The organism is Enterococcus sp. LJL90 (assembly GCF_056924355.1).
This window is the reverse complement of sequence record NZ_JBXPBQ010000010.1, coordinates 1-56,497: the sequence shown is the minus strand read 5'-3', so window position 1 is coordinate 56,497 and position 56,497 is coordinate 1. Positions and strand designations below refer to the sequence as shown.

The window sequence follows — 56,497 nt, the reverse complement described above, 5'->3', positions numbered from 1 at the left end:
CAGCGTGTTACTTTTTATTTTGAATGACCTATGGCCTAGTTTTATCTTATAAGCAGGTGAAATATGAAAAAATTTTTTATTGCAGACACCCATTTTTTCCACGAGCGTTTACTTGGCAGTAGCGACTTTGCCCCGCGGCCTTACGAATCAATCGAAGAGATGCATCAAGTGATGATTACCAGCTGGAATGCTGTCGTGACTGAAAAAGACACCGTTTATCATCTTGGAGATGTGGCGATGCATCCCAATTATGATAAGGGGAGTCCGGCGATTTTAGAAATTTTAAGGCAATTACAGGGGAAAATAGTGTTTATCAAAGGCAATCATGATAGCCGTAATTTTTTTACTTTTTTAGAAACCCATGATCCGAAACTAGCTAACGGTGAAGCAAAATTTGCTTTTGAAGATGTGGGGGCCATCGTGAAGTTTAATCATCATCAATACTATTTGACCCATTATCCAATGCTGCTGGGACAAACTGTTAATATTCGCAATCTTCACGGACATATTCACCATTACAGTGTCCCGATTGCTGAGGATATAAATGTTGGTGTCGATGCTCCAGAACGGGATTTTCTTAGCCAATCGGTTCCTTTTGGTACACCGTTGACAGAAAATCAAATAGATGAAATCGCAGAGAAAAAAGCTCAGGAATTAGCAAAAATTCGAGACGCCGGCGTATAAAGCTAGCCTGTTGATAAAAAGACTTGTCAGCGGCAGCAATCATCGCTATAATTTTTTGATAACGAGAGGGTGGTTAGATGGAATTTACAATTAGAATTGCAACACCAGCTGATGCTGAAAAAATCGTAGCTATTTATGAATATTATGTAAAAGAAACACCAATCACCTTTGAATACGAGGTGCCCAGTGTGGCTGAGTTCCACCAAAGAATCGCTTCAACTTTAGAACGCTATCCTTATTTGGTAGCAGAAATTGATGGAGAAATTATCGGCTATGCTTATGCCGGAGTCTACAAAGGCAGAGTGGCTTATGATTGGACGGTGGAGGTCACCGTTTATGTCAGTCATAAAACCCACGCTAAAGGTGTAGGAACAGCGTTGTATGAAGGCTTAGAAACGTATCTACTGCAACAGCACATCGTAAATTTAACAGCCTGCATCACTGGAGGGAATCAACGGAGCGTCAGCTTTCATGAAAAATTTGGTTATCAGGAAGTCGCTAACTTCCGCCATGTTGGCTATAAATTTGATCAGTGGCATGATGTATTATGGATGCAAAAAGTTTTAACGGATGTGCCAACTGTTCCTGCGCCATTTGTCCCGTTTGCAGAAGTCGTCAAGAAATGAGGGAAGCTTTATGACAGTCGCCCAGCAGGATTTTGATTATTACCAGCGGACGATTCAGGAAATGTATCAAAATTATTATTGGAAACGGATTGCCATCACTTTAATAGCTTTTGTGCTGATTTTGCTGTATACGATTATTTTTCGGGAAAGTTTAATCCTCAATGCTGTGCTGTTAATCGGTCTGGCGGCAATCGCGGTTTATCTGTTTAATGCCAAACAAAAATTTGCTGAGGTTTTTGACAAATTTTTGGCGGAAAACACCCCAGATTTAAAAATTCAAACCATCCAAGAAGATGAATATGCCTATAATGTAATGGAAAATGGTGAGCAGATCATTCGTGTCAATAAAAATGGGGTAAGAAATCTACCCTCCAGCGAAAAGCAATACACGATGATGGTCGGCTTTGCGAAGGCTTTTTTTAGTCAAGAACCACTGCAGATTATTTACTACGACATGCTGGAAATTACTTATGAAGAAAAATTTCGCTTGAAGCGCAACGGTTACAATTCAATGCCCCGCTTTTTACGACGCTTTTCTTTTAGTAATCTGAAGGCCGGCGTGGGAAATATTTTCAGCTTTGTACTGGGAAATATTTTTGTTTTATTTATCGTTTTTCGTTTAGTTCGCTATATTATTGCGATGTTTCGCAATTTTTTATAATAAAGTTTAAGAAAACCTGAGGAATGCTGAGTAGATCAGACTTTCTCAGGTTTTTTTGAACTTCCCCCAAACCAATGACCAAAGTTCCCTCATTTTACTTGTCATTGGCGGTGTGATTTTATTGTTTGTCATAGTCGTTTTTGTTAAGAGAAGGGCTGCAAAAAAATAAAGAGTAATCAAAAAGGCTGGGGCGTTGGTAAAAATTGGTGATAAAAGCGGCAGCCAGGTAGCTGCTGAGAAAAACAAATGCCTCAGTCTTATTTTTGATAAAACCTTAATATACCGGTCTGTCAATCAGCTTTGACAGGCTTTTTTTGTTGCTTTTCCAGATTTTTTGAGCGGGGCTTGATACAATAAAGGTGGAGGTGAGGAACGTGGATTTTGGGACACGTTTAAAAAGTTTGCGACAAGAACAACAGTTAACACAAGAGGAGCTGGCGCAGCAATTATTTGTCAGTCGTCAATCCGTATCCAATTGGGAAAATAATAAAGGCCAACCGGATTTAGAAAACTTAATTTTGATTAGCGAATTGTTTGGTACTAATCTTAATGACCTGATTCAGCCCGGTAAGTCGAGTAATAATCCAGAGGTCAGTCATGGTCGACCAGTGGGACAGGTCTTTGCCATTATCCAGATAGTTTGGAGTTTGCTGATGATTGCAACGGAAATTATTTTTGTGGATTATAGCATTCGCCAGTTTATCTTTTTTTGCTACTGCATTGGTGGGGCTTTGATTCAAGGTATTTATCTCCGCAAAACTAAACGACTGCAAAATGTCGTTACCCAAGGAGAAGATGCCTTTGATATTGGTATTTTTGTCTTTGCCGGTTTTTGGGTAGGTTTGCTGCTGATATTTGGTCTTTTAGCAGTCAATAGTTAAGAAAAGAGGAAGTGTCATGAAGGGTTTAATTATTACTTTATCACGGCAAGCGAATAATAGCATCATGTGGACGATGCAGGATCAATTTGTCCTGCCACGGTTGAAAAATTATTTAGAGTTGGAATATCCCCAGTATGAGTGGGAGGAAAAACCGTTTTATGAGGTAGATGCTGACGTTTTAGCCGATTATCAAATTGCCGCCCTTTCCCGTTTAGCGGAACCAAAACGTGGGCAAGTAATGGCGATGAAGCCGGGTATGGAAATTGTTGAGATTCCTCCTGAAGAAGCAGTCTCGCAGATGGCTTTTCGTGGGGACGTGCTGTTTAAAACTTCTGGCTATTTGTTAGCTGAAGGGCCTAAGCTGAAACAAAAAGGCCAACCAACACAGACTGAGCATTTTCACTATCAAAATTTGCAGCAGCTGATGCGGGATTATCCTTATATTTATTGGGAAGTCTCAGATTTTGAAAGCATTAAAGAAATTTTGCGTATTAAACCAACCTTAACTGTCGGCTTGGCGCCAGCCGCCTACGCATATAACAAATATTTTTCAGTTGAATTTCCCGAAGCGAAAATCATTAAGATTGCACCGAAAGCCTTGAGCCGGCCGCCGAAAATCTATGACAAAATAATGGCGGTGACCTTAGTAGTAACCTTGCTTTTAATGGGTCTCTTAGTTCTTTTCACGTAAAATGCTGACGGACAGCCTTTAGTCATTCTTAATGAAAAATTCAACAAAACAGTGTATAATACGATTCACTGAAAAGTTGCGACCTTCAAATCGTAGAGCTTCAGAATCTAATTGAAATGATGGTGATCAAATGATGGACAACAGCAAAACGAAAGTTGTCGTCGGGATGAGCGGCGGTGTCGATTCATCCGTAACAGCACTTTTGCTGAAGGAACAAGGCTATGATGTTGTGGGTATTTTTATGAAGAACTGGGACGACACCGATGAAAATGGTGTCTGCACGGCGACGGAAGATTATAAAGACGTTGCGAAAGTTGCAGCGCAAATCGGTATTCCTTATTATTCAGTCAATTTTGAAAAGGAATACTGGGACCGAGTTTTTGAATATTTCTTAGCGGAATATCGGGCCGGCCGCACGCCGAATCCTGACGTGATGTGTAATAAAGAAATTAAATTCAAAGCCTTTTTAGATTATGCTTTAGAATTAGGGGCAGATTATGTGGCGACGGGCCACTATGCTCAAGTTACTCGTGATGCAGATGGCACAACTCATATGTTGAGGGGTGTTGATAACAATAAAGATCAAACTTATTTCTTAAGCCAACTCTCTCAAGAACAATTGGCGAAGACGATGTTTCCTTTAGGGGGCATGGAAAAGCCGCAAGTTAGAGAAATTGCGGAAAAAGCTGGCTTAGCAACTGCCAAGAAAAAAGATTCAACAGGAGTCTGTTTTATCGGCGAAAAGAATTTTAAAGAATTTTTAAGTAATTATCTGCCAGCAAAAAAAGGAAACATGGTCACTTTAGAAGGTGAAATCAAAGGACAACATGACGGTTTAATGTATTATACGATTGGCCAACGTCAAGGCTTGGGCATTGGCGGCGGTGGCGATTCGCAAGAGCCGTGGTTTGTGGTGGGTAAAGATTTAGCCACCAACACCTTATATGTTGGACAAGGCTTCCATCATCCAGCTTTATATGCAACCAGCTTGGATGCAAGTGAAATCCATTTTACTACAAATACTGACAGAGCAACGGAATTTAAATGCACGGCAAAATTCCGCTATCGCCAACAAGATGTTCCGGTAACGGTGCAATTATTAGAAAATAATCAAGCACGGGTCGTTTTTGACGAACCCGTGAGAGCGATCACACCAGGCCAAGCCGTCGTTTTTTACGACGGAATGGAATGTTTAGGCGGCGGCTTAATTGACCATGCCTATCAAGAAAGCAAAGTTTTACAATATATTTAAAAGGGGATCTGAGAGTTTGAAAGACTCTCGGATTTTTTTGCTTAATTTTACAAAAAAAGCTCGTTTTTTGAAACAACTGACGTTTTTTTACAAGCTTCTTTCCTTGCAAGTTTTCAGTAAAGTGAATAGAATAAAGGTATCAAGAAATGAAGGGAAGCGAACAACGTGTACCAAGTAGTAAAAATGTATGGGGACAATGAGCCTTGGTGGTTCTTTGAGGACTGGCAAGATTCCATCACCGATCAGTACATATTCTCATCCCTTGAAGAAGCCATTGACTGTTACCGCACACTTTGGTTACAATTAAGACCAGAGTTTAACTATATGAACGCCAAAAATAATTTTTTAGTAGCCTTTTGGAATGATGGAGACGAACGCTGGTGCGAAGAGTGTGATGACGACCTGCAGCAATATCAAGGGCTGGCTTTACTGAAGGATTATCAAGCGGTGACAGCAGAAAGTGGAGTCGAGTTATATGAAACAACTAATTCTAGCGGAAAAACCAAGTGTTGCAAAGGATTTAAGCAAGGTGCTTGGAGCTAACCAAAAACATAAAAATTATTACGAAGGACCCAAGGTAATTGTTACTTGGGCCCTTGGTCATTTATTGGGCCTAAAAATGCCTGAAGACATCAACAAAGAATGGCAGACATGGCAAATGGAAACTTTGCCGATGATTCCTAAAAATTTAGGGATTAAACCATTGCCGAAAACCGGCCATCAACTGCGGGCAATCAAAGAATTAGCCAATCGCAAAGATGTCAGTGAAGCCGTGATTGCGACAGATGCCGGACGAGAAGGCGAGTTAGTCGCCCGTTGGATTTTAGAATATGTTCGCTTTAATAAACCGGTTAAACGTTTATGGATTTCTTCTCAAACGGACAAAGCGATTAAAGAAGGCTTCCGTCAATTAAAACCAGCCAAGGCTTATGATAATTTATATGAGTCCGCTTTGGCGCGGGCTCAAGCAGACTGGTTAGTCGGCTTAAATGTGACCCGAGCTTTAACGGTTAAATACAATGATAGTTTGTCAGCCGGTCGGGTCCAAACACCGACCTTGGCTCTAGTGCGGGAACAGGAAAAGAAAATTGAAAAATTCCGTCCGCAAACTTATTTTTCGATTGATTTGCAAATCGGTGAGGAAAAAGGCCGACTGCAGCAAAAAAATCCGATGGCCTTGACTGAGCGCAGTGACGCCGAAAAATTAGTTGCTGAATTAAGCAAGAGCAAAGCTAAAGTAATTAAAATCAGCGATAAAACCAAATCAGAACCGGCGCCTTTACCCTATGATTTAACAGAGATGCAACGGGAGGCCAATCAACGCTTTGGCTATTCAGCGAAAAAGACTTTGTCATTAGTCCAAAGCTTATATGAATTTCATAAAATTGTGACTTATCCGAGAACCGATAGCAAATATTTAACTCAGGATATGAAAGCGACGATGAAGGAACGACTGCAGGGAATTAGCGGCGCATACCCTGAGGCCCGCAGCATTTTAAAAAATGGTGGAAAAGTGCTGCAAGTAAGAGTCTTTAATGATGCAAAAGTCAGTGATCACCACGCTCTTTTACCAACGGAGCAGGCTCCTCGTTTTGAAAAATTAAGTACCGACGAGCAAAGAATTTATCAGCTGATTGTGGAGCGTTTCTTAGGTCTCTTTGCTGAAAATCATATCACCAAGCAGCGGACAATTACGGTCAAACAAGGCGAGCAAGAATTTTTATTCCGCCAAAGTGTTGTCGAACAAGCCGGCTGGAAAACAGCAGAAGCGAAAGTTTCTGCTCAAGCGGTAAACTGGCAGGAAGGTGCTTCGCTGGTTGGCCAGCTGCTAATTAATAAAGAGCTGACTGCACCGCCTAAGCCATTGACAGAAGGTACCCTGCTTTCGGCGATGGAAAAATATAGCCTAGGAACTCCTGCCACCAGAGCTGAGATTATTGAAAAATTAATTAAATCTGAACTGATGGAGCGCAATGCAAATCAGTTACAGGTATCACCAAAAGGGAAACAATTGCTGACTTTAGTTAATCCTTCTTTAGTTACTCCGGATTTAACGGCGACGTGGGAACGGGAATTAGAAAAAATTGCCCATGGCCAAGCTTCAGAAAAGCAATTTATCGCCGAAATTCAAAAGGAAACGAAAAAATTAGTCTTTGAAATTAAAGACAGCCAAAATACCTACCAAGATTTTTCTGTCACCCAGAAGAAATGTCCTGATTGCGGTGAGCTTTTACGGGAGAAAAACACCCGTGATGGTAAAATTTATCTCTGCAATAATTGTGGCTACCGACGCCGCAAAGATCCGAAGATGTCCAATCATCGCTGCCCGCAATGTCATCGCAAGATGGAAATTATTGAAGGCAAAAATGGCGCCTTTTTCCGTTGTAAATATGACGGTACCACAGAAAAAATGTTGGATAAAAAAGAGCGCAACAAAAAAATGACCAAACACGAAGAGCGGCGTCTGGTGAAAAAATATGCCCAAGCCGAAGAACCGCAGGAAAGTCCTTTAGCAGCGGCTTTAAAAGCCGCGATGGAAAAGAACGACTAGGAGGGGTTTATGATGGAGGATTGTGAGCTTGTAAAAATTATTGGTCAAGAGATTATGATTGAAATTGACCGACCTTTAGGGAGTAAGCATCCCCGCTTCCCTGATCATCTTTATCCAATCAACTATGGCTTTGTCCCGGGAATTATCGGCGGTGACGGTGCTGAACAGGATGTCTATCTTTTAGGTGTCGCTGAGCCGGTTGAAAAGGCTCAAGGCAAAGTGATTGCCGTTATTCAAAGATTAGATGATGTAGAAACCAAGTGGGTGGCGGCACCCTCCGGACAAAATTTTACTAGAGAAGAAATTGCGGCCGCTGTTGACTTCCAAGAAAAATATTTTGATAGCCGAATTTTGCTGAAGGAAGATTAAATAGGTTTTGAACAAATTGAATTGATTAACATGAACTTACCGTTAGATTGCAAAGTAGCAGTCTAACGGTTTTTTTGTTTGAAAATGGAAAATGTTTTTTTAACTATTTTAAGTGAAGAAAATCACAAAAAGTCTTGTCAGATGTTTACGGCCTTGTTAAGATAGGTCTAGCTTGAAAAAGTAAAAATGTTTGAGGGTGAAGGAATGAAGAAAAAAGTTTTAGCAAGTGTGATGGGGTTACTATCTGTGATGTTATTTACAACAGGGTGTAATGCAGATCAGGATACAACAGGATACGGTCAAGAGACGGAGGCCAGTACAACGGCGGCGTCAACAACGGCATCATCAGCAGAGGCGACTTCTGGGGCATCGGAAAATGGCGATGAATATGCAGATTTGAGCGAATTAGCTGACAAGTATGATGTAATTATCGTGGGAGCTGGCGGCGCTGGGATGACAGCGGCGATTGAAGCTAAAGATGCTGGCATGAATCCAGTCATTTTTGAAAAATTACCAGTAGCTGGCGGCAATACTGTCAAAGCTTCTGCGGGAATGAACGCTTCGGAATCAAAATTTGAGGTAGAACAAGGCGTTGAAGATAGCAACGATTTATTTTTTGAAGAAACCTTAAAGGGTGGCGGCGGTACCAATGATCAAGAATTATTACGATATTTTGTCGATCATTCAGCAGACGCTATCGATTGGTTAGATCAAAACGGCATTGTGTTGGACAATTTAACTACGACAGGTGGCATGAGTGTTACTAGAACCCATCGGCCAAGCGACGGCTCTGCTGTTGGCGAATATTTAGTTGATGGCCTCTTAAGAAATATCGGCGAACGGGAAATTCCAATTTTTGTGAACGCCGATGTCACAGCTATCAGTCAAAGCGATGGAACAGTTGACGGAGTTACAGTGGTCTTTAATCAAGATGAAGAAAAAGAAATTGCTGCAGACGCTGTGATTGTGACAACCGGAGGCTTTGGTGCCAATCAAGAAATGATTCAAGAGTATCGTCCTGACTTAGAAGGGTATGTCTCCACCAATTCAGAAGGAAGCACAGGTGATGGCATCACCATGATTACTGAATTAGGCGGCGCAACTGTCGATTTGGATCAAATTCAAATTCATCCGACCGTTCAGCAAAAGGATGGCTACTTAATTACAGAAGCTGTGCGGGGCGAAGGCGCTATTTTAGTGAACCAAGCAGGGGACCGCTTCTTTAATGAATTGGAAACCCGTGATAAAGTGTCTCAAGCGATTATCGACTTACCCGAACAATCTGCTTATTTAATTTTTGATGATAGCTTGCGGGATCGCGTGAAGGCTATTGATTTTTATGATCAACAGGGCTTTGTCGAAACTGGCCAAACGATTGCAGAATTAGCTGAAAAAATTGATGTACCGGCAGATGAATTACAAAAGACGCTAGACACTTGGAATCAAAGTGTCGCTAGCCAAAGTGATCCTGAGTTCAACCGGACAACCGGGATGACGGAAGCTTTAGCTGCAGCACCTTATTATGCGATTAAAATTGCACCGGGCATTCACCATACAATGGGCGGTGTCAAAATTAATACTGAGACACAGGTCTTAAAAGAAGATGGCGCTGCAATTACCGGCTTGTATGCAGCCGGTGAAGTAACCGGCGGCTTGCATGGACAAAACCGAATCGGCGGTAATGCAGTTGCAGATATTGTCATCTTTGGTCGGCAAGCGGGCATTCAAAGTGCGGCTTACGTTGCCGGTTTAGAATAGAAGTTAAACTTATTTTTGAATAAAATTAAAGGGAACAAGCTGCAGCTGGCAACTTGTTCCCTCTTTTTTTGATTAGTTTGGGATTGTAAGTAGGATTTTTTTACAAATGAACTACTAAATCATGTGTCAGCTGTCTCGTCGTTTTGATGGATGCACGAGAGAAAAAAACTTCTGTGAAACTGAATCACACGGCTATCTTAATTGAATTTGTCCCTTTTGTTAAATTTTATCTCTGTAACAAGTTATGGCTCAGCCCTTTTTTATTTACTATAAAATAAAGGCCAAGGCAATATAAAAATAACTCCAACGAGCATCTTTTTTTGCGGCTAGATAAATCAAACCGGCAATCAGAGAAAAAGCCATTGTATAAAAGCCGTCGCTGATTCCTTGTAAAAAGAAATGAATGCTTCCCCAGGTTACAGCTAGAAAAACTCCGCCAATTGGTAGCCAAGTTGGCAAATGAAAGCGTCGGTCGAAAAATTCTTGAGCAAAGCTGATGGTGATAAGAATTAAAAGAGACTCAGCAAGGTAATAGACAATCCGAGAAAGATAGGGGCCAATTTGTCGATTGGCCTCACCAGTAAACTCCATCCATGGCTTGAAGCCGCCAAAGCCGATTGTCGTCAGTAAAATAATTCCGCAAACGCAGATAATTAAAAAGAGCTGGGTCTGATTGTTTAGCTTGGCTTTAATCTTAAAAATATCAAAGGCAAATTTTGTTTTTGCTAAGTAAATCAGAGCGGTAGCTGCAATCAACCATAGGAGAGCTGTCAGCAGGTTGCTCGCTCCTGTTGAAAGTTTGATCATTAGTCCTTGTAAAAGTTCTAAACTAAATGCAGCAAAACCATATAAGGCTAGCCATAAGAATTCAATTGCTGGGATTTGTCGTTTTTGATCCATAAGTGAATGTCCTTTTTTTCACTATTATAACAAAAAAAAGCTTATTTTGAATATTTATTTGCAAATTGATATTTTTTTATTTTTTGTGACTAAATCAGAAGGATAAAGCTGGAATGAATTTAAATTTCTTTTTATAATAAACTGGAGAGTATCATAGGAGGTGGTCTTATGTTTAAAATCGGTGAATTTTCAAAACTGACTCAAGTCTCAATTCGGATGTTGCGGTATTACGATGAAAATGAATTACTCGCACCAGCACGGATTGATCCTCAAACCAATTATCGACTATATAGCGCTCAGCAGATTCCCCGACTAAATAAAATTATTTTTCTCAAGGATTTAGGTTTTACGGTAGCTGAAATTAGCACCGCGTTAAAAAAATGGCAGGGAGAAGATATAATCAACCTCCTGCAGCAACGCCGAGAGCTGATTGAAAATCAAATTCTTTTAGAGCAGGCAAAATTGGCGAAGATTGCTTTGGCAGAAAAGGACATTTTAACAGAAAAAATTAAAATCCATTACAATGTCACCATAAAAACGATTCCTCAGTATCAAGTAATCTCTTTAAGGCGGATAGTGAAGGATTATTTTCAAGAGGGATATCTTTGGAAGGAATTGAGTCAATCCCTTGAACCTAAGCAACTGAATCTAGCCAAAGAAAGTTTTTCTATCTATCATGATCCGGAGTATAAAACAAGTGACGTTGATATCGAGGTCTGTCTGGTGCTAGCTGAGACTAAGAATTTAACAGTATCAGCACCTTTTACCATACGCGAGGTTGCCGCTGAACCTTTGATGGCCTCCACACTGGTTTATGGTCCTTTTGCAAATATCAATGATGCGTTTTTGGCTTTTGCGGGTTGGTTAGAGGAACATCCACAATATCAAATGGGAACTTACAACCGGCAGATTGTCCATCGAGGACCTCGGGAGGAAGATAATCCAGAAAATTACTTAACTGAGATTCAAATTCCTATTCGAGAACGTCAGTAAACCAACTTAAACGGGCTTCTGCATAAAAAATAAGCTGCTGCTTGACTCTCACATGGTGTCAGCCTCTAAACTGGTTTTACCACAGTAGAGGAGGAAATTATCATGAATTTTCAAGTAGAAGCAATTGGGAAGATTATCAATCGACCTGATGAAATGGCCCTACACATTGATCAAAAATATCTTTCAGGTTTACAAGGGTTGGCCGGTTTTAGTCATCTCGCAGTTATTTGGTGGTTTAGTGATTTTGATACTGAAGCAGCTCGGGCAACATTGGAAGTACCTCAGCCTTATCGGAATGCTCCAGACGTGATGGGAATTTTCGCCACTCGCTCACCAGTGCGACCTAATCCGCTGGCGTTAACGATGGTGGAGGTTTTAGACATTGATTACGAGAAGGGGATGATTTACATTCCTTATATTGATGCCAACGATGATTCGCCACTATTGGATATCAAGCCTTACACACCAAGTGCTGATCGGATTGAAGAGCCTAAAGTCCCAGCTTGGTGCCAACATTGGCCACAGAGTTATGAGACTTCCGGTGATTTTGATTGGGAAGCTGAATTTTTATTTTAAATTTACGCAAAAGAAAAGCCGAGGAATTTTGCTCCTCGGCTTTTTTGTAAACTCAATTATTTCACTTCATCAGAAGATTTAACGATATGGGTAACAATCCCGTAGTCTTTGGCTTCTTCAACAGAAAGCCAGAAGTTACGGTCAGTATCTTGGGAAATTTTTTCATAGGTTTGACCGGTCGCTTCAGCGATTAAACGATTGATCCGTTCCCGCATTTTTAAAATTTCACGGGCTTCGATTTCAATTTCAGTTTGTTGGCCTTGCACACCGCCAGCTGGTTGGTGAATCATATAGCGGGTGTTTGGTAGGCTGTAGCGGTTTTCTTTTTGAGCCGCTAGATAGATAGTAATACCAGCACTGGCAACCCAGCCGGTACCGACCACCTTAACTTCAGGCTTCACAAATTGAATCATATCATGAATTGTGTCGCCAGCTTCAACGTGGCCTCCTTGACTGTTGATGTAAACAGTAATTGGGTCATCGCTTAAAGCGCTCAGCATCAATAATTGTGATGTAACTTCCTTTGCTAAATCTTGATTGATTTCACCGTAAATTAAAACGATTCGTTGTTCTAACATTTTTTGGCGGTATAAATCAGAAATATTGGGTTTGTTTTCGTTCTTTTCTTCTTCTTCATCGTTGTAGAAAAACATTGTAACGCCTCCTAAAAATCTTTATGGCTCTATTATAACAAAAGCAACAGAAATAGCGAAAAAAACGATTGAAGCGATATTTTTTCTTTTTAAAGAGAAATTCTTGATTAAATGAAACGTTAGCGGGATAATCTATCTAGTAGAGACATATTTTAAGGAAGTGTCTATTTTTGATTCCTTTTAATTAGAGATTTCAGCTGACTTGGAGTATACTTCTACTGGTGCAATTATTTATTTTTGGATCTACAAAAAAATGAGGAGGATAAAAAATGGATATTGTAACATTAGCACGTTTCCAATTTGCGATGACCACGGTTTTTCACTTTTTCTTCGTGCCATTCTCAATTGGCCTTGCAGTTGTCGTTGCTGTGATGGAAACGTTGTACGTTCGTACTAAAAACGAACAATACAAAAAAATGGCCCGCTTCTGGGGAAAAATATTATTACTCAGTTTTGCGGTTGGGGTTGTCACCGGGATTATTCAAGAATTTCAATTTGGGATGAACTGGTCAGACTACTCACGATTTGTGGGAGATATCTTTGGAGCGCCGCTGGCAGTGGAAGCTCTCTTAGCCTTCTTCTTGGAATCAACATTCTTAGGCTTATGGATGTTTACGTGGGACCGGGTGAAACCGGCCGTCCACAATTTATTTATGTGGCTCGTCACAATTGGTTCACTGTTGTCAGCCTTTTGGATTATTGTTGCCAATAGTTTTATGCAACATCCAACTGGTTATACTTTGAACAATGGTCGTGCGGAAATGACCGATTTTGGCGCACTACTAACCAATTCTCAAGCTTGGTATGAGTTTTCCCACGTTATTGCAGCAGCCATTACAATGGGGGGCATTATTGTCGCCGGCTTGTCGGCTTTCCAATTATTGAAGAAAAAAACTGAAATCAAAGACTTTTTCAAAAAGTCTTTACGAGTTGGTTTAGTCATCAGCTTAGTCGGTTCCGTGTTAGTTTTAGGTGCCGGTGATGCGCAGATGAAAGCATTGATTGAAGATCAACCGATGAAATTTGCGGCGATGGAAGGCTCTTATGAAGATAGTGGCGATCCAGCTGCTTGGACTTTGATTGCTTGGGCGAATACCACTGATCGGGAAACAGTCTTCAGCATCAAAATTCCTTATGTATTAAGTATTTTATCTTATAATTCTTTATCTGGTTCCGTTGATGGGATTGATACTGCTTATCAAGATTTAGTTGATGAGTATGGTCCGGGAGATTATATTCCACCAGTGAATACTCTGTTTTGGAGTTTTAGAATTATGGCCGGTTTCGGCGTATTAATGTTCTTAGTCTCAGCCTTAGGACTATTTTGGACAAGACGGAAAAAACCGTGGATGTTTGAAAATCGCTTCCTGCTGTGGGTGATGGGGCTTACCACCTTCACACCATTTATTGCTAATACAGCGGGCTGGTTAATTACTGAATTAGGTCGTTACCCATGGACAGTTTATGGACTATTTAAAATTGAAGACAGTGTTTCGCCGAATGTTTCGGTGACCTCATTGTTAATTTCTAATATTGTTTATTTCTTGTTGTTTGCAACTTTAGGCGGCGTCATGATTTATTTGATTCGCCGCACCTTGAAAAAAGGCCCATTTTATGATGATGAAATGGCGTTGAAAGAAAATAAACCAGCAACAGATCCTTTTGACAAGGAGGCGTTTGAATAATGAGCGGCTTGCAATTACTTTGGTTTGTCTTAATCGGTGTCTTATTCTCCGGCTTTTTCTTCTTAGAAGGCTTTGACTTTGGTGTGGGGATGTCAGTTCAAACACTGGCCCACAATGAAGAAGAAAAAGATCAAATTGTTTCGACGATTGGACCAGTCTGGGACGGCAATGAAGTCTGGCTTTTAACAGCCGGCGGAGCGATGTTTGCCTCTTTTCCATATTGGTATGCAACTTTGTTCAGCGGTTTTTATTTAGTCTTGTTTATCGTTTTAGTTGGCTTGATTATCCGTGGTGTATCCTTTGAATTTCGCCACTCTGTGAAGGCTAAACATAAAAATATTTGGAACTGGACGATGACCATCGGCAGTTTCTTAGTGCCATTTTTCTTCGGTGTAATTTTTATTGATATGATTCAAGGTATGCCGATTGACGCTAATGGCAATATGTCAGCTTCTTTCTTTGATTACATCAATCTCTTTTCTATCGTTGGTGGCGTGACCTTAACTTTATTATGCTATTTGCATGGATTAAACTACATCACTTTGAAAACAGAAGGACCAATCAGAGAACGGGCCCGCAATTATGCGAAGGCTTTGTATTGGGTATTGTATGCAGGTTTAGTTGTCTTTGCGATTCTCTTGTATTTGCAAACAGATTTCTTTGAGAATCATTTTGCTTTAACCTTATTATTAGTCGTCTTAATCGTGGCTCTGACAGTTATAGCCAATGTGTCAGTCATGAAACGTAAAGAGATGCTCGCTTTTCTGGCAAGTGGTTTGACCTTAGTGGCCTTAGTGGCCTTAATCTTTACCGGCATGTTCCCAAGAGTGATGATCAGCTCAATCACATCAGCTAATGATTTATTGATTGTTAATTCATCCAGCTCACCGTATACACTTAAAATTATGAGCTTTGTTTCTCTGACCATCCTGCCATTTGTTTTGGCTTATACAGGTTGGACCTATTATGTCTTTAGAAAACGGATTAAACACAACGAATCAGTGGGGTATTAATACATGATTGATAAAGCAATCATGAGATTTCCAGGAATTAAACAAATGATGGGATTGCTTGCAGGACTTTCAGTTCTGCAAGCAATCTTTATAATCGGCCAAGCCTATGCTCTCTCTAACGGCATCACTAATCTGTGGAATGGAGAAAAGCTCAGCGGCCAAGTATCCTGGATTCTCTTATTTTTTATTTTTTTTATGGGGCGTCATCTGGTGATTTTATTTCGAGACCAGCGTTTAGACAATTATGCTTATGACCAATCCAGTCAATTGCGAAAAAAATTACTGGAAAAAGTATTTCGAGTGGGTCCCGGCATTGTTCAAACTCAAGGGACCGGTAATACTGCGACAATGGCCCTTGAAGGAATCGAGCAGGTGGAGGAATACATCCACCTAATTTTGTCGAAAATGACCAATATGATGATTATACCGTGGATTTTACTGGCGGCGATTTTTTGGCTTGATTGGGAATCGGGAGTCGTGCTGATTGTCGTCTTTCCACTAATCATTATTTTTATGATTATTTTAGGCTACGCTGCCCAAGCCAAAGCAGATAATCAGTACAAGGCCTTTCAAATATTATCTAATCATTTTATTGACTCTTTGCGGGGGATTGATACGCTAAAATTGTTCGGCTTAAGCAAGCAATATGGCAACAGTATTTTTTCCACCAGCGAACGGTTTCGCAAAGCGACAATGAGTACATTGCGAGTAGCGATTTTATCTACCTTTGCCTTGGACTTTTTCACCACATTATCTGTAGCAATTGTGGCGGTTCTTTTAGGTCTACGCTTAATTGAAGGAAACATTTTGCTGTTTCCGGCATTGATAACATTGATTTTAGCGCCGGAATACTTTTTGCCGATTCGGGACTTTGCCGGTGACTACCACGCAACACTTGATGGAAAAAATGCGATGACGGCAGTGCGGGGAATTTTGGAAGAACCAGAAGCCGCTACTGAAGCGACAGCTTTACCAGAATGGCAGGCCGATTCAGATTTAGTCTTGAAAGATTTGAGCTTCAACTATCAAGACTTTCAAGCCTTGTCAGATGTTTCCCTATCAGTTAAAGGCAATCAAAAAATTGGCATTATTGGTATGAGTGGCTCAGGTAAGTCGACGTTGATTAATTTATTAAGCGGCTTTACTACGCCAGAGTCTGGTGAAATTCAGTATAACCAGCAGACATTGACGAGCTTCAAAGAACAATTTTGGCAAAAACAACTGGCCTATATTCCACAAAATCCTTATATCTTCCAGTTGAGTTTGAGAGAAAATATTGCCTTTTATTTTCCTACAGCAACCGAGGAACAAATCTTTGAAGCGATTCGGATTGTCGGCTTAGATGAGCTGGTGGCTGAATTACCCGCAGGCATTGACACACAAATCGGAGAAGGTGCCCGCACTCTTAGTGGCGGGCAAGCTCAGCGAATTGCCTTGGCACGAGCCTTTTTAGATCAAGAACGCCATGTCCTTTTATTTGATGAACCGACTGCCCATTTGGACATTGAAACGGAAGTTGAATTAAAGGAAAAAATGCTGCCGCTAATGGAAAATAAATTGGTTTTCTTTGCCACCCATCGCCTGCATTGGATGCAGGAAATGGATTATATTTTAGTTTTGGATGAAGGCAAGGTAGTAGAAGCTGGTACTTTAAATGAGCTGCTGGCCCATGAAGGTGCCTATCTACGCTTAAGTCAACGATTGAAGGAGGGTGCCTGATGGAAAAAATTGGTTTAACGAAAGTTTTAAAAACCGACACTTGGGTCAAGCCCTTCTTAAAACAATATAAGGTTGCCTTAGCCGGAGCGGTCTTTTTAGGCTTCTTAACATTCTTTTGTGCCGGTGCCTTGATGTTTAACTCTGGCTATTTAATTAGTCGAGCGGCTTCACTGCCGGAAAATATTTTGATGATTTATATTCCGATTGTTTTAACGCGGGCCTTTGGGATTGGTCGGCCGGTCTTTCGGTATATCGAGCGGCTAGTCAGTCACAACTGGGTTTTGAAAATGACCTCTAATTTGCGGGTCAAGCTGTACAATGTGTTAGAAAAAGATGCCATCTTTTTCCGGCGTAAATATCGGACAGGAGATATTCTTGGTCTGTTAGCCGAAGATATCAACCATATCCAAAATCTTTATCTGCGGACCATTTTTCCAACAATTATCGCTTGGGTTCTGTATGTCTTCATTGTGATTGGCTTAGGACTTTTTAGCTGGTGGTTTGGCTTAGCAATGCTTTTGATGATGGGAATTATGATTTTTGTCGTACCGCTGTATTCCGCCTTGATGAATGGCGTCCGTCAAGAAAAACGCAAAGGAATGAAAAATCTTTTGTATCGAGATTTAACTGATAATATTCTCGGCGTTTCCGATTGGATTTTTGCCCAAAGAAGTCAAGAATATTTGAATCATTACGAAGCTAGCGAAGCTGCCTTGCGGGAAGTCGATGCACGAATCAATCGCTTTGACCGTAAACGGGATTTGTTACTGCAATTTGTCTTTGCTTTAATCGTGATTGCGTTGTTCGTTTGGACCAGCTTCCGCTTTCCTGGTAACCACGGCGGGGCTGCCAATTGGATAGCCGCCTTTGTACTGAGCGGCTTTCCATTAGTTGACGCTTTTGCTCCCTTACCTTCAGCGGCGCAGGAAACAAATATCTATAAAGATTCGATTGAACGCTTAAATCAATTAGAGGTTCAAGAGGAGCCTGCTGCTTTCGATTTGACAAAAGTTCAAGGCTCACTGGATATGGTTGTAGACGATGTGACATTCCAATATCCTCACACCCAGAAAAAAGTTTTACAGCAGTTGGATTTAACAATTCCGCAAGGTGAAAAAATTGCCATCTTAGGCCGCAGTGGTTCTGGCAAAAGCACTTTAGCTACCTTACTTCGGGGAGACTTAATGCCAACTTCTGGCACAATTTCATTGGCAGGTGTGGCGACGGATACCTTTGGTGACGCAATCTCAAATTACATCAGTGTCATCAATCAAGAACCTTATTTATTCAATACCACAATTTTAAATAATTTGCGGATTGGTCGTGAGTCGGCCACCGAAGAGGAAGTTTGGCAAGTTTTAGAACGGGTTGGTCTGAAAAAAATGGTGGAACGATTGCCGGAACAATTGGCAACAATGGTGGACGAAGCTGGTCTGCGTTTTTCTGGCGGTGAACGACACCGGATGGCCTTAGCTCGTGTGCTCCTGCAGGATGTGCCAATCATTATTTTAGACGAACCAACTGTCGGACTTGATCCAATTACCGAACAAAGTTTATTGGAAACCTTCTTTCAAAACTTAGAGGGTAAAACAATTATTTGGATTACCCATCATCTGCAGGGGGTTTCCATGATGGATCGGGTCATTTTTATTGAAGATGGTCAGCTTGCCCTCAGTGGTACACCAGCTGAACTAGCAGCCAGCAACTCTCGTTATCAGCAATTACTGGCGATTGATAAGGGATTATAAACTAAAGATTACGTCAAACAGCCAAGCGGTACATTGCTTGGCTGTTTTTTTATCAGAACGATTTTCATTAGAAGGTAGCTTTTTTATTTAGATTTCTTTATTTAGGAATCATCAGTATTTCAAAAAGAATTTTAAACTGGTTAATATTGAAGAGTTGTCAAGGCAGTAACAAGCTCTCTTTTTAGATCAATTATTAACTCGAGCACTAAACCGACAAAAGCCTATCGTAAAAGACTTTTCCGCAATTTTTGGCAATAAAAAGGGGGATTTCTTCCGGTGTTAACTGCTTAAATCTTTTTGCTGCAAACTAAAAAAATAGTTCAGAGAGCTTTTTTAAAGCATCGTTTTTGCCTTCTAAAATTTCTGCACGTTATGATAACAATTGTTACTAAATGCGAAATTTTAGGAGGAAATTTTAATGGATTTTAAAAAGATTACCGTTGCCGGCAGCGGTGTTTTAGGCAGTCAAATTGCTTTTCAGATTGCCTTTAAAGGCTTTGAGGTGACAATTTACGATATCGATGCGGCGGCTATTTCAAAAGGGAAACAAGCTATTAATAAATTAGTCGAACGCTATACAGAAGAGTTGCAGGAAGCTGTTGAGCAAGCGGAAATTTACGAGGATGCTTTGAGCTACAATCGTAATTTATTACCAGCGATATCGCAAATAATGAAGGAAAAAGTGGCTGAACAAGTAAAACAGGTGGAAAAAGCAGCACAAAGCCTGCATTTTACAGACGATTTGCAGGCAGCTGTTGCCGAAGCTGATTATTTAATAGAGGCTGTCCCGGAGCAGGTTGCTATCAAAAAAGATTTTTATCAAAAATTGGCGAAGGTTGCCCCGGCAAAAACAATTTTTGCCAGCAATAGTTCGACTTTTCTGCCTAGTCAATTTGCTGAAGTATCAGGCCGTCCGGAAAAATTTCTAGCGATGCATTTTTCCAATGAAATTTGGCAAAAAAATATTGCCGAGGTGATGGCCCATGAAAAAACTGATCCCAATGTTGTAAAAGAGGTAATGCATTTTGCCGAAGCGATGGGGATGGTGCCAATCAAGATTGAAAAAGAACAGCCGGAGTATATCATGAATTCATTGCTAGGACCGTTTTTAGACGCTTCATTGAATTTGTTGGTGACAGGTATCGCTGATCCGGTGACGATTGATAGAACTTGGATGATTTCTACCGGAGCACCGAGTGGACCTTTTATGACCTTAGACGTAATTGGCTTGCAGACAGCATACAATATTTTCCAAAATTCTGCCGACGCAGCTGAGGAACCCGACAACCATTATCAAAAGATTGCCGACCATCTAAAAAATGAGTACTTAGATAAAGGCTATTATGGTCAAGCAAATGGCCGCGGTTTTTATAGCTATCCGAATCCGGAATTTGCGGAGGAAGATTTTTTGCGGAAAAATTAATGCTGAAAAAGGGGCTTTAGTTTGCTAATTGCTAATCCAATCAAAGAAAAGTTTTAGGTGCTTTTAGCTGTTTAACAATCTCGTGAACTGGCTTAAAAAGTCCACGGGAAAAATTCAAGTGACTCAGTCTGAAACAATCTCAATTATTCAAATAAGAAAAAAATGTGGCGAATTTCTGAAAAATTACCCCTTAAGCTTTTCTTACTGCCAATTTAAGCTCTGCTTAATCTTCTTGACCTAAGCTGAAGAGCATAAAGGAGGCTGATTCTATGAAAATCACCGAGAAACTAAAAAATAAATGGATTGTTGTTAAAAACCGCTTTTTTAAAATTGGTCGCGATGTTGTCTATGAATTAGCTATTTTAGCCAGCGCCCATTACCTGTACGTGCATTTCTTCTAAAAAATTGAATTAGTTGGTCGCAACTTTGGAAACAAAATAATTTATCAAAGATACAGAGACTGTAGTCAATGTTTGGCTGGATGCTCACATTTGTCCCTTTTTTGTCCCTTTACAAAGGAGAAAACTTTGAGATTGTTATTGGCCCTTCGATAAAGTTGCGGCTTTTTTGTGTTTTCCATCGCATTTATTATTAAAAAATGTTAAAATTTTGATTAAAAAGACAATTGGATGTAAAGTTGCAAAAAACTTTCTTCCGAAACGCGAGATGCAGGCTTACCACCATCAACAAAAATCGATTTTTTCTTGACCTGCCTTGTCTAATAATTGTCGGATGAAAATTGCTTCAGCTTAATTTTTGTTATGAAAACAGTCTAAGATTTTTTTATAGAACTTCTGTGGTGTTTTGTTTTTAAGTGAAAAGGGGGGGGACTGACTTGAGTTATGCAGCCTATGTTGTTTTAAACTGGGGATATCTTTTAGGACAATTAGTGATGATTGCTGCTTTTGTAAAACAGTTAAATGGTGTACCAAGTCAGCGTTCCTTTGTACCGTTGCTGTATGTAGGCTATGCCCTAGCTAGTTCCTTATTGGGAAGTTCCTTAGTTTTTTCTGAAATTGAAGAAAAGGGTTATTACGACCTCAGTGTGTTTGTTCTGGTGCTGGCAGTCTTAATGCAAATAGTTCAAGCCTGTTTCATTCACTATCTGTATCCACTTATTACCAGAAGAGTTATTTTTTCCGCCGGTGTTTTCCTACTGGCTACCGTTGAATTTGTCGAAAGCTTGCAAAATATCATAGTGCCTAATTTCTTTAATGCTACAAATTTCCCTTATCTAGTGAAACTTCTTTTAGCAGTTGGACCGTCTTTAGGGATAATGGCCATCTTAATCCTATTAAAACGCAGTAATTTTTATAGGGTACTGAGAAAAAGCCTGCCCTCCTTTCGATTTATTTTCATTTTTATGGTCGCTTATTTTGTCTTAGAAACAGCTTTTTCGTTTTTTACGAACTTTCTAATTGAAAAAGTAGCTTTTTGGCGTCCGCTATATGCCCTGAACAATCTTTTTTTGATTCTCGTCATTTTTATAATTTTCTGGCAGTATTTTCGAGAAAAGAAATTTGCGAATGCAGAATTATTACGCCTGCAACAGCAAAACTATTTGCAGCGCTTGGAAAAAGTTCAATTGGAGCTGCGCAAAGTTCACCATGATTATAAAAATGTCGCCACGGGTCTGTATGCGCAAGTGGAGGCGGGGGACTTAGCGGGGGCTAAAAAGTATCTGAATGAAAAATTTTTACAGCTGGATCAAAATTTGCAATTGGATATTCAACAGATGAACCAATTGACCCAGGTTGAAGTCGCTGAATTGAAGGCTTTACTATTGAGCAAGCTGATGCTAGCAGAAAAAAATGGTGTCAATATGACCTTAGAAGTGCTGCTGCCGGTTACCAACGTGGCAATCGAAATCAGTGATTTATTACGTTGTTTAGGCATCGTCTTAGACAATGCAATTGAGGCGGCGGAAGCAGCAGAAGTTAAAACGGTGCAGGTACTATTTTTGCAGGAATCAGAAGTCTTAACGATAAGTATTAAGAATGCCACTTGCCAACAGGTTGATTTGCAAAAAATTTTTCAAGCCGGTTACTCCACAAAAGGTAGCAATCGTGGTTTAGGTCTGAGCATCCTGAAAGAAATTAGTCGCCGCTACCATAATTTCTTTGTGGAAACGCGTCTTGAGGCCGGCTATTTTCAACAAATTTTACTTTTACATGGCACTAAGGCTAATTAAAATTTGAAGCAAATTTTAACTTTTTAATGGGTATGATGATTTCAAGAGTGGTGCAGATGAAGAGAAATTTTTAGGTACTTCAACTGCGAAGCAATACTGAAAATAATCAAAAATTGTGACATTAGTCTTTTTACTGGTTGAAATCCTGCGCTATAGATTGTTTGTTTCTATGGTTTAGCAATTTGTGAGAAAAAAGTATGTGTGCTTCTGCGGCCCATTAGGTCTCAAAAGCAGATTGATAATATTTCGTGGCTTTTGCTAGATAGGGTTTACGAAGTTTAGCTCTGCTTTAGCTATTAGCAAACCTGCTTCTCTGTTGGTTTGAATTTTATTGGTTGGTTAGAAAAAGGAAAAGGACTATAGGGGTGTTTGAATGGTACCGATTTATATTTGTGAGGATGAGCGGCCGGCCCGTGAATTTCTGCAGAAAATGATTGAAAATTTTTTATTGATTTATGATTATGACATGGAGATTGTCTTGGCGACAGCGGATCCTTGTGCTGTAATCAAGCACCGGGAAAGCCAGCAACAGCCAGCAATTTATTTCTTTGATGTGGATTTACAGCATCCAGATTATAACGGCTTTACCTTGGCCAAAGAAATCCGCAAACTGGATGCCAGAGGCTTTTTAGTTTTTGTTACTACCCATGAAGAGCTGATTTTTGAAACTTTTAAATATCGTCTGGAGGCGATGAGCTATTTAGAAAAAGATCAGCCGGAATTATTAAAACAGCAGGTGCAACAATGTCTGAGTGACATCAATCAGCTGATTTCTAGTGATATTAGTAGTGAACAGACCTATTATACAATTAAGGGGGACACTAGTTATCAAATCCCGCTAGCTGAGATTATCTTTTTTGAAACAGCTGCTCCCCATCGGTTAGTCCTTCATTCGAAAAATCGGCGGATTGAATTTCGTGGAGATTTAAAAAAGGTTCAAGAGGAAGTCGGCGCTGATTTTATTAAAGTCCATCGCTCTTATTTGGTCAAGGCCAGTAGTATTGCAGAAATTAATTTTGGCGACAATCAATTGGTTATGCAAAATAACGCCACCTGCTTATTATCCCGTCAAGGCAAGCGGGCATTGAAGGAATACTTGGCACTCCACAAAAATGAGGGGTTGTTATGGGATTAATCAGTGTTGTGGTCATCACAACCATCATGAATTTTAGCTGGCAGGTGGCCATTTATTTAGGTATTCGTAATTTAACTAGGACCGTCAGCCCTAGAAAATATAAATGGCTGATTTACGCAGGGTTATCTCTTTATGGCGGTCTGACAGCAATGCTAGCTTACTTGCCGTTTCTAGAAATTCAAACATGGCTGGGCTTTACTGCCATTATTATGGCCGTCGATGTGCTGACGACTATCATAGGCATTTTTGTTCACCAGTACATTTTTCCGCAGGTTAAAAAGCGCATCATCTTTTTTGTTTTTGTCTGTGTGTCGCTATTTGTCAGTTTTTTTCAAGTTTTTTCAGCGGCAATTTTACGGCTCTTACTACAGTCTTTCTTAAACACGACTTGGGGATATTATGCTTATGTGTTAGGAGATGGGCTGTTGTCTGCTGCAGCCATCATTTTCTTTTTTCAATGGTTTTCTAGAAGGAAGGCCTTTCGCATTTTCCAAAAGGTCTTAGCCTTTCCCAACTTTACATTTATCATCAGTCTTGTTGTCTATTTTATTTTGCAAGTTATCATCCACTCAGTTTTACAGTCTGCGCAAAATCAATCCATGGTGACGCTGATTTTTTGGGGGGCTTCGTATTTATTAGTGCTGGCGTTAAGTCTCTTTCTTTTTTGGCAGTATTTTAGAGAGCAGCGTTTAAAAAATTCAGAGCTTTTAGTGCAGCAGCAACAAATCTATGTCAATCGGTTAGAGAAAATTCAACAGGAACTGCGTAAAATTCAACATGATTATAAAAATGTCGCAGCTGGTGCTTACGCTCATATGGAGGCGGGGGATTTGGTAGCGGCGCAGAAGTATATCAGTCAAAAACTGCTGAAAATGGATCAAGGGCTGCAGCTGAGTATTCAACAGGCCAATCAGCTGACCAATATTAAAAATATTGAGGTCAAGACTCTCTTGATGACAAAAATCGTCGCAGGTGAAGAAAATGGCGTACAGCTGATAATCGAAGCAATTGAACCGATTGCTTCGATTGCCATGGAGAGCAGTGATTTGCTGCGCAGCCTGGGGATTTTACTAGACAATGCGCTTGAGGCTGCCGCAAAAACTGAGAAGAAACAAGTGCAGGTGGCCTTTATCCAAGACGAAGAGTTGATTATCTTAGTAAAAAATCCAATTGAAGATTCTTCCTTGGATTTGCAAAAAATCTGGCAGAGTGGTTATTCAACTAAGGGGAAAAATCGTGGCTTAGGTTTAGGCATTCTCAAGGAAATTTTGTCCCGCTATCCTCATATTGTCAGCGAGACCCGCCTTAGAGACGGGCAATTTATTCAAATTTTGACGATTGGCAAAACTAAATTTAGCTATTAAAAACCGAAAATGACAAAATTCGGTCTTTTTTTGACAGTTATAGCCGTTTAAAGGGCAACTGCCTTAAACTTATTCTCAAAGGAGCTGAAAAAAATGACGCAATTATTAAAGTTAAAACATATTTCCAAAAGCTTTGGCAACAAAGAAGCCTTAAAGGATATTAATATGACCATTTCTGAAGGCGAAATTTTAGGGTTTTTAGGACCATCTGGGGCTGGGAAAACGACCACCATTAAAATTTTGACAGGACAAATGACGCAAACCAGTGGGGAAGCGATTATTCTCGGTCAAGACACTCGTGAAATCAACGAAAAAATTTATGAGCAAATCGGCATTGTCACAGATGCTTCTGGTTTTTATGAAGAATTCAGCGTATTTGACAACTTGATGCTGTTTGCCAATCTGTTAAAGGTAAAAAAAGAACGGGTCAACGAGTTAATTGACCGCGTTGGATTGACCGAACAAAAAAATCAATTGGCAGGAAAATTATCCAAGGGCCAAGGACAGCGGTTGATTTTAGCCCGGGCCGTTTTGCATCAACCGAAACTTTTATTTTTAGATGAACCGACTTCTGGCTTAGATCCCACCACAGCGCTAGAAATTCACCGTTTACTGTTGGAATTAAAAGAAGCGGGCATGGGGATTTTTCTGACCACACATAATATGGAGGAAGCTACCAAGCTATGTAATCATGTGGCTTTATTAAATGAAGGCCATATTGTTGAGTTTGGCACTCCGCAGGAAGTTTGTCTGCGCTATAACACTAACAAGCAATATCGGGTGATGCTCAATTCCAGCGAAGAGTACGTACTGGAACAGACACCGGAAAATATCCGCCAGATTTCCGAATGGATTTCAGAAGATTTATTAGAAACCATTCATTCCTGTGAACCGACACTGGAATCAGTCTTTTTAGAAGTTACTGGAAGGGAGTTAAGCTAATGAATATGTCACTACAAAAAACCGGCGCTTTAACTATTTTCAAATTTAAGGAGCTGCTGAAAAATAAAACCTTTTTGCTGAGCGCTATCTTAGTACCGGCAATGGTGGTTGGGTTTCGTCTGTTGTATGAAAATATGCTGGCCGGAGAAACCCCGCCGACTTCTATTTTTAGCATGGTCTTAAATTTAGGAGTAACCTTTAATATTGTGATGATTTCTCTGTTGATGCCGGCTAACATGTTGGCTAAGGAAAAAGAAAAAAATACACTGCGGGTCTTGATGACCTCTTCTGTTAGTAGCTTGGAATATTTTATCGCGGCAGTTGTTCCGACCTTCTGTGTGTCTCTAGTAATTAACGTCTGTGTTTTATTTTTAAGTGGCTTGGATTTAAACTTGATTAATATTCCACTATTTATGGTGGTTACAGCTATCGCTAGTCTTATCAGCTGTGTGATTGGCATGGTCATTGGTTTATTTGCCAAAAATCAAATGTCTTCTGGAAATATTGCAACGATGATTATGCTGGTTTTGATGATGGTTCCAATGTTTTCGACGATGGTGGAGGGGTTGAAAACCTTCAGTGATTTCCTTTATACAGGAGTGGTCACCAACTTAATTACCTCGATTTCAGAAGGTAACCGAGGAGCTCTCACCACACAAGATTGGCTAGTTTTATTCGGCAGCTTTGTCGTCGCCATCGCCATTTTTATGGTCAGCTATCGTAGATTTGGTTTTACTAAAGATTAGTTTAAACGACTAGCTTGTTGTGATTTTGGGAAAAACGTTTGAAGAGTTTTTTAAACCAAGGAGTAAAGTAATGGAAGAAAAATACGGGACAATCAGAAACGGCTTTTGTTGGATGGGTATTAGTTTGGCTATCCTCTGTAGTTTTGCCCAATTTTTTGAGTTTGCCAAAACCATCAGTTTCTACTTAGCAGTAGGTAGCCTCTCATCCCTTTTTATCGGTGTGGTATTGCTGATTATTATTCGGCTGAATTCAAAAAGTCCAGCAGGAAAACAGTGATGCAGGCAAATTTAGGCTGATTTTCAGTAACTCACCTAGCAAAAATAAAATCAAAAACAGTGAAGGGGCGCTTTTACCCCTTCACTGTTTTTTAATGACTGCGTTTCAATAATAATTTCGTTAGTTTTAATAATTGTTTTTTTGATTTACCTGCTGGCAGTTTTTCAATATCTGCCAGTGCTTGGGCTGAAAAATCATTGGCGTATTTTTTTGCCGCCAAGACGCCATCGTTGGCCACTACTAATTGTGCGATTTTTTTCGCTTCGGCTTCGCTGATTAAATGGCCTTTTTCAAAGTAGAAGCTGAAGGCAGCGGGATTTTTTTCCTTCGCCAAAAGTAGGGGCAGTGTATAAACTCCTTGAGCTAAATCCTCTAAAATTGGCTTATGCAGCTCGGCCGATGTCGCCGTATAATCTAAAATATCATCGTAAATTTGAAAGGCTAGACCGATATTGCGGCCGATATTTTCAGCTAGCTGTTGAACTTCTGCGGTTAAGCCAGCAAAATAAGCCCCCTCCAAACAACTCAAGGCAAATAATTCCGCCGTTTTGCCGTCAATCGTTTGAAAATAATCCGCCAGCGTTTCTTCCGCATTGAAGCGGCTGTTCATCTGGTCTAATTCCCCTAAAAGTAAATTTTTCATCGAGCGGGCATTACGCAATAATAATTGTTGATTGTCGATGGCTTCTGTCACTAATTCAAAGAAAACTGTAAATAAATAATCGCCGGCATAGACAGCAATATCCTTACCAAATTCGGATTGCAGGGTAATTGCGCCCCGCCGCAATGGCGAATCATCAATGATGTCGTCGTGGATTAAGCTTGCCATATGCAACAGCTCTAAAGATGCCGCCACTTTGACTAAATTCTGCGCATCCTCAGGCGCGTTTTCGCCCATTTCTGCAAAGATATAAAAGAAAGCCGGGCGCAAAAGTTTGCCACCAGACCGATTCATTTTTAAAAAAGCCGCCGAGATTTCCCGGTTGCGGACCGTCAGTCGCTGTTCAATTAATTGACAAACCTCAGTCAGACGGGTATTAATATTAGGGTATTGATCCCAATAAGAAAACATGTGTAAATCCTTTCTCAACTCCAGCTGTGCCGCCGTAATGCATTTGTTTTTAAGCAAACAAAGAAAAAAGCTAGTCCACCTTTGACAGTCGGCTAGTACGGCTTTATTGTACATGGAAGTTATCGGAAATACAATTAATCTGCCAAGATTCTTTTGGCTGAAAATAAAGAAGGAAGCTTTTACTCACAGAGAATTGGCAGAAACATAAAAGGAGTCGGAAATGAAATTATCGGTATTTTTAGAATTAGTGGAAATAAAAGCAAAAACGGCGAGTATTTTGCCGTTTTTTATCGGCCTTTGTTATAGTTGGTACAATTATCACGAGGTGCGGGTGGGCTATGTGGTGTTGTACTTCATCGCAATGGTGATTTTTAATATGGCGGTCGATATCTTAGATAATTACAATGATTACCACCACGCCACCGAAGTCCATGATTATCGGGAAAAAACCAATATTATCGGTCGAGAAAATTTATCCTTGAAATTAGTTTTTAATATGATGGTGACGATGATTGTGATTTCGGCTGTTATGGGCATTGTCTTGGCCTATTATGTCGGCTGGCCGCTTTTTTTTATGGGGCTTTATTGCTATTTAGTTGGAATTTTTTATTCTTCCGGACCAAAGCCGCTGTCGAGTCTGCCTTTAGGAGAATTTTTTTCCGGCTTTACAATGGGGATGATGATTTCGCTCATCTGTGTTTATCTGAATACCTCTGATGTTTTTCAATGGAATTTAGCGACGCTGGGCTCAATTGCCTTAATTGCATTACCTAATACAATGTGGATTGCTAATTTGATGTTAGCCAACAATATTTGCGACCTAGAAGAGGACGAAAAAAATAATCGCTTCACAATCGTTCATTATCTTGGAAAAAAACGCGCTTTAGCGTTATTCTTATTTATGAACTTAATTGCAGGGGCGGCCTTAATTTTAGCCGTTGTATTCGGCATCGCTCCATGGACTATGCTACTAAGCTTTTTAGCTTTGCCAGTGATTGTAAAACAAATTCGCAGCTTTCTAAAAGTTCAGATTAAAAGTCAAACTTTTATCAATGCTGTAAGGATTCTAGCGATTGGCGCGTTAGTTCAAGTGGTCACCTTTGCAATCGGTATGTTTTAAGTTAGCAAGCTGATAGACAAGTTTGCCTGTCACTAAATTGGAGGAGGGAAATAAGATGGAAGTAGTCATTTTAGGTGCTGGTTATGCGGGTTTGCGGGCGTTAAAAGCGCTGCAAAAGGCCGATGATTTGCACATCACACTGATTGACAAAAACGATTATCATTATGAAGCTACAGATTTGCATGAAGTTGCCGCAGGTACCCAAAGCAAAGAATCAATCAGCTACTTGATTGAAGATGTGGTGGAAAGTAATAAGACGACCTTTATCAAAGGGGAAGTCGCTAAAATTGATGCGGAAAAGCAAACGGTTCTCTTAGCAGACGGTAAAGAAATTAATTACAATTATTTAATCGTCGCTCTAGGCTTTGAGTCAGAATCATTTGGTATTGCCGGTGTTGAAGAATTTGCACTACCAATGGTCAATGTTGAAACGGCTGACGCTGTTCACCAACATATTCTGGCAATGATGCAAAAATATCAAGAAACCCAAGACGAAAACTATTTGAAAATTGTTGTCTGTGGTGCAGGTTTTACCGGAATTGAGCTCTTGGGCGCCTTAGTAGAAGGCCGCAAAGAATACGCACAAATTGCCGGCGTCAAACCAGAAGAGATTCAAATTTATTGTGTCGAAGCGGTTGACCATCTCTTACCGATGTTTTCTGAAAAATTGGCTGCCTACGGGATTGACCATTTAAAATCTTGGGGAGTTCAGTTGTTAACCGGCAAACCAATTAAAGAAATTAAAGCCGATACTGTCGTCTATCAAGATGATGCAGAAACCAAAGCTCTAAAAGAATTAACCGCCAAAACCATTATTTGGACAACTGGTGTCAGCGGCAGTCATGTGATTGGCGCATCAGGCTTTGAACAACGGCGGGGTCGGGTGAACGTTACCGACCATTTGACAGCACCAGATCATGAAAATATTTATGTGATTGGGGATGTCTCTGCTGTAATGGATGCCACTAGCAAACGGCCTTATCCAACAACAGCACAAATTTCTTTGAAAATGGGTCATTATGCAGCCAAGCATTTACTGGCAACTTTAAAGGGCCAAACGATTGCACCGTTTACCTTTAAATCATTAGGCTCAGTTGCTTCAATCGGCAACAGCCATGCCTTTGGTATAGTGGGAGCCGCTGAAGTCAAAGGCTACCCAGCCTCCTTTATTAAAAAAGCGATTTTGGATCGTTCCTTGTTAGAAACCGGCGGCATTAAAGAAATGCTCGCTAAAGGACGCTTTGATTTATACCATTAAAATATGCAGAACAACGGCAAGAGCATAGCCAATTTTTTTCTTAAACTTCCTTACGGATTAAAAAGTTTTTGAAGAAAATTAGGCGACGGCTCTTGCCGTTTTTTGTGCTTAATAAATTTTGCAGGGAGGGCTTAGAGGAAAAGCCAAAGCCAATTAATTGGCAAAAAATATTTCCGATGCTATGATTAGCTTATTAAAAGTAAGTGGACGGAGGTTTTAAGCACATGGAATATTATTTTGACGAAGGGCAAAGCCAAGGAAAAAAGTTATTATTGTTGCACGGGACTGGCGGCGATGAAACGTCGCTGGTGGATATTGCCCGTTTCCTTGATGGCAGCTGTACGATTTTATCTTTTCGTGGAGATGTCCAAGAAGATGGCATGAATCGTTTTTTTAAGCGCAATGGGTTAAATCAATTTGACATTCCCAGTTTAGAAAAAGAAACCGATAATTTATTAGCAGAAATTGAAAAGCATAGCACAAAGGCCAATGTTCCACTGGATGATTGGATTTTAGTTGGCTATTCAAATGGTGCCAATATTGCGGCGCATTTGCTATTGGAGCGAAAAACCAAATTAAACAAAGCCATTTTATTTCATCCGATGTCTTTAGGGGTTAAGACGCAGGATTTCGATTTAAGCGATAAAAAAATTTGGCTTTCCAAAGGGACAAATGATCCGATTGTTTCGGATTCAGCATTTTCCGAATTGGTCGATAATTTTGAAGGGCGCCAGGCAGAAATCAGCGCAAACACCTTTGATTACGGGCATCAGGTCAGTATGGATGAGATTAATAGTGCTAAAATTTGGCTGAGTCTGCTGTAAAAATGAGCTGGATTTTCTTCGTTTTTAATTGTGGATGATACAATAAATTCATCAACAAAAGGAGGCGATCAATCATGGCAGATTTAAAAGGTCGAATGAATGACGCAAAAGATAAAGTTGCTGGTGAAGGCAAAGAAGCTTACGGCAAAGCAACGGATGACAAGTCTAAAGAAATGGAAGGCAAGGTCCAATCCAAAGGCGCCGATGCCAAAAGTAAAGCTCGTGATTTAGGCGATAAAGTCAAAGAAAAAGCTGATGAAATTGGCGAAGATGTCAAAGAAGGCTACGAAGACTTAAAAGCAAAAATGTCTAAACACAATAAGTAATTTCGTGAATAAGTTGATTCCCCTCAACTTTTTTACCTCCTGTTAATTTTGGGTTTTCCCGAAGTTTTCAGGAGGTTTTTTATTTGAAAAAAATTATCTTCGTCAGTTCAACAGTCAACCCGTTGATTTTAGCCGGCTGCTGTTTCTTAAGCAATTTACAAATTAGCAGGACAATCCCTATAGTAATTAGCACTTTTGTGGTAAAATGGGAAAAGCAAATTAATAAATGAAGGAAGTCCAGCCTTTTTGTCGGGAGCTGAAAGTCTGGCGTATATGGAGGAATTCACGGATGGAAGCAGGATATAAAATAGCCGTTGTGGGAGCGACTGGCGCAGTTGGTACCAAGATGTTGGAAATGTTGGCGGAAACAACACTGCCGATTAAGGAAATTAAACTTTTAGCATCAAAACGTTCTGCAGGCAAACAATTAGCTTTTAAAGATCAGATGCTGACTGTTGAAGAATTAGTTCCGGAATCTTTTGAGGGCATCGACATTGCTTTGTTTAGCGCAGGTGGCGGGATTTCAAAAACTTTTGCGCCTGAAGCTGTTAAACGAGGCGCAATTGTCGTCGATAATACCAGCTATTTTCGGATGGACCCGAATGTTCCTTTAGTGGTTCCTGAGGTCAATCCAGAAGCTTTGCGGGCACATCAAGGAATTATTGCCAATCCTAATTGCTCCACCATTCAAATGATGGTGGCCTTAGAACCAGTTCGTCAAAAATATGGTTTAGAGCGGATTGTTGTCTCCACTTATCAGGCGGTTTCTGGTGCGGGAGCACAGGCGATTGAAGAATTAAAAGTGCAGGCGCAGGAATTTTTAGCTGGGGTTGCCACTAAAGATATTGACGCTAATATTTTACCAGCCGGCAGTGATAAAAAACATTATCCGATTGCCTTTAATGCTTTGCCGCAAATTGATGTCTTTGCCGAAGAAGGCTACACTTATGAAGAGTGGAAGATGATCAATGAAACCAAAAAAATCATGGGAGACGAAGCCATTAAAGTGGCGGCGACCTGTGTGCGGATTCCGGTTGTCTCTGGTCACTCTGAGTCAGTTTACATCGAAGTCAAAGACGCTGCAACGGTTGCCGGGATTAAAGAAGTTATTGCGGCAGCTCCAGGAGCCGTTTTAGAGGATGATCCAAGTCAACAAATTTATCCGCAGGCCTTAAATGCTGTCGGCCAAAAAGAAACCTTTGTCGGTCGTATCAGAAAAGATTTAGATGTCGCAAATGGTTTTCATATGTGGGTGGTTTCAGACAATCTCTTAAAGGGAGCGGCCTGGAATTCCGTTCAAATTGCCGAAAAAATGCACGAAATGGGCTTAATTGCTGCGAAATAGTTTTTTAATGAGAGGTCGAGAAAAATGGAGTTAACAAGTGCAACGATTATTACTGCCATGGTTACCCCCTTTGATGAGGAAGGGAACGTGGACTTTACCCGCTTGCCGGAATTAATTGAACACTTATTAAGCACACATACAGAAGGTTTGGTGGTGGCTGGAACAACCGGCGAATCGCCGACTTTAACCCATGACGAAGAATTTCTTTTGTTTAAAGAGGTTATTCGCTTAGTCGATAATCGGGTGCCGATTATTGTCGGCGTCGGGACCAACGATACCCGTGACACGATTAATTTTGTTAAAGAAGTTGAAGCGCTCGGCGGGATTGCCGCGGGGTTAGCCGTGGTGCCTTATTACAATAAACCGAATCAAGAAGGTTTGTACCAGCATTTCAAAGCGATAGCCGAAAGCAGCAGCCTGCCGATTATTTTGTATAATGTACCCGGTCGAACTGTTGCTAGCTTAGCGGTTGCAACAACTTTGCGTCTAGCTGAGTTAGAGAATATTGTTGCCATTAAAGAATGTGCTGGCATCGAAGCCATCACTGAATTGATTGAAAATGCACCGGCCGACTTTTTAGTCTACACCGGTGAAGACGGCTTGGCTTTTCACACAAAAGTTTTAGGCGGACACGGGGTTATCTCAGTGGCCAGTCATATTTACGGCGACCAATATTATCAAATGTATCAAGATCTTGAAGCCGGCCGCCTAGCGCAAGCGGCGGCGCTACAAAGAAAATTATTGCCGAAGATTAACGCACTGTTTTCAGTGCCTTCGCCAGCGGCAATTAAAATGGCTTTAAATTATCTGCACATTCCAGCCGGTGGTCTACGTTTGCCGATGGTGGAATGCTCAGAAACTGAAAAAGAACAAATTTTAAAAGTTCTCGACTTATAAAACGGGCTTCAGCGCTTCTATTAGAAGGGCTGACTTTCCTATGTATGGCGAGTTACTTCAGAGAGGTGAAAAAATGAGCAACATTAAAATCATCCCTCTTGGCGGTGTCCGGGAAAATGGAAAAAACCTGTATGTCGTTGAGGTGGAGGATGAAATTTTTGTCCTTGATTGCGGACTAAAATATCCAGAAAACGAATTATTAGGAATCGATGTCGTGATTCCTGACTTTACTTATTTAGAAGAAAATGCTGACCGAGTGGCGGGAGTCTTCCTGACCCACGGCCATGCTGATGCAATCGGAGCTTTACCCTATTTTGTTTCAAAAATGAATGTACCGGTCTTCGGGACAGCCTTGACCATTGAATTGGCTAAATTATCCGTCAATGCTAATGACGAGAGCAAACAGTTCAATGAATTTCATGTAATTGATGAGCATACGGAAATCGATTTTGCCCATGCAACCGTCAGCTTTTTTAGAACGACCCATACAATTCCTGAATCTGTCGGAATTAACTTAAAGACTAAAGAAGGCAATATTGTTTACACCGGCGACTTTAAGTTTGATCAAAGCGCTGTGGCTATGTACAAGACCGATTACGGTCGCTTAGCTGAAATTGGCAAAGAAGGCGTCTTAGCACTTTTAAGTGATTCTTCTAACGCTGAGAGCACGGTTCAAACAGCTTCTGAGCGGGAAATTGCCGACGAAGTGTTAGACACGATTCGCTATTGGGAAGGCCGCATTATTGTTGCCAGCGTTGCCAGCAACCTGCAACGGGTTCAACAAATTTTAAATGCAGCTGCTAAAGCCAATCGTAAAGTTGTCTTAACTGGTCAGGATGTCGAAAGAATCATCCGCACGGCGATGAAATTAAATCGCCTGCATTTGCCGAGTGAAGACCTATTAGTTACCTTGAAGGAAATGAAAAAATATTCGCCAGATGAAATTCTGATTTTAGAAAGCGGCCGCATGGGTGAGCCGATTAAATCGCTGCAACGGATGGCCAATGGTGCCCATCGTTCATTGCGGATTGAAAAAGGTGATTTGGTTTACATCACCACAACGCCAACGACAGCCATGGAAACAGTCGTGGCTAAAACAGAGGACATGATTTATCGTGCAGGCGGCGTCGTCAAACAGATTTCGGAAAATTTCCGGGTCTCCGGCCATGCCAATGCCAACGATTTACAGTTGATGTTAAACTTTATGAATCCAAAATATTTTATTCCCGTCCAAGGGGAATACCGTCAGCTAGCTGCCCACGCTGATTTAGCCCATGAAGTGGGAATGGCTTATAAAGATATTTACATCACCGGCCGCGGCGATATTTTAGAATACGCCAAAGGCAAAATGGCTTATGCTGGCAGTACAACAGCAGATAATGTGATGATTGACGGTTTAGGTGTCGGCGATATCGGCAATATTGTTTTGCGGGATCGCAAAATTTTATCAGAAGATGGGATTTTTGTGGCAGTTGTAACCATCAATCGCCGAGAGCAAAAAATTGTTTCGGCACCACAGATTACCTCCCGTGGTTTTGTCTATGTTAAAACCAGCCGTGATTTGATGAAGGAATGCAGTAAGATGATCAGTGAAATTGTTGAAAAGCATTTGCAAAGTAAAGATTTTGAATGGAGCAAATTAAAACAAGACATTCGTGATCAGCTAGGGCGTTATCTCTTTGAACAAACGAAGCGTCGCCCAGTGATTTTACCAGTCATCATGGAGGCAACGCAGCGCAAGCGCAGTCGCAACTAGGAAACAGGCCTGTCGGATGTCGGCGGGCTTTTCCTTTTGTAAAAAATTATCAGAAAGAAGGAGTGGCATGAAAACCTATCAAGAAGATGCCAAAGTTCAAAAACAACGCTGGTGGATTTTAGTCTGTGTGGCGATGTTCACCTTTATGTCGACCCTTGATTCCAGTATCGTCAACATTGCGTTACCGACTATTTCAAAGGATTTAGGGGTGTTGATGAATCAAGCCGCCTGGGTGGCATCCGTTTATTTAATGGTAGTCTGCGCCTGTCTGCTGCTGTTTGGAAAAATTGGTGACAGCTGGGGCAAAATTCGAATTTTTCGGATTGGGACAATTATTTTTGTATTAGGCTCATTACTCTGCGGCTTCAATCATTCGCTATTATTTTTATTATTCGGCCGAGTGATCCAAGCGATTGGAGCTAGCATGACGATGGCCACCAACTCCGGTATTATTACTGAAATTTTTCCTTTAAAAGAACGGGGTCGAGCGCTAGGGATGATTGGTGCCTTTGTATCACTAGGTTCAATCACTGGTCCGGGATTAGGCGGATTGATTTTATCCCATTTAAGCTGGCCTTATATTTTTTGGATTAATATTCCCGTGGGTCTCGTTACGATTGTAATCGGTGAAAAATTTTTACCAAAAGATTTAACAAAGAGCAAAGAAAAAATTGATTTTGCCGGCTTTATTGTCTTTGCAATCGGCATTATCAGTTTATTCGGCGGCATTTTTATCGGACAAGAGCTAGGTTTTACCGCTTGGCAAGTGCTTGGCCTATGGGTGATAGCAGTTGCGGCCTTTATTATTTTCTACCGTCTTGAAAAACGGCAGACAACTCCGCTGATTGACTTCAAAATTTTTGACAATCGGATTTTTACAATGGGCCTCGTTACAGCAGTTTTTATTTTTGCCTCGAACTTTTTTGTCAATGTTATCATGCCTTATTACCTGCAAGATGCCCTTGGCTACAGCGCCAGTTTTGCCGGCATTTTAATGATGGTCTTTCCGCTGATGATGGTGGTGGGCTCGCCTTTAAGCGGCTATTTAACCGATGTGCTGGGAGCTAAAAAATTAGTGTTTTCAGGCTTAATTCTTTTGGCAGCTGCCCAATTAGGTTACATGTTTTTAGGTTTAACGACACCTTTGTGGTATTTTTGCCTCTTTACAGCTTTAATGGGCTTAGGTAATGCCCTCTTCCAATCACCAAATAACACGATGATTATGAGTAGCGTTAGCAAAGAAAATTTGGGAATTGCCGGCAGTTTAAATAGTTTCGCCCGCAATTTTGGGATGGAAATCGGGATTGCGTTATCCACTACGATTCTCTATCAAGCCATGAGTGTCGCCTATGGTCAAAAGGTGACGACTTACATCAGTGGGCGGCCGGAAATTTTTATTTTCGGCATGGAAATCGCCTTTTTAGGCTCATTTATTTTATGTTTTGTAGCATTGTTAATTACTTATCTTAGAATACGCAAGGAGCGAAAAGTCAATGGCCGATAAAAATGAAGTTGAAAGCTATTTATCAGAAAATCAAGTGCCCTATGAAGCCATCATATTTCCCACCCAAGAAGTCAATGGCACAGAAGAATTGCTGGAGGACCAACTAAATTTTCCAAAAGAAATTATTTACAAGACACTGGTCTTAAAAGGCGATAAAACAGGTGTTGTGATTGCTTTAGTACCATTGACTGAGCGCATGGATTACAAAGCGGTTGCCAAAGCTACCGGCAATCGTAAAATTGGTTTACCGCCGATTGAGTATGTCATCGAACAAACCGGTTATGAGCATGGCGCCAATACTCCTTTTGGCATTCGCAAACATCATCCAGACTTTCCAATTTTGATTGATGAAAAAGTCCAAGAGTTACCAGAAATCGTTGTTTCTGCTGGTGAATTAGGTAAGGGAATCAAATTGTCGGTAAAAGATTTTATCGCATTTATTCAACCGCAGCTGACAGCCATCGTCAAAAAATAAAAATTTTGAATTTTTATTGTCAAGCCTTGCTGGTCGAGTGCCTTAATAGTCGTAAATTTTTTTAAGATAGCGTACAATAAAAGTATCTTAAGGAAAGCGGTGAAGAAGATGCCTAGATTTTTCAGACATAAAAAAACAGGTAAAGTCATATCAGAAGAGGAATACAAAGCGCAGCTGCTGGAAAACACCGAGGTTGATACTTTGGATAAGGCGCTGACAGGAATGGATGCCTTGGATGACGCCAATAACGATACCCAAGCAGACGTTTTCGAGGATTATGGCGATTACGAAGAGTATTTTGAAGAAGACAACAAATAACCAAAAGCTTGAGCTTAGCAGCCGCTGAGTTTTCAAGCTTTTTTGTTTTACTTAAATAATTGGGAGCAATAAAACGTAACTTTGATTTTTGTATCAAAAACGCAGCATCTTTCAAAAATAGTTCATTTAAACAATTTTTTTCGGTTTTTTTGCGTGAATGGCCAAAATTTTTGCTTCTTTCAGTCAGCTTGATTGGAGAATGCTTGGAAAACTGTTATAATTGTTTTGATAAACTGTATTACTTTTACAGCACAGATTTTAGTTAAACGGAGGGTATTCTGATGAAAATTACTTATTTCGGACATTCAGCATTTTTAATAGAACTCGCAAACAACCAAAAACTTTTAATTGATCCCTATCTTTCTGACAATCCACTGACGCGGGTAGACCCAGCAGATTTAAAAGTGGATTATATTTTGTTAACCCACGGACATGGTGATCATATTGGTGACACTCGGGAAATTGCCGAAAAAAATCACGCACAGGTTATTGGTATGGTGGAGCTGGTTAATTTCTTCGGCCGCTTTGGAATTAAAGGCCACGGCTTAAACTTAGGCGGCAAATTCGAATTTCCGTTTGGCTCGGTTAAATTAGTGCCGGCGCTCCATTCCTCTGCCTATGAATATGAAGGTCAACTGCTCTATATGGGGGAAGCCGCCGGAATGATTTTAGAAATTGAAGGCAAAACGATTTATCACGCCGGCGATACTGCTGAGTTCAGTGATATGAGTTTAATCGGCGAAACCCACGACATTGATTTGGCCTTTTTGCCAATCGGTGACAATTTTACGATGGGGCCTGAAGAAGCTGCTCGGGCTGCCAAACGAGTGCAGGCCAAGCAAGTGGTGCCGATTCACTATAATACTTTTCCCGTGATTCAACAGGACCCTGAAGCATTTATTCAATTATTACCAGAACATGTGGGCCGGGTAATGACGCCGGACACTAGCTTTGAATTTTAGGAGGCAGACTCATGGCAACAAAACATGATTTAATTTTAAATCACATTGAAAGCCTGCCGGTGGGCGAACGAATTTCAGTTCGCCGGATTGCCAAAGACCTCTCCGTCAGTGAAGGTACGGCTTATCGGGCAATCAAAGATGCAGAAACCATCGGCTTAGTCTCGACAATTCAGCGGGTCGGAACAATTCGGATTGAACGCAAGCTGAAAAAAAATATTGAGAAGCTGACCTTCGGCGAAGTTGTCCGGATTATTGAAGGGGATGTACTTGGCGGCAGTCAAGGATTAGACAAAAGCTTAAATAAATTTGTCATCGGCGCCATGACCGAATCTGCAATGGAACGCTATATCACGCCTGGTTCATTAATGATTGTCGGAAATCGTGAAGGCGTACAAAAATTAGCACTGACAGAAGGTGCCGCCGTCTTGATAACCGGTGGCTTTGCAACGACTGATGAAATTTCTCAGTTGGCAGATGATTTAGCGTTGCCGGTATTAAGAACAACTTATGATACGTTTACGGTGGCGACAATGATTAACCGGGCGTTAAGCGATCAGCTGATTAAAAAAGACATTATGCTAGTATCAGATATTTATGTGCCTTTAGATAAAGCCATTTATCTTCATGGCTCTGATTGTGTCAAAGAATTTCAAAGGCTGTCAGAAGAGACTCGACATTCCCGTTTTCCAGTGGTGAATCGCAATCAGCGTTTGATTGGCATTGTGACCGCAAAAGATATTATCGGCAAAAATGACCATCAGTTGATTGAAAAAATTATGACCAAAGATCCCATTTACGTTAAGCGCACCATGAGTGTCGCCTCTGTCAGTCACCAAATGATTTGGGACGGCTTAGAGGTAATGCCGGTTGTTGAAGATGATTTGACTTTATCCGGTATTGTTAGTCGACAAGATGTCATGAAGGCGATGCAAATGGTCCAACGGCAGCCGCAAATTGCGGACACTATTTCTGATCAGATTGCCGGTGAAGTTATCACGGTGGAGGATGAGCAGGAGGGCAAACAAAGCGAAGATTATTCCTATCATTTTGTTGTGACACCGCAGATGGTAAACAGTGTCGGGACAATTTCCTTTGGCGTGCTCAGTGAAATTATCTCCAACGTTGCCCAGCGGACAATGGTCGCCAATCAGCGACGCAATATTTTGATTGAACAAATTAATCTTCATTACTTGCGCTTGATTCAATTGGAAAGTGATTTAGAAATTCGGCCGCGGGTCTTGGAAATCGGCCGCCGTTCGGCTAAACTAGATATTGAAGTTTTTTTAGAAAATACAATTGTTGCTAAAGCATTAGTCGTCTGTCAGGTCATGGAACGTGCTTAAGCATCTTAACTGAAGCAAGTAGATTTAAAAAAGCAACAGTACTTTGTAATCCAGAACTATAGAAACTAGGAGAATTTATGAAAGACTTAGATAAGCTATCAGCAATTTTAGCTGAAATTAAAAAATATTCCCGCATCATTATTCATCGCCATCAACGACCTGATCCCGATGCTATCGGCTCGCAAGTTGGCTTGGCGGAAATCTTGCGGACCTCATTTCCGGAAAAAGAAATCTATCAGGTGGGTGGTCCCGTTGAAGGCTTAGACTACTTAGCCGTGATGGATGAGGTAACAGAAAATCAGTATCAAGGAGCTTTAGTGATTGTGACGGACACTGCCAACAGCGACCGCATTAGTGACAAGCGCTATATTTTAGGCGAGAAATTAATCAAGATTGATCATCATCCGAATGATGAACCTTATGGCGATTTATTATATGTCAACACCGGTGCCAGCAGTTGTAGTGAAATTATTGCCGATTTTGTTTTGCAATTTCCTGATGAGCTAAAATTTAGCGAAAATGCTGCCCGCTTATTATACGGCGGAATTGTCGGCGATACCGGTCGCTTTTTATATCCAGCAACGACGGCCCATACTTTAAGAACAGCGGCTGTTTTAATGGATTACGGTTTTGATGCCAACAAATTAAATCGAGAAATCGACCAAATTTCAATGTCGGTGGCCCGCTTATCTGGTTTTGTTAACCAAAATCTGCGACTAGATGAAAATGGCGCTGGCCAAGTGATTCTGCCTTCAGAAGTTTTAGCGGAATACGGCGTGGTGGATTCAGAAACCTCCGCCATCGTTTCCGTTCCCGGAAAAATTGATCAAGTCTTAGCTTGGGGAATTTTTGTGCAACAACCAGAAGGCTATTATCGCGTGCGGCTACGTTCAAAAGGGCCAGTGATTAATGAGCTGGCTAAACGGCATCACGGCGGTGGTCATCCATTAGCCAGCGGTGCCAATGCCCACGATTTAAAAGAAGTTCAGGAAATTTATCAAGAAATTCAACGGCTCTGTCAAGAGTACCGGGAAAATAATTAACACTCACGGAGGAAATCAATGAGCGCTTTACCTAATTGCCCCCAATGTAATTCAGAATACACTTATGAGGATCGTGGACTGTTTATCTGTCCAGAATGTGGCAACGAATGGTCTGCTGATGCAAACGCCACTGAAGAAACAGCCGGCTTAGTCGTCAAAGACAGCAACGGCAATTTCTTAGCTGATGGCGATAGTGTGACGGTCATCAAAGATTTAAAAGTCAAAGGAGCATCTGGTGCCATTAAGCAAGGCACCAAAGTTAAAAATATTCGCCTAGTTGAAGGCGACCACAACATCGATTGTAAGGTCGATGGCTTTGGTCCGATGAAATTAAAATCAGAATTTGTGAAGAAAAACTAAATTTTCAAAAGCAATTTAACTATGACAAACCTAATACAGTAAACAGCTTCAAACAGTCGGCTAAATTTTTGAGGAATTTTTTCTCAGTAATAAATGATAGCCAGTTTTACAAACTATTTGGAACGCTTTAATTACTTAGGGTGTCATAGTTTTTTTGTGCTTGTCTCGGGATAATTTTCTTGGTAAAATATTTAGTAATAAATTTACTCGATAATTTTAAAAAATTTCTGGAGGTAAGCAAATGTATCTGGGGATTGACTTAGGTGGAACGGCAATCAAATTAGGTTTGTTTGATCAAGAGTTGGTTTGCATAGATCAGCAGACGACAGACACAGAGTCTTTGGCGGGGGCCACAATCGTTTTAAAAAATTTAGTGACAGCTATAAAAAAAATCCTGCGGGATAACCAGTTGACTACCAATCAAGTGCAGGGCATTGGTTTAGGAGTACCCGGTTTATTGGATTTAGAAAATGGTATCTCGCTTTTCTCTCCGAATTTTACCGATTGGGAAAATATTCCAATCGTCGCAATTTTAGAAAAAGAATTTGATATTCCAACGGTGATTGATAATGATGTCCGCATGAATCTCTTTGGCGAATGGACACTAGGGGCCGCCCAAGAGCTTAGTGATTTTGTTTTTATTACCTTGGGCACCGGATTAGGCGCTGGAGTGGTCATCAATCAGCAACTGCTTTATGGGGTTACCAATAGTTTTGGCGAAATCGGCCACATGAATATGTATCGTGAAGGTCGGCCCTGTGCCTGTGGCAGCAGTGGCTGTTTGGGTCGTTATGTTTCAGCCAGAGGAATGGTCAAGACAGCTGTTGATTATTTAGCAGAAGGTCAGCCAAGTATTCTAAGCGATTGGCTTGGAGAGGATCGGCAACAGCTGACAGCCAAAATGATTTCTGAGGGCGTTGATCAAGGAGACGCCCTTTGCCAAAAAGTTTTTCAGGAAACCGGCGAAATTTTCGGCTTCGGCTTAGTCAATGTCATCAACTTATATAATCCTAAAAAAATCCTGATTGGTGGCGGCATGGCCAAGGCCGGTGAAAGATTATTGGCCCCCGCCCGCCAAGTCATCCAACAACATGCTTTAAAAATTTCTGCAGCCGCTTGTCAATTAGAATTGGCCGCATTTGGTTCAGCGGCGGGCATGATTGGTGCGGCAAGTGTCGCCGCTAAGAAATTTAGTTAATTATTTAAAGAGTTTTAATCAAATAAAAAAACTGAGCACTGTTCACAAATATTTAATAATTCTATGGTAAAATTTGGTCAAAGAGAAGGAGGAATGTTCCTATGTACGGGATGGGACTTTTTTACGGCTTTGGCCCGGGATTGATTTTTGTCATCATTGGGATGGTCATTTCGATGGCCGCCTCAGCCTATGTGAATAGTACCTTTAGAAAATACGACGATGTTCACAGTCGCAATAATGTGACGGGCACCCAAGCGGCCCAATATATTTTAAGCAGTCAACACATTAACAATGTGGGGGTTCAGCAAATTGCCGGCAATCTCACAGATAATTATAATTCTGGTAATAAAATGTTGAGTCTCTCGCAGGCTACTGCTCGTTCGACCTCAGTTGCAGCCATTAGTGTGGCCGCCCATGAATGTGGTCACGCAGTGCAGGATGCGACTGGCTATAGCCCCTTAAAAATTCGGACAGCAATTGTGCCGGTTGCCAATTTCGGTTCATCATTATCCATGCCGTTGATTTTAATCGGTGTATTGTTCTCTTGGAACCAAACTTTGATTAATATCGGGATTTTAATGTTCTCATTGGCCTTGTTGTTCCAATTAGTGACACTGCCGGTCGAGTTTAATGCTTCCCGGCGAGCTTTGGCAATTTTAGGCTCCGGCAATATTTTAACTGAAGATGAGCTGCCAATTGCCCGCAAAGTATTATTTGCGGCTGCCTTAACTTATGTGGCAGCAGCGCTAGCAACGTTTTTACAATTGTTGCGCTTGATTTTAATTTTCGGTGGCAATAACCGACGTAATTAATCTATAATAGAGGCTGTGACATTAGTTAGAACAGAGCCGAACTTTACGAACAATATCTAGTAAAAGACACTGAATATTGTTGATTTGCGACGAGGACCTACTGGGCCGCAGGAGCAAATATAATATGGTTCGGGATTTCATCTGTTAAAAAGACTAACGTCACAGCCTTTTTTTGCCAAAAATTTTTAAAGGAGTTCATTGATGAATTTACCAAGTGGCTTTATTTCAAAATATCAAACCTTATTAGGTAGTGAAGCCGCTGCCTTTTTTGAAGCTTTAACGAATGGCAGCTATCAAAAGGCTTTTCGGGAAAATCCTTTGAAACCAGCCTATCAAGAAATGGTCGCCGCCCACGGCTTTGACAATTTTCAAAAGGCTCCTTATGCCAAGTATGCCTTTTTGGGCAAGGTCTCTGGAAAAAGTCCGCTGCATCAGGCCGGCTATGTCTATAGTCAAGAGCCAAGTGCCATGCTGGTGGCGACAGTCTTAGCTGCACAGCCGGGGGAAAAGGTCTTAGATTTATGCGCGGCTCCCGGAGGAAAATCGACCCAAATTTTAAGTCAATTAAACAATCAGGGCCTCTTAGTTTCCAATGAGATTTTCACTAAACGGGCTAAAATCCTAAGTGAAAACATCGAACGCTGGGGCGGGGTCAATAGTCTGGTGACTAATCACGCACCTGCTGAATTAGTCGGAAGCTTCAGCGGATTTTTTGATAAAATTTTAGTGGATGCCCCCTGCTCAGGGGAAGGGATGTTCCGAAAAGACGATGTGGCAATTGAGGAGTGGCAGGAAAATTCCTCTGAAGTTTGCGCTGCCCGCCAAAAGGAAATTCTAAGCTCGGCGTTAAAAATGCTAAAATCACAAGGGACTTTAGTCTATTCCACCTGTACCTTTGCGCCAGAGGAAAATGAAGAAATTGTCAGCTGGCTAGTTGAAAATTATCCGCTGACCATTGCTGAAATCAATTATCCTGAAACAGAACAAGGCCGTCCAGAATGGGGCAGTGTTCCCGATTTGGCCAAGACAGCCAGAATCTGGCCCCACAAAAATATCGGCGAAGGACATTTCGTCGCAAAACTCATTTTCCAAGGGACAAATGAGGAAACACAAGCACCCAAATCAAAGAAAAAACAAAAAAATCCGCAAAAGGCTCAGATAAAGTTAACTAAAGAAGAAAGCCAATTAGTGGATAAATTTTTTGAAGCTTTTCCATTAACAGCGGTAGGAGAACGGATTAAATTTGGCGAGCAGGTGTGGCAATTACCTGCGGGACTTACTTTTTCACAGATTGAAAAATTGAAGTTGATTCGCCCAGGATTGCATCTGGGAACCATCAAAAAAAATCGCTTTGAGCCAAGCTTTGCTTTAAGCATGACGGCGCCGGCTACTTGGCCAGCCGTTTCTATCACCAAAGAAGACTGGCAGCATTATGTTGCCGGTGAAACTTTTTCGCTTGCCGGCAATCAAGGTTGGCTGATTTTAACTTATGACAAGATGCCAATCGGCTTTGGCAAACAAGTTCAGGGAGTCATCAAAAACTTTTATCCCAAAGGCTTGCGGTTTAAAGTTTAGCAGGGCTTTCGATACCTTATTTTTCATGAATGTGCTATCATTATAAGTAAGAGAAAGGGGATTAGCCAATGAAAACAACTACAAAAGTAGCAATCGGTTTTAGTATCGCAGCCGTTGCGGGCATCACAGCAACTGTGATTGCTTCAGGAAAAATTATCGAAAAGGTACATTACGCAACCAATCGTTGCAAAGCTAGAAAATTTGTGGCAAACAAATTTGGCGGCAACCAAAAAATTATGGACTTAGTTGACCGTTTGTCAGATGAAGACTTAGAATCAATTATTACCGTTTCTGGAAAAATTAAGAATGGTAAACAAAAAGTCAAAATCTACGGACAAAATTTCAAAGGTTCCCAAAAGGATTTAAAAAACAAACTTTCTAGTTATTTAAGCGCAGCTTTTGAAGGATAAACAAAAAAACTGTGGTAACAGCCGTAACAGGTTCACTCTGTTGACTGGCTGATACCGCAGTTTTTTTTATATTATAATAGAAATTCAGCAATACCATAGGCAATAGCTGAGCCGGCGATTAAGGCAATCACAAAAGATAGCAACCAGCGATACTTGACCCGTTTTTTATTTAAATAATAAATGCTGACACAAAACGGCACTAAAAAGCTAATGCCAATTACCAATATATTCAACAACCCTAGATTCATTTGAACAACCTCCTTTTTATTAATTATAACAGATGTTTTCTATCCTTCACGGGACTAAAGTCTGAAAACCGTCTCCGTCTGACAACCGAAATCCTAATCAAAAATTGCCATTTAGGAAGGAAATTATCTTGCTTTTGTGAATTGAAGCAGGAGAAATCTCATGCTAAAATAGCAGCGGAGGAAGACCATGACAGACTTAACACAAACTGAAAAAGAATTTTATATGAGCTTGGCTTTGGCGGAGGCGAAGAAGGCCGAAGCTTTAGCAGAAGTCCCCATTGGTGCAATCGTAGTTTTAGACGGTGAAATCATCGGCCGGGGTCATAATCTTAGAGAGCACACGCAGGATGCCACAACCCATGCAGAAATGTTTGCCATCAAAGCAGCCTGTCACACAATTGATAACTGGCGCTTAGAGAACGCACAGCTTTTTGTTACATTAGAGCCTTGTGCTATGTGTAGTGGCGCCATGGTTTTATCGCGGGTAGCCGAAGTTTATTTCGGAGCCGCCGATCCTAAAGGCGGCACGGCTGGAACGCTGATGAATTTATTAACCGAGGAGCGCTTTAATCACAGCGCTTATGTTGAGGGGGGGATTTTGGCGGAAGAATGCGGAGCAATTTTGACTAATTTTTTTAGAAAGCTGCGGGAACAAAAGAAAGCTGCGAAAAAAATTGCCAAACTCGAAGAAATTTCTGAGAAAGACTAGCATTCAATAACAAAATAAGTTATACTAGTTTTTGCCGCAAGGCAGGACAATGGCGGGTTTGTGAATTGTGTCAGATCTGGAAGGAAGCAGCACTAAGTGAATGCCGCCATGTGTCTTTAATAAATGTTGATAACAAAGACTTTCGGGTCTTTTTCTTTTTGCTTAAAAATGATTGCCAAACTTTTTTGGAAAAAAATTACTCTGTCACTGGCAGATAAAAAGCTGTGGAAACTCTTCATCAAAAAGAGTTTCCACAGCTTATTTTTATTTTAAAATGCGGCACCTTCTAAAGCTAGCAGCTGCCGTTTCAGTTCCACGCCGCTAGTTCCCATATAACCAGTCAGTTGACCGTTTTTCCCGATTACCCGGTGACAAGGGATGATGATGGCAATCGGATTATGGCGATTGGCCTGACCGATTGCCCTGACAGCTTTCGGATTGTCAATCGCTTGGGCTATTGCTTGATAACTACGGGTGTCGCCAAAAGGAATTTCCTGTAGTGCTTGCCAGACTTGTCGTTGAAAAGCGGTGCCGACTTTAATCGAAAGGGGGACAGTAAAGTTTTGGCGCTGACCGGCAAAATATTCAACTAATTCTTTTTTTGCTTGCACTAGATGAGGATTAGTCTTTTCAGCAGAGTCTTCAGGCAACGGCGTAAACGTCCCTCTGGTCAGACCTGTGTCATCTGCCTGCAGCCAGAAAGGGCCGATAGGGGTCATTATTTTCATGGTACAGCCTCCTAGTAAACGGATTTGTCAGACCTATGTTACTATAAACTAGACTAAATGAAAACTAGGTGATTCCATGGAAAAAATTTTAATCTTACATACTAATGATTTGCACTCTCATTTTGAAAACTGGCCGAAGATTCGCCGCTTTTTACAACAGCGTCGCTTTGAAGCCAAAAATAAAGGTCAGACTGTAATCACCGTTGATTTAGGGGACTTTGTTGACCGCTGGCATCCACTGTCAGAGGCCACCAATGGGCAGGCGAATGTTGAACTGATGAACACGATTGGCTATGATGCAGCGACCATCGGTAACAATGAAGGCGTCGGCAATTCTAAAACTGATTTAAATCATCTTTACGACCATGCTAATTTTGATGTTCTGTTAGATAATTTGTTTGATAAAACGTCTTTGCAGATGCCAGACTGGGCGCGGGCCTCAAAAATAATTACGACTGACAAGGGAACCAAAATCGGTTTAATTGCCATGACAGCGCCTTTTCCGTTGACTTACACGCCGAACGGTTGGGATATTCGTCAACCTAACGATCTCTTGCCGGGGTTATTAGCCGAACTGCGCAGTCAAGTAGATGTGCTCGTGCTGATGAGCCATTTAGGTATTGGCTCAGATCGCGAAATTGCCCGCAAGTTTCCAGAAATTGATGTGATTCTTGGTTCCCACACCCATCATTTATTTATTCAAGGGGAGAAAATCGGTCAGGTGCAACTAGCGGCTGCTGAAAAATTTGGCCATTATGTTGGGGAAGTCAAAATTGAATTAGCTGATAACAAGCAGATTGTGAAAACTTCTGCTCGAGCCTTGCCAACTAGTGAAATGCTGGAGCTGTCAGAAGACGAAGAAGAAATCAGTGGCTATCTAACGGAAGGCCATAACCTGTTAAAAGCCCGCAAGGTTGCCGACTTGCCGTATCCATTAGCGGTAGATGTTGATAGCGAGCATCCTTTAGTTTTAGCTACTTTGGCTGCCGTGAAAAAACGGGGCCAGACACAAGTCAGCATCTTAAACAGTGGTTTGTTTCTAGAAGATATTCCGGCTGGTGTTGTCAATCAAGACCAGTTGCAACGAACCTTGCCGCATCCGATGCATTTAATCAATGTGACCTTGACGGGAAAAAATTTGATTCGTTTGGTGCAGGAGATGGAAAAAAATCGCAATTTTCTACGGAACTTTCCAATTGTCGGCATGGGCTTTCGTGGTAAAATTTTCGGCAATATTATTTATAGCGGCATTGATTATGACAGCATCAATCATCAAGTCCATTGGCTAGGGGAGATGATTGACCCTGAAGGAAGCTATACTTTTACCACAGTAGACCATTATCTATTTGTGCCCTTTTTCCCGACGATTGAAATTGCCGGTCAGATTGAGTTTCTCTTTCCAGAATTTATCCGCAGTGTCCTGGCGGAATACCTTAGCCAAAAATTCCCGCTAAAATCTGAGGAATCTTGAGGCAGTCTTTGTCCTGAGGCAAAACTATGATAAAATAAATGCAGTTTGAAGAATGATGGTGGTGAGTTTATGACAACCGAAACAGAAAAAAATAAAAATCAATTAAAAAAGCAGCCAGCTGCTGAAGTAAAAGATGATTTAACAGCGGAATTGGCCGCTGTCTTAGAAGATATTGCCGAAGAAAGCGAACCGGCTGAAAAGAAAAAAGGCGAAACAGTTCAGGTCCTAGAAAACGATCAGCTATTAATCGGCGATCGCCAATATAAATTGGCGACGAATTATCGTGACGGCTTTGATGCAGAAAAACTCGGTGAGCGCTTCAGTGATGTCTTGTCTCGCTATGATTATATCGTGGGGGATTGGGGCTATGAACAGCTGCGCCTCAAAGGCTTTTTTGCTAATGACAATCGACGGGCTTTTCCCGATCAACGGATTGAAAGTTTACAGGATTATCTGTATGAATACTGCAATTTTGGCTGTGCTTATTTTGTCATTGAGCGTGTCGGCGGCAAGCGGGAACGCAAGCAAAATCGTCGCCGCCGTAGCAATAGCGGCAAGAAAAATACAACAACGGCGCATACAGAGGAAAAAAAAGCACCTGTCCAATCTGTGAAAAAGACGAAGCCAACAATTAAGAATCGTAAGACAGAACCCAAAAAACAATCGAACCCTGCAGTAAAAAGCACCACTGAGGCAGCTCATGGTGAAAAATCAGGCTTTGTGATTAGAAAGCGGGAAGATTAAATGGACTATCAAGGGTACTTGATTGATTTAGACGGGACGATCTATTTAGGTAAGCAGCCGATTCCAGCGGCCAAACGCTTCGTTGAAAAGCTGCAAGCCGCCAAGATTCCCTTTCTATTTGTCACCAATAATACGACCAAAACACCAACAGATGTTGCCTACCGTTTAAAAAATGAGTTTGCGATTGAAGTGCCAGCCAGCACAGTTTATACGGCTAGTTTAGCAACGGTTGACTTTATGAAAGCTGACAATAAAGGCAAGCGGGTCTATGTTATCGGTGAAGGCGGCCTAAAAACTGCGATTGCCGAAGCCGGATTTATCGAAGACAAGGAAAATCCTGATTACGTTGTGGTTGGCTTGGACAGTCAGGTGACCTATGAAAAATTTGTAGAAGCGACATTTGCGATTCAAAAAGGGGCGACTTTTATCGGCACCAATCCCGATAAAAATTTACCAAATGAACGGGGCCTTGTGCCTGGGGCCGGTTCAATCATTGCCTTGGTGGAAACAGCTACTCAAACCAAACCGGTGATGATTGGCAAACCCAATGCCATTATCATGGAAAAAGCGGTTGAAATTTTAGGCTTGCATAAAGAAGCTGTTTTGATGGTTGGCGACAACTACGAAACTGATATTCAAGCAGGGATTGCCAATGGTATTGATACCTTGTTAGTCACTACCGGCTTCACACCGGCAACAGCTGTACCAAGCCTGCCTGAGGCACCGACCTATGTAGTGGCAAGTCTAGATGAATGGAAAATTGACTAAATGAAGATTAAACGGTTTATGCAATGGCTGGCGCTGTTTTTATTTATCATCAGCTTTTCCGTGTTTGTGGCGATTAATTTTCGGCCGTTGTACGTCTTTGATATCGGGTATTTAAATATTTTAGATTATACCGATGTCTCTCGAGATGTTTTGCTTCACAATTTTGACCAGCTGATGGCCTTTTTAAATAATCCCTTCAATACGACTTTAGCGCTGCCGGATTTTCCGATGTCGGCTAGCGGTGCTCAACATTTTTACGATGTCAAAAAATTATTTTTACTTGATTACGCTGTGTTAATCGTAACGGCTATTCCAGCCATTTGGTTTATCGTCGGTCTGGTTAAACAAAAGGCCCTCTGGAAACTAATTCGACCATTTCAAGTTGCCTTAGTAGTTCCTGTGATTTTCGGATTTTTAATGGCAGTCGGCTTTGATACTTTCTTTGTCAGATTCCACGAGTTGTTTTTTGCAAACGACGACTGGTTATTTAATCCAGCTACTGATCCGATAATCAATGTTTTACCAGAGGCCTTTTTTATGCACTGCTTTATTTTATTTTTCGTTTTAATCGAATTAATTTTCTTAAGCGGAGTAATCGCAGGTCGCCTGCAGTTAAGACGCAAGCATAGCAGATGAAAATTTCACTGATAGTAGTTTAGCAATATTAAGGATAAAAAAAAATCCGCAAGAAACACAGATTCCTTGAAGTCCCGCCTATTTGCGGGCTGCTGTTTTCAGCAGAAGGACAATCTGAGTTCTTGCGGATTTTTTATTTTCAAAAAGCTTATTGCGTGATTTGACTCTTATCAGGGTTATCATGGGCCAAACGACTGGCAGCAGAAGCCGCAATCGCACCCACAATATCATCGAGAAAAGTATTGACGCTTGGGCCTTCGTGATCATTTAACTTTTTCAAAATTCCCGGTTTAACTTTGTCGATATAACCATAATTGGTAAAGCCAATCGAGCCATAAACGTTAACGATCCCTAAAGCAATAATTTCATCGACACCATAAAGCCCTTCATCTTCTTCGACAATTTGCTGTAACGGATAGAGCATTTGCTTTTCCTCAGCTAAAATATCTAATTGAATCCCGGTGATAATCGCATTTTGAACCTCTCGTTTGGTTAAAACACCTTCGACATTTTCAATGCAGGTTTCAATTTGTAACCCCATAATATATGGTTCTTGTAAAAACATAACCAATTCGGCGATGTCTCTAATTGTTACGCCCCGTTCAATTAATAACTGGCGGGCGACTTCTTCTAATGTTTCACCTTTAATTACCATCTGCGTCACTCCTAATTGTTTGAATGCTAAAACTGGATAGTTTAATCTTTACCTCTTCAATGTTATACTATTTTCGTTAAAATGCAATGAAAGACCCTGTTAGATAATGGAAAGGGGAGCGCTATGGATCCTTTATTAGAATTTTGCGAACAAAATTTATCCGCTGGCAGCCAATTGGTGATTGATGATGCCTTTGTCAGCGAAAATTGCGATATTATGACTTATTCTTGTATGAGCGAATGCACCTTGTGCGGGATGAAGCCTTTTGCCTTTTTTGAGGGTGAACGGATTGCGGCTAATACTCCTGAAGAATTACTAGTAAGTGTCACGGCAGCTATTAAAGAATGGCAAGCAGAATACGGCATGTAAAAAAATCCTTAACTGATGGCGGTTGCTTAAAAAGATTCGCCAAAAGTTAAGGATTTCATTTTTTCTCTGCTATTTTTCAGCAAACAGACTGGTGCTGTGCATTGGCTGTGTCCGATTTTTAGGATTGATATAATGCAGGGCATTGTTGACTGCCGTGGGGGCTTCGCCAAGGCCAGTTGCAATCAATTTAACTTTCCCTTGATATTGAGTGATATCGCCAGCTGCGTAAACTCCAGGAATATTAGTCGACATGTCGCTGTTGACTAAAATCGAATTGCGTTGGGTTTCTAGTCCCCAATTTTTTAAATGCTTCAAAGAAGACGAAAAGCCATAATTGACAATCAGATGATCAATCGGTATTTGTAAAACGTCGTCAGCTTTGACTTTTTGCAGGTCAATAGCGGTCAACTCACCATCTTGAGCCTGCAAGCTTTCAATCACATAAGGGGTCAAAATATTGACGCCCGATTTTTCTAAGAGGCTAACACTGTGTTCATGGCCACGAAATTCCGGGCGGCGATGAATTAAATGGACCTCTGCAGCAATTGGCTCTAGCATCAAAGCCCAATCGATGGCTGAATCGCCGCCACCGGCAATGGCGACTCTTTGACCGGTATATTTTTGCAAATCATTGACATAATAATCCAAGCCGTGATTTTCTAACTCATCTGCCAATGGCAAATTTATGCGGCGAGGCTGAAAAGAGCCATTGCCCAAAGCTAAAATTACTGATTTTGAAAAATGCAGTCCTTGATTCGTCACAATTTCAACGAAATCCTCATGGGCAATCAGGTCAACAACTTCCTCTTCTAAAACAAAGTCGTGATTAAATTTTTCCAACTGTTGATCGAGATTTTCAATCAGCTCGATGGCTTTAATTGTCGCAAAGCCAGGCGCATCGTAAATGAGCTTTTCCGGATACAAGGTTGCCAGCTGACCGCCGATTTGCGGCAGGCTATCGATAATTTTTGTTTTGGCACCCCGCATCCCGGCGTAAAAGGCTGCAAACAGCCCAATCGGACCGGCACCGATGATGGTGATGTCATATACATCTGTCATAGTTCTTCCTCCTTGAAAATAAAGCTACTATACTAAAGTCACTAAAGTCCTAAAGTTTCTCAAGCAGCAAAATTTATTTTCTTATCTATATTAAAAGTCACACTTTGACTAAGACCTCTGTTGGCATTCTATCAAAAATAATTATTTCCATAAAAAAATTTGCTTGAAATAGCAATTTTTCATAAAGTCCAAGGGTCCTCTATGGTTTTTTTTAAGAAAATCGGCTATGATATTTTAGTAATTATGCGGCAGCCTGTTCGTTTTTTAACGGGGGAGGTCAGCGAATCAAAGGAGGAGATTTACGTGGCATTTCCACAATTAGATTTAGCCAATGCAACGGGTCCAAAAGCGACCATCAAAACCAACCGCGGAGATATTAAAGTACAATTATTTCCAGATTTAGCTCCTAAGACAGTTGAAAACTTTGTTCAACTAGCTAAAAAGGGGTATTATGACGGAATTATTTTTCACCGAGTGATTCCTGATTTCATGATTCAAGGTGGCGACCCAACCGGAACTGGTATGGGGGGCGAAAGCATCTATGGCGATAAATTCGAAGATGAATTCTCCATGGAAGCCTTCAATTTAAGAGGGGCTCTATCAATGGCGAACGCTGGTCCCAATACTAATGGCAGCCAATTTTTCATCGTCAACAATGAAAATGTTCCAGCGAATATGCTTGGACAACTTGAAGGTGCCGGTTTCCCAGCAGAAATTATCGAAGCCTATAAAGGCGGCGGTACTCCTTGGCTTGACCAACGTCACACTGTTTTTGGTCATGTAACTGAGGGCATGGATGTTGTCGACGAAATTGCCAACGCTCAACGAGGACCACAAGATCGTCCGGTGCATGACATTACCATCGATACTATCGAAATTTCTGATTAATAATTGTTGAACTAAAAAATGTTCCCGCTGATAAATGACATCAGTAGGAACATTTTTTAGTTATAGCGAATCAAAAGCTGTCTTAATTCTAGTTAAGCCTTCTTGAATAGTTGCTTTGGGCGCCGCTAAATTCATGCGCATGTGGCCTGTGCCTTTTGGACCGAAACTAATCCCAGTGTTTAACACCACTTTCGCTTGATGAACTAAAAAGTCCTCTAACTCTTTGTCACTCAGACCGTACGCTGAAAAGTCCAGCCACAATAAATAAGTCCCTTGTGGCGTCATCACGTTAACTTTCGGCAGATGCTCATGGAAGTAATCTGTTACAAAGCGGACATTTTCTGCTAAGTAAGCAAGTAATTCTGCCAACCATTCAGCACCACCGCGATAAGCAGCTTCAGTTCCGATTAGACCAAAAGTATTAATCTCATTGTCGTGATTCTTTTGCTGAACCGCTACAAATTTCTGCTTTAATTCGGGATCCTTAATGAAGACCATCGAATTTTTAATGCCGGCTAAATTAAAAGTTTTCGTAGCAGCTGTCAAAATAATGGAAAACTTACCAGCTGCATCATAAGCATTTTGGAAGCTCGTAAACTGATTTGGCTCAAAAATTAAATCCTGATGTATTTCATCACTAATCAAAATTACTCCGTATTTTTCACACAGTTCACCCATCTGTTTCAATTCTTCTGCTTTCCAGACCCGTCCGCCAGGATTATGGGGATTACATAAAATAAATAATTTCACTTGATGTTCTTGAATCGCCTGTTCCATTGCTGCAAAGTCGATAACAAAACAGCCATTTTCTTCCTTTAAAGGGTTACGAACTAATTTGCGCTTGTTTTCCTTGACCACCGCAGAAAAAGGGAAGTAAACCGGATCATGAATTAAAACCGCATCTCCCTCTTCAGTGTAGGCTTGCACAGCTGCCGCAATACTCGGCACAACGCCGACTGAAAATAAGATATCTTCCCTTGCCACAGTAAAATCATGCTGTGTCTGCTGCCAATCAATAATCGCTTGATATAAAGAATCTGATGGCTCGCTATAACCTAAAACCCCTGTGTCTAAAAACTTGCGAAAGGCATCCGTCACAAAAGCCGGACTAAAAAAATCCATATCGGCTACCCATAAAGGCAATAAATCCTCCTCCTGATAAGTTTCTGCGATGCGGTCCCATTTCACTGAATTGGTCTGTTTACGATTAATTACTTGATTGAAATCGGTCATTGCTGCCTTCCTTTCCCTTGTCGATGTGACAAAACTTCATTTTTTTGCATAAATACAGTATAATGAATTCTTGGAAAAGAGGGAAGTAAATGAGTTATAAAATTGGCAGTATTCATTTTGGTACTATTTCAGGAATTCAGCCCTATGGTGCTTTTGTATCATTGGATCATGATACGCAAGGACTAATTCATGTCTCTGAGATTCAAGCGGGCTATACAAAAAATATCAGCGATGTTTTAAAAGTCGGTAATCAAGTTCGCGTACAAGTTATTGATATTGACGAGTATTCACAAAAAATCAGCTTGTCGTTGCGCACCCTCAGCGGACAATTTCCACCTAATTATTCGAAACGAAAAAAATATTTTACCAATCGCAATAAAAAAATTGGTTTTGCTTCATTAGAGAAAGCTTTACCTGAATGGATTGAAGAGGATTTAGATTATTTAGCTGAACAAAAGCAGTAGGTCCTCACTTGAAAACTTAATGTTTTTTTTCTGAAATTGTGGTAGTATCTAAGTATTCTAGCAATAGGAGTGGATACATTGAAAAATAAACGCGTTGCAGGTACTATTATGTTGCATTTGCAAGATGGCACGAAAAAGTTTTTGATGCACGAGAACGATGATCGTATGGGTTTCGCAATTACCACTTTCGCTGATGAAGCTACTGGACTTTCCAGTATTCTTAGGTTTTTAAAAGAAACCGTCCACGTTAATGTAAGTGATATTCAACTTGTTGAATTAACCAATACCAATATTAATCATGAGAATATTCCATTATTTCTATTTGAAATTGAAGAAAAAAATATGCAGGAAACGTTGGCAGCTGATTATATTTGGGAGCGGCCAGAAAAATTAAGAACCGTCTTGGGCAGCGTAGCCTTCGAAGGCGTTCCTTTCTTTTAAAAAATATTTATCATATTCATGAAGCAAACTACGAACACGGTGGTTTGCTTTTTTATTTAAGAAAATATTCGATTGTTATAAGATATGAAATACCGTTCTGTTCCTACAAACCATGATTAAATAATGAATTCCGAAAAATAATTGCAAGTTTCAAAAAAAGTTTTCACGAATGTTAAAAGCAAGAAGTGGAGATAAGTGAATGGATTTCAATAAAAATCGAACTGATATATTTCTAAATTATAAGTATTCAAGTAAAACACGAACTATTTCTGGAACTTGAGAATCCGACAACTTTTTTTAGGAATAAATAGCGAATTTTCTTGTTGACGCGATAGGTTTTCCATGATAAATTATTAAATGTTCTCAGCGAGAAAGCTTTTAAACTTTAAGAGATTTCACTTTTTATATAAACAACTTTTTAAAAAAAGTTATTGACAATCAACTGAAAAGCTGATAAGATATAAAAGTTGCTGAAACAACAGATTCACTTCTTCCGAGAGGCTGAATCGCAACATGTAGACCTTTGAAAACTGAACAAAGCAAACGAACCAATGTGTAGGGCGTTCTTGATATTCAAGAACAAAATAAACATTGCAAGCAAAAGCTAGCAAACAATTAATGAGCTAACAATCGCAAGATTGTGCAAAC

60 protein-coding genes and 1 other RNA gene are annotated in these 56,497 nt (G+C 40.8%); 53 read left to right on the top strand and 8 right to left on the bottom strand.

Features of this window, described 5'->3' with window-relative positions; all coding sequences use genetic code 11:
- Positions 1-63: 63 nt before the first annotated feature.
- From AC1Z3S_RS17305 to AC1Z3S_RS17255, 11 genes are all read left to right on the top strand, one after another.
- Complete coding sequence (locus AC1Z3S_RS17305) at positions 64-684, top strand: metallophosphoesterase (RefSeq protein WP_461741390.1); 621 nt, start codon at positions 64-66, stop codon at positions 682-684.
- A gap of 77 nt (positions 685-761) precedes the next feature.
- On the top strand, positions 762-1,310 hold the full coding sequence (locus AC1Z3S_RS17300; RefSeq protein WP_461741389.1) for a GNAT family N-acetyltransferase: 549 nt from the start codon (positions 762-764) through the stop codon (positions 1,308-1,310).
- Positions 1,311-1,320: 10 nt separating this feature from the next.
- Positions 1,321-1,971 carry a hypothetical protein gene (locus AC1Z3S_RS17295; RefSeq protein WP_461741388.1) on the top strand — a complete coding sequence of 217 codons (651 nt, stop codon included), beginning with the start codon at positions 1,321-1,323 and terminating at the stop codon, positions 1,969-1,971.
- A gap of 55 nt (positions 1,972-2,026) precedes the next feature.
- Entirely contained in the window at positions 2,027-2,140 is a 114-nt protein-coding gene (locus AC1Z3S_RS17290) for an LPXTG cell wall anchor domain-containing protein (protein ID WP_461741387.1), read from the top strand.
- 205 nt (positions 2,141-2,345) lie between these two features.
- Positions 2,346-2,852, top strand: a complete 507-nt coding sequence (locus tag AC1Z3S_RS17285; RefSeq protein WP_461741386.1) for a helix-turn-helix domain-containing protein — start codon at positions 2,346-2,348, stop codon at positions 2,850-2,852.
- 16 nt (positions 2,853-2,868) lie between these two features.
- Complete coding sequence (locus AC1Z3S_RS17280) at positions 2,869-3,543, top strand: hypothetical protein (protein WP_461741385.1); 675 nt, start codon at positions 2,869-2,871, stop codon at positions 3,541-3,543.
- A gap of 130 nt (positions 3,544-3,673) precedes the next feature.
- On the top strand, positions 3,674-4,795 hold the full coding sequence (gene mnmA, locus AC1Z3S_RS17275; protein ID WP_461738330.1) for a tRNA 2-thiouridine(34) synthase MnmA: 1,122 nt from the start codon (positions 3,674-3,676) through the stop codon (positions 4,793-4,795).
- A 165-nt stretch (positions 4,796-4,960) separates the two neighbouring features.
- Positions 4,961-5,338, top strand: coding sequence for a DUF1033 family protein (locus AC1Z3S_RS17270; RefSeq protein ID WP_265460045.1), 378 nt, complete (start codon positions 4,961-4,963; stop codon positions 5,336-5,338).
- On the top strand, positions 5,271-7,346 hold the full coding sequence (locus AC1Z3S_RS17265; protein ID WP_461741384.1) for a DNA topoisomerase III: 2,076 nt from the start codon (positions 5,271-5,273) through the stop codon (positions 7,344-7,346). Before AC1Z3S_RS17270 ends, AC1Z3S_RS17265 begins: the two co-directional genes overlap by 68 nt.
- A 9-nt stretch (positions 7,347-7,355) precedes the next feature.
- Positions 7,356-7,715, top strand: coding sequence for an inorganic diphosphatase (locus AC1Z3S_RS17260; RefSeq protein WP_461741383.1), 360 nt, complete (start codon positions 7,356-7,358; stop codon positions 7,713-7,715).
- Positions 7,716-7,919: 204 nt separating this feature from the next.
- Positions 7,920-9,473, top strand: coding sequence for a flavocytochrome c (locus tag AC1Z3S_RS17255; RefSeq protein ID WP_461741382.1), 1,554 nt, complete (start codon positions 7,920-7,922; stop codon positions 9,471-9,473).
- Positions 9,474-9,740: 267 nt separating this feature from the next.
- Here AC1Z3S_RS17255 and AC1Z3S_RS17250 read toward each other — a convergent pair whose 3' ends face one another.
- Positions 9,741-10,373 (bottom strand): hypothetical protein, encoded by a 633-nt coding sequence (locus AC1Z3S_RS17250; RefSeq protein WP_461741381.1) that lies wholly within the window; start codon positions 10,371-10,373, stop codon positions 9,741-9,743.
- A 168-nt stretch (positions 10,374-10,541) separates the two neighbouring features.
- Between AC1Z3S_RS17250 and AC1Z3S_RS17245 the strand changes: the two genes are divergently transcribed.
- A complete protein-coding gene (locus AC1Z3S_RS17245) occupies positions 10,542-11,366 on the top strand; it encodes a MerR family transcriptional regulator (protein WP_461741380.1) in 825 nt (274 codons plus the stop codon).
- 102 nt (positions 11,367-11,468) lie between these two features.
- Positions 11,469-11,942, top strand: a complete 474-nt coding sequence (locus tag AC1Z3S_RS17240; RefSeq protein WP_461741379.1) for an SAM-dependent methyltransferase — start codon at positions 11,469-11,471, stop codon at positions 11,940-11,942.
- A 56-nt stretch (positions 11,943-11,998) separates the two neighbouring features.
- Here AC1Z3S_RS17240 and AC1Z3S_RS17235 read toward each other — a convergent pair whose 3' ends face one another.
- A complete protein-coding gene (locus AC1Z3S_RS17235; protein ID WP_265460038.1) occupies positions 11,999-12,595 on the bottom strand; it encodes an ATP-dependent Clp protease proteolytic subunit in 597 nt (198 codons plus the stop codon).
- Between the two features lie 269 nt (positions 12,596-12,864).
- Here AC1Z3S_RS17235 and AC1Z3S_RS17230 point away from each other — a divergent pair, with 269 nt between their 5' ends.
- From AC1Z3S_RS17230 to AC1Z3S_RS17175, 12 genes are all read left to right on the top strand, one after another.
- Positions 12,865-14,280 (top strand): cytochrome ubiquinol oxidase subunit I, encoded by a 1,416-nt coding sequence (locus tag AC1Z3S_RS17230; protein ID WP_461741378.1) that lies wholly within the window; start codon positions 12,865-12,867, stop codon positions 14,278-14,280.
- Complete coding sequence (gene cydB, locus AC1Z3S_RS17225) at positions 14,280-15,293, top strand: cytochrome d ubiquinol oxidase subunit II (RefSeq protein WP_461741377.1); 1,014 nt, start codon at positions 14,280-14,282, stop codon at positions 15,291-15,293. The genes AC1Z3S_RS17230 and cydB overlap by 1 nt, the downstream gene beginning before the upstream one ends.
- A gap of 3 nt (positions 15,294-15,296) precedes the next feature.
- A complete protein-coding gene (gene cydD / locus AC1Z3S_RS17220) occupies positions 15,297-17,012 on the top strand; it encodes a thiol reductant ABC exporter subunit CydD (RefSeq protein WP_461741376.1) in 1,716 nt (571 codons plus the stop codon).
- A complete protein-coding gene (gene cydC, locus AC1Z3S_RS17215; protein WP_461741375.1) occupies positions 17,012-18,760 on the top strand; it encodes a thiol reductant ABC exporter subunit CydC in 1,749 nt (582 codons plus the stop codon). The genes cydD and cydC overlap by 1 nt, the downstream gene beginning before the upstream one ends.
- Before the next feature lie 418 nt (positions 18,761-19,178).
- Positions 19,179-20,183 carry a 3-hydroxyacyl-CoA dehydrogenase gene (locus tag AC1Z3S_RS17210; protein WP_461741374.1) on the top strand — a complete coding sequence of 335 codons (1,005 nt, stop codon included), beginning with the start codon at positions 19,179-19,181 and terminating at the stop codon, positions 20,181-20,183.
- A gap of 269 nt (positions 20,184-20,452) precedes the next feature.
- Positions 20,453-20,584, top strand: a complete 132-nt coding sequence (locus tag AC1Z3S_RS17205) for a hypothetical protein (protein WP_461738342.1) — start codon at positions 20,453-20,455, stop codon at positions 20,582-20,584.
- Between the two features lie 434 nt (positions 20,585-21,018).
- Positions 21,019-22,374 (top strand): sensor histidine kinase, encoded by a 1,356-nt coding sequence (locus AC1Z3S_RS17200; protein WP_461741373.1) that lies wholly within the window; start codon positions 21,019-21,021, stop codon positions 22,372-22,374.
- 373 nt (positions 22,375-22,747) lie between these two features.
- Positions 22,748-23,509, top strand: coding sequence for a LytR/AlgR family response regulator transcription factor (locus AC1Z3S_RS17195; protein ID WP_461741372.1), 762 nt, complete (start codon positions 22,748-22,750; stop codon positions 23,507-23,509).
- Positions 23,500-24,873, top strand: coding sequence for a sensor histidine kinase (locus tag AC1Z3S_RS17190; RefSeq protein ID WP_461741371.1), 1,374 nt, complete (start codon positions 23,500-23,502; stop codon positions 24,871-24,873). Before AC1Z3S_RS17195 ends, AC1Z3S_RS17190 begins: the two co-directional genes overlap by 10 nt.
- Before the next feature lie 93 nt (positions 24,874-24,966).
- Complete coding sequence (locus AC1Z3S_RS17185) at positions 24,967-25,815, top strand: ABC transporter ATP-binding protein (RefSeq protein ID WP_461741370.1); 849 nt, start codon at positions 24,967-24,969, stop codon at positions 25,813-25,815.
- Entirely contained in the window at positions 25,815-26,561 is a 747-nt protein-coding gene (locus AC1Z3S_RS17180; protein WP_461741369.1) for an ABC transporter permease, read from the top strand. Before AC1Z3S_RS17185 ends, AC1Z3S_RS17180 begins: the two co-directional genes overlap by 1 nt.
- A 70-nt stretch (positions 26,562-26,631) precedes the next feature.
- Complete coding sequence (locus AC1Z3S_RS17175; protein ID WP_461741368.1) at positions 26,632-26,838, top strand: hypothetical protein; 207 nt, start codon at positions 26,632-26,634, stop codon at positions 26,836-26,838.
- A 91-nt stretch (positions 26,839-26,929) separates the two neighbouring features.
- Here AC1Z3S_RS17175 and AC1Z3S_RS17170 read toward each other — a convergent pair whose 3' ends face one another.
- Entirely contained in the window at positions 26,930-27,910 is a 981-nt protein-coding gene (locus AC1Z3S_RS17170; protein ID WP_461741367.1) for a polyprenyl synthetase family protein, read from the bottom strand.
- Between the two features lie 220 nt (positions 27,911-28,130).
- Between AC1Z3S_RS17170 and AC1Z3S_RS17165 the strand changes: the two genes are divergently transcribed.
- The 18 genes from AC1Z3S_RS17165 (at position 28,131) to AC1Z3S_RS17080 (ending at position 45,436) form a co-directional block, all read left to right on the top strand.
- Positions 28,131-29,030 carry a prenyltransferase gene (locus tag AC1Z3S_RS17165; protein ID WP_461741366.1) on the top strand — a complete coding sequence of 300 codons (900 nt, stop codon included), beginning with the start codon at positions 28,131-28,133 and terminating at the stop codon, positions 29,028-29,030.
- A 55-nt stretch (positions 29,031-29,085) separates the two neighbouring features.
- Positions 29,086-30,288, top strand: coding sequence for an NAD(P)/FAD-dependent oxidoreductase (locus AC1Z3S_RS17160; protein ID WP_461741365.1), 1,203 nt, complete (start codon positions 29,086-29,088; stop codon positions 30,286-30,288).
- A 224-nt stretch (positions 30,289-30,512) separates the two neighbouring features.
- Positions 30,513-31,112: an alpha/beta hydrolase gene (locus AC1Z3S_RS17155; protein WP_461741364.1), complete on the top strand. Its 600-nt coding sequence runs from the start codon at positions 30,513-30,515 to the stop codon at positions 31,110-31,112.
- Positions 31,113-31,186: 74 nt separating this feature from the next.
- Entirely contained in the window at positions 31,187-31,438 is a 252-nt protein-coding gene (locus AC1Z3S_RS17150; protein WP_461741363.1) for a hypothetical protein, read from the top strand.
- A gap of 289 nt (positions 31,439-31,727) precedes the next feature.
- A complete protein-coding gene (locus tag AC1Z3S_RS17145; protein ID WP_461741362.1) occupies positions 31,728-32,783 on the top strand; it encodes an aspartate-semialdehyde dehydrogenase in 1,056 nt (351 codons plus the stop codon).
- Positions 32,784-32,807: 24 nt separating this feature from the next.
- Positions 32,808-33,680, top strand: coding sequence for a 4-hydroxy-tetrahydrodipicolinate synthase (gene dapA, locus AC1Z3S_RS17140; RefSeq protein WP_461741361.1), 873 nt, complete (start codon positions 32,808-32,810; stop codon positions 33,678-33,680).
- Positions 33,681-33,753: 73 nt separating this feature from the next.
- Entirely contained in the window at positions 33,754-35,436 is a 1,683-nt protein-coding gene (locus AC1Z3S_RS17135) for a ribonuclease J (protein WP_461741360.1), read from the top strand.
- A 67-nt stretch (positions 35,437-35,503) separates the two neighbouring features.
- Complete coding sequence (locus AC1Z3S_RS17130) at positions 35,504-36,940, top strand: MFS transporter (protein ID WP_461741359.1); 1,437 nt, start codon at positions 35,504-35,506, stop codon at positions 36,938-36,940.
- Positions 36,930-37,415: a YbaK/EbsC family protein gene (locus AC1Z3S_RS17125; protein WP_461741358.1), complete on the top strand. Its 486-nt coding sequence runs from the start codon at positions 36,930-36,932 to the stop codon at positions 37,413-37,415. The genes AC1Z3S_RS17130 and AC1Z3S_RS17125 overlap by 11 nt, the downstream gene beginning before the upstream one ends.
- A 108-nt stretch (positions 37,416-37,523) precedes the next feature.
- On the top strand, positions 37,524-37,733 hold the full coding sequence (locus tag AC1Z3S_RS17120; RefSeq protein ID WP_461741357.1) for a hypothetical protein: 210 nt from the start codon (positions 37,524-37,526) through the stop codon (positions 37,731-37,733).
- Between the two features lie 281 nt (positions 37,734-38,014).
- Positions 38,015-38,695, top strand: a complete 681-nt coding sequence (locus tag AC1Z3S_RS17115) for a metal-dependent hydrolase (protein ID WP_461741356.1) — start codon at positions 38,015-38,017, stop codon at positions 38,693-38,695.
- Between the two features lie 11 nt (positions 38,696-38,706).
- The gene (locus tag AC1Z3S_RS17110; RefSeq protein WP_461738533.1) at positions 38,707-40,038 is read left to right on the top strand and encodes a DRTGG domain-containing protein; all 1,332 of its coding nucleotides are present in this window, start codon (positions 38,707-38,709) and stop codon (positions 40,036-40,038) included.
- A 77-nt stretch (positions 40,039-40,115) separates the two neighbouring features.
- Positions 40,116-41,081 carry a DHH family phosphoesterase gene (locus AC1Z3S_RS17105; protein WP_461741355.1) on the top strand — a complete coding sequence of 322 codons (966 nt, stop codon included), beginning with the start codon at positions 40,116-40,118 and terminating at the stop codon, positions 41,079-41,081.
- A gap of 18 nt (positions 41,082-41,099) precedes the next feature.
- Positions 41,100-41,441 carry a zinc ribbon domain-containing protein YjdM gene (locus AC1Z3S_RS17100; RefSeq protein WP_461741354.1) on the top strand — a complete coding sequence of 114 codons (342 nt, stop codon included), beginning with the start codon at positions 41,100-41,102 and terminating at the stop codon, positions 41,439-41,441.
- A gap of 241 nt (positions 41,442-41,682) precedes the next feature.
- Positions 41,683-42,639 (top strand): ROK family protein, encoded by a 957-nt coding sequence (locus AC1Z3S_RS17095; RefSeq protein ID WP_461741353.1) that lies wholly within the window; start codon positions 41,683-41,685, stop codon positions 42,637-42,639.
- A 101-nt stretch (positions 42,640-42,740) separates the two neighbouring features.
- Entirely contained in the window at positions 42,741-43,451 is a 711-nt protein-coding gene (locus tag AC1Z3S_RS17090) for a zinc metallopeptidase (protein ID WP_461741352.1), read from the top strand.
- A 201-nt stretch (positions 43,452-43,652) separates the two neighbouring features.
- Positions 43,653-45,026 carry an RsmF rRNA methyltransferase first C-terminal domain-containing protein gene (locus AC1Z3S_RS17085; RefSeq protein ID WP_461741351.1) on the top strand — a complete coding sequence of 458 codons (1,374 nt, stop codon included), beginning with the start codon at positions 43,653-43,655 and terminating at the stop codon, positions 45,024-45,026.
- A 68-nt stretch (positions 45,027-45,094) separates the two neighbouring features.
- On the top strand, positions 45,095-45,436 hold the full coding sequence (locus AC1Z3S_RS17080) for a hypothetical protein (RefSeq protein WP_461741350.1): 342 nt from the start codon (positions 45,095-45,097) through the stop codon (positions 45,434-45,436).
- A 71-nt stretch (positions 45,437-45,507) separates the two neighbouring features.
- On the opposite strand, the gene AC1Z3S_RS17075 is transcribed toward AC1Z3S_RS17080, so the two are convergent.
- Positions 45,508-45,684: a hypothetical protein gene (locus tag AC1Z3S_RS17075; RefSeq protein ID WP_461738527.1), complete on the bottom strand. Its 177-nt coding sequence runs from the start codon at positions 45,682-45,684 to the stop codon at positions 45,508-45,510.
- A 187-nt stretch (positions 45,685-45,871) separates the two neighbouring features.
- Between AC1Z3S_RS17075 and tadA the strand changes: the two genes are divergently transcribed.
- Positions 45,872-46,393: a tRNA adenosine(34) deaminase TadA gene (tadA, locus tag AC1Z3S_RS17070; protein ID WP_461741349.1), complete on the top strand. Its 522-nt coding sequence runs from the start codon at positions 45,872-45,874 to the stop codon at positions 46,391-46,393.
- A gap of 40 nt (positions 46,394-46,433) precedes the next feature.
- Positions 46,434-46,516, top strand: an RNA gene (gene ffs, locus AC1Z3S_RS17065) — signal recognition particle sRNA small type.
- A 146-nt stretch (positions 46,517-46,662) separates the two neighbouring features.
- Here ffs and AC1Z3S_RS17060 read toward each other — a convergent pair.
- Positions 46,663-47,121 carry a methylated-DNA--[protein]-cysteine S-methyltransferase gene (locus tag AC1Z3S_RS17060; RefSeq protein WP_461741348.1) on the bottom strand — a complete coding sequence of 153 codons (459 nt, stop codon included), beginning with the start codon at positions 47,119-47,121 and terminating at the stop codon, positions 46,663-46,665.
- A 76-nt stretch (positions 47,122-47,197) separates the two neighbouring features.
- Here AC1Z3S_RS17060 and AC1Z3S_RS17055 point away from each other — a divergent pair, with 76 nt between their 5' ends.
- The 4 genes from AC1Z3S_RS17055 (at position 47,198) to AC1Z3S_RS17040 (ending at position 50,740) form a co-directional block, all read left to right on the top strand.
- Positions 47,198-48,592 (top strand): bifunctional metallophosphatase/5'-nucleotidase, encoded by a 1,395-nt coding sequence (locus AC1Z3S_RS17055; protein ID WP_461741347.1) that lies wholly within the window; start codon positions 47,198-47,200, stop codon positions 48,590-48,592.
- Between the two features lie 69 nt (positions 48,593-48,661).
- Entirely contained in the window at positions 48,662-49,336 is a 675-nt protein-coding gene (locus AC1Z3S_RS17050; RefSeq protein ID WP_461741346.1) for a YutD family protein, read from the top strand.
- Positions 49,337-50,104, top strand: coding sequence for a TIGR01457 family HAD-type hydrolase (locus tag AC1Z3S_RS17045; protein ID WP_461741345.1), 768 nt, complete (start codon positions 49,337-49,339; stop codon positions 50,102-50,104).
- Complete coding sequence (locus AC1Z3S_RS17040; RefSeq protein ID WP_461741344.1) at positions 50,105-50,740, top strand: TIGR01906 family membrane protein; 636 nt, start codon at positions 50,105-50,107, stop codon at positions 50,738-50,740.
- A gap of 148 nt (positions 50,741-50,888) precedes the next feature.
- Here the strand turns inward: AC1Z3S_RS17040 and AC1Z3S_RS17035 are convergent, their stop codons facing one another.
- The gene (locus AC1Z3S_RS17035; protein ID WP_265459997.1) at positions 50,889-51,395 is read right to left on the bottom strand and encodes a phosphatidylglycerophosphatase A family protein; all 507 of its coding nucleotides are present in this window, start codon (positions 51,393-51,395) and stop codon (positions 50,889-50,891) included.
- A 123-nt stretch (positions 51,396-51,518) separates the two neighbouring features.
- Here AC1Z3S_RS17035 and AC1Z3S_RS17030 point away from each other — a divergent pair, with 123 nt between their 5' ends.
- A complete protein-coding gene (locus tag AC1Z3S_RS17030; protein WP_265459996.1) occupies positions 51,519-51,764 on the top strand; it encodes a DUF1450 domain-containing protein in 246 nt (81 codons plus the stop codon).
- A gap of 69 nt (positions 51,765-51,833) precedes the next feature.
- Here the strand turns inward: AC1Z3S_RS17030 and AC1Z3S_RS17025 are convergent, their stop codons facing one another.
- Positions 51,834-52,823: an NAD(P)/FAD-dependent oxidoreductase gene (locus AC1Z3S_RS17025; RefSeq protein WP_461741343.1), complete on the bottom strand. Its 990-nt coding sequence runs from the start codon at positions 52,821-52,823 to the stop codon at positions 51,834-51,836.
- 303 nt (positions 52,824-53,126) lie between these two features.
- On the opposite strand from AC1Z3S_RS17025, the gene AC1Z3S_RS17020 reads away from it, so the two are divergent.
- Entirely contained in the window at positions 53,127-53,711 is a 585-nt protein-coding gene (locus AC1Z3S_RS17020) for a peptidylprolyl isomerase (RefSeq protein WP_461741427.1), read from the top strand.
- A 60-nt stretch (positions 53,712-53,771) separates the two neighbouring features.
- Here the strand turns inward: AC1Z3S_RS17020 and AC1Z3S_RS17015 are convergent, their stop codons facing one another.
- Positions 53,772-54,944: a MalY/PatB family protein gene (locus tag AC1Z3S_RS17015; RefSeq protein WP_461741342.1), complete on the bottom strand. Its 1,173-nt coding sequence runs from the start codon at positions 54,942-54,944 to the stop codon at positions 53,772-53,774.
- An 89-nt stretch (positions 54,945-55,033) separates the two neighbouring features.
- Between AC1Z3S_RS17015 and AC1Z3S_RS17010 the strand changes: the two genes are divergently transcribed.
- Both AC1Z3S_RS17010 and AC1Z3S_RS17005 read left to right on the top strand, forming a co-directional pair.
- Complete coding sequence (locus AC1Z3S_RS17010; RefSeq protein ID WP_461741341.1) at positions 55,034-55,408, top strand: CvfD/Ygs/GSP13 family RNA-binding post-transcriptional regulator; 375 nt, start codon at positions 55,034-55,036, stop codon at positions 55,406-55,408.
- A gap of 78 nt (positions 55,409-55,486) precedes the next feature.
- Entirely contained in the window at positions 55,487-55,849 is a 363-nt protein-coding gene (locus tag AC1Z3S_RS17005) for a hypothetical protein (RefSeq protein WP_461738516.1), read from the top strand.
- The last annotated feature ends 648 nt before the right edge of the window (positions 55,850-56,497 follow it).

Excerpts from the sequence above, each read along its gene's own strand:
- AC1Z3S_RS17110 (WP_461738533.1), top strand. The coding sequence starts at position 38,707 with ATGGCAACAAAACATGATTTAATTTTAAATCACATTGAAAGCCTGCCG.
- cydB (WP_461741377.1), top strand. The coding sequence starts at position 14,280 with ATGAGCGGCTTGCAATTACTTTGGTTTGTCTTAATCGGTGTCTTATTC.
- AC1Z3S_RS17155 (WP_461741364.1), top strand. The coding sequence starts at position 30,513 with ATGGAATATTATTTTGACGAAGGGCAAAGCCAAGGAAAAAAGTTATTA.
- AC1Z3S_RS17255 (WP_461741382.1), top strand. The coding sequence starts at position 7,920 with ATGAAGAAAAAAGTTTTAGCAAGTGTGATGGGGTTACTATCTGTGATG.
- AC1Z3S_RS17145 (WP_461741362.1), top strand. The coding sequence starts at position 31,728 with ATGGAAGCAGGATATAAAATAGCCGTTGTGGGAGCGACTGGCGCAGTT.
- AC1Z3S_RS17055 (WP_461741347.1), top strand. The coding sequence starts at position 47,198 with ATGGAAAAAATTTTAATCTTACATACTAATGATTTGCACTCTCATTTT.
- AC1Z3S_RS17170 (WP_461741367.1), bottom strand. The coding sequence starts at position 27,910 with ATGTTTTCTTATTGGGATCAATACCCTAATATTAATACCCGTCTGACT.
- AC1Z3S_RS17080 (WP_461741350.1), top strand. The coding sequence starts at position 45,095 with ATGAAAACAACTACAAAAGTAGCAATCGGTTTTAGTATCGCAGCCGTT.
- AC1Z3S_RS17030 (WP_265459996.1), top strand. The coding sequence starts at position 51,519 with ATGGATCCTTTATTAGAATTTTGCGAACAAAATTTATCCGCTGGCAGC.
- AC1Z3S_RS17235 (WP_265460038.1), bottom strand. The coding sequence starts at position 12,595 with ATGTTTTTCTACAACGATGAAGAAGAAGAAAAGAACGAAAACAAACCC.
- AC1Z3S_RS17205 (WP_461738342.1), top strand. The coding sequence starts at position 20,453 with ATGAAAATCACCGAGAAACTAAAAAATAAATGGATTGTTGTTAAAAAC.
- AC1Z3S_RS17185 (WP_461741370.1), top strand. The coding sequence starts at position 24,967 with ATGACGCAATTATTAAAGTTAAAACATATTTCCAAAAGCTTTGGCAAC.
- cydD (WP_461741376.1), top strand. The coding sequence starts at position 15,297 with ATGATTGATAAAGCAATCATGAGATTTCCAGGAATTAAACAAATGATG.
- AC1Z3S_RS17150 (WP_461741363.1), top strand. The coding sequence starts at position 31,187 with ATGGCAGATTTAAAAGGTCGAATGAATGACGCAAAAGATAAAGTTGCT.
- AC1Z3S_RS17025 (WP_461741343.1), bottom strand. The coding sequence starts at position 52,823 with ATGACAGATGTATATGACATCACCATCATCGGTGCCGGTCCGATTGGG.
- AC1Z3S_RS17125 (WP_461741358.1), top strand. The coding sequence starts at position 36,930 with ATGGCCGATAAAAATGAAGTTGAAAGCTATTTATCAGAAAATCAAGTG.
- AC1Z3S_RS17295 (WP_461741388.1), top strand. The coding sequence starts at position 1,321 with ATGACAGTCGCCCAGCAGGATTTTGATTATTACCAGCGGACGATTCAG.
- AC1Z3S_RS17135 (WP_461741360.1), top strand. The coding sequence starts at position 33,754 with ATGAGCAACATTAAAATCATCCCTCTTGGCGGTGTCCGGGAAAATGGA.
- AC1Z3S_RS17305 (WP_461741390.1), top strand. The coding sequence starts at position 64 with ATGAAAAAATTTTTTATTGCAGACACCCATTTTTTCCACGAGCGTTTA.
- AC1Z3S_RS17050 (WP_461741346.1), top strand. The coding sequence starts at position 48,662 with ATGACAACCGAAACAGAAAAAAATAAAAATCAATTAAAAAAGCAGCCA.
- AC1Z3S_RS17180 (WP_461741369.1), top strand. The coding sequence starts at position 25,815 with ATGAATATGTCACTACAAAAAACCGGCGCTTTAACTATTTTCAAATTT.
- AC1Z3S_RS17260 (WP_461741383.1), top strand. The coding sequence starts at position 7,356 with ATGATGGAGGATTGTGAGCTTGTAAAAATTATTGGTCAAGAGATTATG.
- AC1Z3S_RS17085 (WP_461741351.1), top strand. The coding sequence starts at position 43,653 with ATGAATTTACCAAGTGGCTTTATTTCAAAATATCAAACCTTATTAGGT.
- AC1Z3S_RS17040 (WP_461741344.1), top strand. The coding sequence starts at position 50,105 with ATGAAGATTAAACGGTTTATGCAATGGCTGGCGCTGTTTTTATTTATC.
- AC1Z3S_RS17035 (WP_265459997.1), bottom strand. The coding sequence starts at position 51,395 with ATGGTAATTAAAGGTGAAACATTAGAAGAAGTCGCCCGCCAGTTATTA.
- AC1Z3S_RS17280 (WP_461741385.1), top strand. The coding sequence starts at position 2,869 with ATGAAGGGTTTAATTATTACTTTATCACGGCAAGCGAATAATAGCATC.
- AC1Z3S_RS17175 (WP_461741368.1), top strand. The coding sequence starts at position 26,632 with ATGGAAGAAAAATACGGGACAATCAGAAACGGCTTTTGTTGGATGGGT.
- AC1Z3S_RS17165 (WP_461741366.1), top strand. The coding sequence starts at position 28,131 with ATGAAATTATCGGTATTTTTAGAATTAGTGGAAATAAAAGCAAAAACG.
- AC1Z3S_RS17245 (WP_461741380.1), top strand. The coding sequence starts at position 10,542 with ATGTTTAAAATCGGTGAATTTTCAAAACTGACTCAAGTCTCAATTCGG.
- AC1Z3S_RS17240 (WP_461741379.1), top strand. The coding sequence starts at position 11,469 with ATGAATTTTCAAGTAGAAGCAATTGGGAAGATTATCAATCGACCTGAT.
- AC1Z3S_RS17195 (WP_461741372.1), top strand. The coding sequence starts at position 22,748 with ATGGTACCGATTTATATTTGTGAGGATGAGCGGCCGGCCCGTGAATTT.
- AC1Z3S_RS17105 (WP_461741355.1), top strand. The coding sequence starts at position 40,116 with ATGAAAGACTTAGATAAGCTATCAGCAATTTTAGCTGAAATTAAAAAA.
- AC1Z3S_RS17130 (WP_461741359.1), top strand. The coding sequence starts at position 35,504 with ATGAAAACCTATCAAGAAGATGCCAAAGTTCAAAAACAACGCTGGTGG.
- AC1Z3S_RS17045 (WP_461741345.1), top strand. The coding sequence starts at position 49,337 with ATGGACTATCAAGGGTACTTGATTGATTTAGACGGGACGATCTATTTA.
- AC1Z3S_RS17060 (WP_461741348.1), bottom strand. The coding sequence starts at position 47,121 with ATGAAAATAATGACCCCTATCGGCCCTTTCTGGCTGCAGGCAGATGAC.
- AC1Z3S_RS17010 (WP_461741341.1), top strand. The coding sequence starts at position 55,034 with ATGAGTTATAAAATTGGCAGTATTCATTTTGGTACTATTTCAGGAATT.
- AC1Z3S_RS17015 (WP_461741342.1), bottom strand. The coding sequence starts at position 54,944 with ATGACCGATTTCAATCAAGTAATTAATCGTAAACAGACCAATTCAGTG.
- cydC (WP_461741375.1), top strand. The coding sequence starts at position 17,012 with ATGGAAAAAATTGGTTTAACGAAAGTTTTAAAAACCGACACTTGGGTC.
- AC1Z3S_RS17250 (WP_461741381.1), bottom strand. The coding sequence starts at position 10,373 with ATGGATCAAAAACGACAAATCCCAGCAATTGAATTCTTATGGCTAGCC.
- AC1Z3S_RS17190 (WP_461741371.1), top strand. The coding sequence starts at position 23,500 with ATGGGATTAATCAGTGTTGTGGTCATCACAACCATCATGAATTTTAGC.
- AC1Z3S_RS17210 (WP_461741374.1), top strand. The coding sequence starts at position 19,179 with ATGGATTTTAAAAAGATTACCGTTGCCGGCAGCGGTGTTTTAGGCAGT.
- dapA (WP_461741361.1), top strand. The coding sequence starts at position 32,808 with ATGGAGTTAACAAGTGCAACGATTATTACTGCCATGGTTACCCCCTTT.
- AC1Z3S_RS17100 (WP_461741354.1), top strand. The coding sequence starts at position 41,100 with ATGAGCGCTTTACCTAATTGCCCCCAATGTAATTCAGAATACACTTAT.
- AC1Z3S_RS17265 (WP_461741384.1), top strand. The coding sequence starts at position 5,271 with ATGAAACAACTAATTCTAGCGGAAAAACCAAGTGTTGCAAAGGATTTA.
- AC1Z3S_RS17090 (WP_461741352.1), top strand. The coding sequence starts at position 42,741 with ATGTACGGGATGGGACTTTTTTACGGCTTTGGCCCGGGATTGATTTTT.
- AC1Z3S_RS17120 (WP_461741357.1), top strand. The coding sequence starts at position 37,524 with ATGCCTAGATTTTTCAGACATAAAAAAACAGGTAAAGTCATATCAGAA.
- mnmA (WP_461738330.1), top strand. The coding sequence starts at position 3,674 with ATGATGGACAACAGCAAAACGAAAGTTGTCGTCGGGATGAGCGGCGGT.
- AC1Z3S_RS17230 (WP_461741378.1), top strand. The coding sequence starts at position 12,865 with ATGGATATTGTAACATTAGCACGTTTCCAATTTGCGATGACCACGGTT.
- AC1Z3S_RS17075 (WP_461738527.1), bottom strand. The coding sequence starts at position 45,684 with ATGAATCTAGGGTTGTTGAATATATTGGTAATTGGCATTAGCTTTTTA.
- tadA (WP_461741349.1), top strand. The coding sequence starts at position 45,872 with ATGACAGACTTAACACAAACTGAAAAAGAATTTTATATGAGCTTGGCT.
- AC1Z3S_RS17115 (WP_461741356.1), top strand. The coding sequence starts at position 38,015 with ATGAAAATTACTTATTTCGGACATTCAGCATTTTTAATAGAACTCGCA.
- AC1Z3S_RS17095 (WP_461741353.1), top strand. The coding sequence starts at position 41,683 with ATGTATCTGGGGATTGACTTAGGTGGAACGGCAATCAAATTAGGTTTG.
- AC1Z3S_RS17160 (WP_461741365.1), top strand. The coding sequence starts at position 29,086 with ATGGAAGTAGTCATTTTAGGTGCTGGTTATGCGGGTTTGCGGGCGTTA.
- AC1Z3S_RS17300 (WP_461741389.1), top strand. The coding sequence starts at position 762 with ATGGAATTTACAATTAGAATTGCAACACCAGCTGATGCTGAAAAAATC.